At 46.1% G+C, this 57671-nt stretch carries 55 protein-coding genes, 1 pseudogene and 1 other annotated feature (2 of these 57 cut by a window edge); of the genes and pseudogenes, 37 read left to right on the top strand and 19 right to left on the bottom strand.

Translation table 11 applies throughout. The annotated features are described in order from the left end of the window. The 8 genes from ACXHJ1_RS01450 to ACXHJ1_RS01415 form a co-directional block, all read left to right on the top strand. On the top strand, positions 1–174 hold the final stretch of the coding sequence (locus ACXHJ1_RS01450) for a GntR family transcriptional regulator (protein WP_107734097.1). 216 nt of this gene lie to the left of the window's left edge; the window shows 174 of its 390 coding nt (coding positions 217–390); its start codon lies beyond the left edge, outside the window; its stop codon occupies positions 172–174. Beyond that, positions 167–1069 (top strand): ABC transporter ATP-binding protein, encoded by a 903-nt coding sequence (locus ACXHJ1_RS01445; RefSeq protein WP_250248962.1) that lies wholly within the window; start codon positions 167–169, stop codon positions 1067–1069. The genes ACXHJ1_RS01450 and ACXHJ1_RS01445 overlap by 8 nt, the downstream gene beginning before the upstream one ends. Further along, entirely contained in the window at positions 1044–3140 is a 2097-nt protein-coding gene (locus ACXHJ1_RS01440; RefSeq protein ID WP_025364177.1) for a DUF6449 domain-containing protein, read from the top strand. The genes ACXHJ1_RS01445 and ACXHJ1_RS01440 overlap by 26 nt, the downstream gene beginning before the upstream one ends. A gap of 214 nt (positions 3141–3354) precedes the next feature. After that, positions 3355–4119: a class I SAM-dependent methyltransferase gene (locus ACXHJ1_RS01435; RefSeq protein ID WP_107734096.1), complete on the top strand. Its 765-nt coding sequence runs from the start codon at positions 3355–3357 to the stop codon at positions 4117–4119. A 151-nt stretch (positions 4120–4270) separates the two neighbouring features. After that, entirely contained in the window at positions 4271–5725 is a 1455-nt protein-coding gene (locus ACXHJ1_RS01430; RefSeq protein WP_017426357.1) for a PstS family phosphate ABC transporter substrate-binding protein, read from the top strand. A 145-nt stretch (positions 5726–5870) separates the two neighbouring features. Then, positions 5871–7163: a WD40/YVTN/BNR-like repeat-containing protein gene (locus tag ACXHJ1_RS01425; protein ID WP_447249868.1), complete on the top strand. Its 1293-nt coding sequence runs from the start codon at positions 5871–5873 to the stop codon at positions 7161–7163. Between the two features lie 13 nt (positions 7164–7176). Then, the gene (locus ACXHJ1_RS01420; RefSeq protein ID WP_457905458.1) at positions 7177–8040 is read left to right on the top strand and encodes an aldo/keto reductase; all 864 of its coding nucleotides are present in this window, start codon (positions 7177–7179) and stop codon (positions 8038–8040) included. Between the two features lie 15 nt (positions 8041–8055). Then, on the top strand, positions 8056–8592 hold the full coding sequence (locus ACXHJ1_RS01415) for a mismatch-specific DNA-glycosylase (protein ID WP_016821389.1): 537 nt from the start codon (positions 8056–8058) through the stop codon (positions 8590–8592). Between the two features lie 93 nt (positions 8593–8685). On the opposite strand, the gene ald is transcribed toward ACXHJ1_RS01415, so the two are convergent. Further along, entirely contained in the window at positions 8686–9816 is a 1131-nt protein-coding gene (gene ald, locus ACXHJ1_RS01410; RefSeq protein WP_107734092.1) for an alanine dehydrogenase, read from the bottom strand. Positions 9817–10222: 406 nt separating this feature from the next. On the opposite strand from ald, the gene ACXHJ1_RS01405 reads away from it, so the two are divergent. The 7 genes from ACXHJ1_RS01405 (at position 10223) to ACXHJ1_RS01375 (ending at position 19961) form a co-directional block, all read left to right on the top strand. Next, a complete protein-coding gene (locus tag ACXHJ1_RS01405) occupies positions 10223–11887 on the top strand; it encodes a PucR family transcriptional regulator (RefSeq protein WP_107734091.1) in 1665 nt (554 codons plus the stop codon). A 101-nt stretch (positions 11888–11988) separates the two neighbouring features. Beyond that, on the top strand, positions 11989–13512 hold the full coding sequence (locus tag ACXHJ1_RS01400; protein ID WP_102998646.1) for a copper amine oxidase N-terminal domain-containing protein: 1524 nt from the start codon (positions 11989–11991) through the stop codon (positions 13510–13512). A 243-nt stretch (positions 13513–13755) separates the two neighbouring features. After that, the gene (locus tag ACXHJ1_RS01395; RefSeq protein ID WP_457905457.1) at positions 13756–15066 is read left to right on the top strand and encodes a galactokinase; all 1311 of its coding nucleotides are present in this window, start codon (positions 13756–13758) and stop codon (positions 15064–15066) included. Positions 15067–15178: 112 nt separating this feature from the next. Beyond that, positions 15179–16096, top strand: coding sequence for a PD-(D/E)XK nuclease family protein (locus tag ACXHJ1_RS01390; protein ID WP_457905456.1), 918 nt, complete (start codon positions 15179–15181; stop codon positions 16094–16096). Positions 16097–16235: 139 nt separating this feature from the next. After that, a complete protein-coding gene (locus ACXHJ1_RS01385) occupies positions 16236–16940 on the top strand; it encodes an SGNH/GDSL hydrolase family protein (RefSeq protein WP_016821383.1) in 705 nt (234 codons plus the stop codon). 141 nt (positions 16941–17081) lie between these two features. Beyond that, positions 17082–18425 carry a hemolysin family protein gene (locus ACXHJ1_RS01380; protein ID WP_016821382.1) on the top strand — a complete coding sequence of 448 codons (1344 nt, stop codon included), beginning with the start codon at positions 17082–17084 and terminating at the stop codon, positions 18423–18425. Between the two features lie 261 nt (positions 18426–18686). After that, the gene (locus tag ACXHJ1_RS01375) at positions 18687–19961 is read left to right on the top strand and encodes a methyl-accepting chemotaxis protein (RefSeq protein ID WP_016821381.1); all 1275 of its coding nucleotides are present in this window, start codon (positions 18687–18689) and stop codon (positions 19959–19961) included. Positions 19962–20051: 90 nt separating this feature from the next. Here the strand turns inward: ACXHJ1_RS01375 and ACXHJ1_RS01370 are convergent, their stop codons facing one another. Beyond that, entirely contained in the window at positions 20052–20264 is a 213-nt protein-coding gene (locus tag ACXHJ1_RS01370; protein WP_016821380.1) for a hypothetical protein, read from the bottom strand. Positions 20265–20404: 140 nt separating this feature from the next. Between ACXHJ1_RS01370 and ACXHJ1_RS01365 the strand changes: the two genes are divergently transcribed. After that, positions 20405–21187 (top strand): YwaF family protein, encoded by a 783-nt coding sequence (locus ACXHJ1_RS01365; RefSeq protein WP_457905455.1) that lies wholly within the window; start codon positions 20405–20407, stop codon positions 21185–21187. 112 nt (positions 21188–21299) lie between these two features. On the opposite strand, the gene ACXHJ1_RS01360 is transcribed toward ACXHJ1_RS01365, so the two are convergent. Continuing rightward, positions 21300–22091 carry an SDR family oxidoreductase gene (locus ACXHJ1_RS01360; RefSeq protein WP_016821378.1) on the bottom strand — a complete coding sequence of 264 codons (792 nt, stop codon included), beginning with the start codon at positions 22089–22091 and terminating at the stop codon, positions 21300–21302. Between the two features lie 204 nt (positions 22092–22295). Between ACXHJ1_RS01360 and ACXHJ1_RS01355 the strand changes: the two genes are divergently transcribed. After that, positions 22296–23729, top strand: coding sequence for an N-acyl-D-glucosamine 2-epimerase (locus tag ACXHJ1_RS01355; RefSeq protein ID WP_457905454.1), 1434 nt, complete (start codon positions 22296–22298; stop codon positions 23727–23729). A gap of 115 nt (positions 23730–23844) precedes the next feature. Next, positions 23845–24516, top strand: coding sequence for an MgtC/SapB family protein (locus ACXHJ1_RS01350; protein WP_016821376.1), 672 nt, complete (start codon positions 23845–23847; stop codon positions 24514–24516). A gap of 214 nt (positions 24517–24730) precedes the next feature. On the opposite strand, the gene ACXHJ1_RS01345 is transcribed toward ACXHJ1_RS01350, so the two are convergent. Further along, complete coding sequence (locus ACXHJ1_RS01345) at positions 24731–25408, bottom strand: peptidylprolyl isomerase (protein WP_017426371.1); 678 nt, start codon at positions 25406–25408, stop codon at positions 24731–24733. 330 nt (positions 25409–25738) lie between these two features. Next, complete coding sequence (locus ACXHJ1_RS01340; protein WP_044786420.1) at positions 25739–25996, bottom strand: YqkE family protein; 258 nt, start codon at positions 25994–25996, stop codon at positions 25739–25741. A 131-nt stretch (positions 25997–26127) separates the two neighbouring features. Between ACXHJ1_RS01340 and ACXHJ1_RS01335 the strand changes: the two genes are divergently transcribed. Both ACXHJ1_RS01335 and ACXHJ1_RS01330 read left to right on the top strand, forming a co-directional pair. Continuing rightward, the gene (locus tag ACXHJ1_RS01335; RefSeq protein WP_019686325.1) at positions 26128–27360 is read left to right on the top strand and encodes an MFS transporter; all 1233 of its coding nucleotides are present in this window, start codon (positions 26128–26130) and stop codon (positions 27358–27360) included. An 87-nt stretch (positions 27361–27447) separates the two neighbouring features. Continuing rightward, positions 27448–27627, top strand: a complete 180-nt coding sequence (locus ACXHJ1_RS01330) for an aspartyl-phosphate phosphatase Spo0E family protein (protein ID WP_013369715.1) — start codon at positions 27448–27450, stop codon at positions 27625–27627. 67 nt (positions 27628–27694) lie between these two features. Here the strand turns inward: ACXHJ1_RS01330 and ACXHJ1_RS01325 are convergent, their stop codons facing one another. Beyond that, positions 27695–28597: a DMT family transporter gene (locus ACXHJ1_RS01325; protein WP_016821372.1), complete on the bottom strand. Its 903-nt coding sequence runs from the start codon at positions 28595–28597 to the stop codon at positions 27695–27697. Positions 28598–28757: 160 nt separating this feature from the next. Between ACXHJ1_RS01325 and ACXHJ1_RS01320 the strand changes: the two genes are divergently transcribed. After that, complete coding sequence (locus ACXHJ1_RS01320) at positions 28758–29618, top strand: TrmB family transcriptional regulator (RefSeq protein WP_013369717.1); 861 nt, start codon at positions 28758–28760, stop codon at positions 29616–29618. 85 nt (positions 29619–29703) lie between these two features. On the opposite strand, the gene ACXHJ1_RS01315 is transcribed toward ACXHJ1_RS01320, so the two are convergent. The 4 genes from ACXHJ1_RS01315 to ACXHJ1_RS01300 form a co-directional block, all read right to left on the bottom strand. Next, positions 29704–31326, bottom strand: coding sequence for a nucleoside hydrolase-like domain-containing protein (locus ACXHJ1_RS01315; RefSeq protein ID WP_457905453.1), 1623 nt, complete (start codon positions 31324–31326; stop codon positions 29704–29706). Positions 31327–31562: 236 nt separating this feature from the next. Then, positions 31563–32645, bottom strand: a complete 1083-nt coding sequence (locus ACXHJ1_RS01310) for a bifunctional 3-deoxy-7-phosphoheptulonate synthase/chorismate mutase (RefSeq protein ID WP_013369718.1) — start codon at positions 32643–32645, stop codon at positions 31563–31565. Positions 32646–32729: 84 nt separating this feature from the next. Further along, positions 32730–33003 (bottom strand) — a binding site (T-box leader). A gap of 99 nt (positions 33004–33102) precedes the next feature. Further along, on the bottom strand, positions 33103–33282 hold the full coding sequence (locus ACXHJ1_RS01305; RefSeq protein ID WP_016821368.1) for a hypothetical protein: 180 nt from the start codon (positions 33280–33282) through the stop codon (positions 33103–33105). Between the two features lie 92 nt (positions 33283–33374). Next, entirely contained in the window at positions 33375–33635 is a 261-nt protein-coding gene (locus ACXHJ1_RS01300; RefSeq protein ID WP_457905452.1) for a hypothetical protein, read from the bottom strand. A gap of 183 nt (positions 33636–33818) precedes the next feature. Between ACXHJ1_RS01300 and ACXHJ1_RS01295 the strand changes: the two genes are divergently transcribed. Next, positions 33819–34106, top strand: a complete 288-nt coding sequence (locus tag ACXHJ1_RS01295; protein ID WP_016821367.1) for a hypothetical protein — start codon at positions 33819–33821, stop codon at positions 34104–34106. A 132-nt stretch (positions 34107–34238) separates the two neighbouring features. After that, positions 34239–36128 carry an ATP-binding protein gene (locus ACXHJ1_RS01290; RefSeq protein ID WP_457905451.1) on the top strand — a complete coding sequence of 630 codons (1890 nt, stop codon included), beginning with the start codon at positions 34239–34241 and terminating at the stop codon, positions 36126–36128. Positions 36129–36227: 99 nt separating this feature from the next. On the opposite strand, the gene ACXHJ1_RS01285 is transcribed toward ACXHJ1_RS01290, so the two are convergent. Together ACXHJ1_RS01285 and ACXHJ1_RS01280 are read right to left on the bottom strand one after the other, a co-directional pair. Beyond that, a complete protein-coding gene (locus tag ACXHJ1_RS01285) occupies positions 36228–36464 on the bottom strand; it encodes an NHLP leader peptide family RiPP precursor (RefSeq protein ID WP_016821365.1) in 237 nt (78 codons plus the stop codon). 75 nt (positions 36465–36539) lie between these two features. After that, positions 36540–37475 (bottom strand): hypothetical protein, encoded by a 936-nt coding sequence (locus tag ACXHJ1_RS01280; protein WP_457906150.1) that lies wholly within the window; start codon positions 37473–37475, stop codon positions 36540–36542. A gap of 191 nt (positions 37476–37666) precedes the next feature. On the opposite strand from ACXHJ1_RS01280, the gene ACXHJ1_RS01275 reads away from it, so the two are divergent. Beyond that, positions 37667–38140: a hypothetical protein gene (locus tag ACXHJ1_RS01275; protein WP_025364197.1), complete on the top strand. Its 474-nt coding sequence runs from the start codon at positions 37667–37669 to the stop codon at positions 38138–38140. Between the two features lie 97 nt (positions 38141–38237). Here the strand turns inward: ACXHJ1_RS01275 and ACXHJ1_RS01270 are convergent, their stop codons facing one another. Both ACXHJ1_RS01270 and ACXHJ1_RS01265 read right to left on the bottom strand, forming a co-directional pair. Further along, on the bottom strand, positions 38238–38744 hold the full coding sequence (locus ACXHJ1_RS01270) for a DJ-1/PfpI family protein (RefSeq protein WP_457905450.1): 507 nt from the start codon (positions 38742–38744) through the stop codon (positions 38238–38240). A gap of 183 nt (positions 38745–38927) precedes the next feature. Further along, a pseudogene (locus ACXHJ1_RS01265) lies at positions 38928–39379 on the bottom strand (AbrB/MazE/SpoVT family DNA-binding domain-containing protein). Between the two features lie 201 nt (positions 39380–39580). On the opposite strand from ACXHJ1_RS01265, the gene ACXHJ1_RS01260 reads away from it, so the two are divergent. Together ACXHJ1_RS01260 and ACXHJ1_RS01255 are read left to right on the top strand one after the other, a co-directional pair. Continuing rightward, positions 39581–40978, top strand: a complete 1398-nt coding sequence (locus tag ACXHJ1_RS01260; RefSeq protein ID WP_457905449.1) for a helix-turn-helix domain-containing protein — start codon at positions 39581–39583, stop codon at positions 40976–40978. Positions 40979–41201: 223 nt separating this feature from the next. Beyond that, entirely contained in the window at positions 41202–41456 is a 255-nt protein-coding gene (locus ACXHJ1_RS01255; RefSeq protein ID WP_016821360.1) for an aspartyl-phosphate phosphatase Spo0E family protein, read from the top strand. Positions 41457–41658: 202 nt separating this feature from the next. Here the strand turns inward: ACXHJ1_RS01255 and ACXHJ1_RS01250 are convergent, their stop codons facing one another. Next, on the bottom strand, positions 41659–42882 hold the full coding sequence (locus ACXHJ1_RS01250) for an acyltransferase (RefSeq protein ID WP_290402829.1): 1224 nt from the start codon (positions 42880–42882) through the stop codon (positions 41659–41661). A gap of 207 nt (positions 42883–43089) precedes the next feature. Here ACXHJ1_RS01250 and ACXHJ1_RS01245 point away from each other — a divergent pair, with 207 nt between their 5' ends. From ACXHJ1_RS01245 to hcp, 4 genes are all read left to right on the top strand, one after another. Further along, positions 43090–44097: a substrate-binding domain-containing protein gene (locus tag ACXHJ1_RS01245; RefSeq protein ID WP_117288533.1), complete on the top strand. Its 1008-nt coding sequence runs from the start codon at positions 43090–43092 to the stop codon at positions 44095–44097. Positions 44098–44131: 34 nt separating this feature from the next. Continuing rightward, a complete protein-coding gene (locus ACXHJ1_RS01240; RefSeq protein WP_457905448.1) occupies positions 44132–46132 on the top strand; it encodes a cache domain-containing sensor histidine kinase in 2001 nt (666 codons plus the stop codon). Next, the gene (locus ACXHJ1_RS01235; protein WP_457905447.1) at positions 46083–47384 is read left to right on the top strand and encodes a response regulator; all 1302 of its coding nucleotides are present in this window, start codon (positions 46083–46085) and stop codon (positions 47382–47384) included. The genes ACXHJ1_RS01240 and ACXHJ1_RS01235 overlap by 50 nt, the downstream gene beginning before the upstream one ends. A gap of 143 nt (positions 47385–47527) precedes the next feature. After that, positions 47528–48820, top strand: a complete 1293-nt coding sequence (gene hcp / locus ACXHJ1_RS01230; RefSeq protein WP_016821355.1) for a hydroxylamine reductase — start codon at positions 47528–47530, stop codon at positions 48818–48820. Positions 48821–48863: 43 nt separating this feature from the next. Here the strand turns inward: hcp and ACXHJ1_RS01225 are convergent, their stop codons facing one another. Then, a complete protein-coding gene (locus ACXHJ1_RS01225) occupies positions 48864–49211 on the bottom strand; it encodes a helix-turn-helix domain-containing protein (protein ID WP_016821354.1) in 348 nt (115 codons plus the stop codon). A gap of 233 nt (positions 49212–49444) precedes the next feature. Between ACXHJ1_RS01225 and ACXHJ1_RS01220 the strand changes: the two genes are divergently transcribed. The 5 genes from ACXHJ1_RS01220 to mmsB all read left to right on the top strand — a co-directional run bounded on the left by ACXHJ1_RS01220 (position 49445) and on the right by mmsB (position 54379). Then, positions 49445–49948: a hypothetical protein gene (locus tag ACXHJ1_RS01220; protein WP_090888229.1), complete on the top strand. Its 504-nt coding sequence runs from the start codon at positions 49445–49447 to the stop codon at positions 49946–49948. Positions 49949–49993: 45 nt separating this feature from the next. Further along, the gene (locus ACXHJ1_RS01215; protein ID WP_457905446.1) at positions 49994–50320 is read left to right on the top strand and encodes a nucleoside triphosphate pyrophosphohydrolase; all 327 of its coding nucleotides are present in this window, start codon (positions 49994–49996) and stop codon (positions 50318–50320) included. Positions 50321–50563: 243 nt separating this feature from the next. Continuing rightward, complete coding sequence (chvE, locus tag ACXHJ1_RS01210) at positions 50564–51649, top strand: multiple monosaccharide ABC transporter substrate-binding protein (protein ID WP_016821351.1); 1086 nt, start codon at positions 50564–50566, stop codon at positions 51647–51649. Between the two features lie 32 nt (positions 51650–51681). Next, the gene (mmsA, locus tag ACXHJ1_RS01205; RefSeq protein WP_457905445.1) at positions 51682–53232 is read left to right on the top strand and encodes a multiple monosaccharide ABC transporter ATP-binding protein; all 1551 of its coding nucleotides are present in this window, start codon (positions 51682–51684) and stop codon (positions 53230–53232) included. Next, positions 53216–54379 (top strand): multiple monosaccharide ABC transporter permease, encoded by a 1164-nt coding sequence (mmsB, locus tag ACXHJ1_RS01200; RefSeq protein ID WP_016821349.1) that lies wholly within the window; start codon positions 53216–53218, stop codon positions 54377–54379. The genes mmsA and mmsB overlap by 17 nt, the downstream gene beginning before the upstream one ends. A 104-nt stretch (positions 54380–54483) precedes the next feature. Here the strand turns inward: mmsB and ACXHJ1_RS01195 are convergent, their stop codons facing one another. Next, positions 54484–55389 (bottom strand): SDR family oxidoreductase, encoded by a 906-nt coding sequence (locus tag ACXHJ1_RS01195; RefSeq protein WP_457905444.1) that lies wholly within the window; start codon positions 55387–55389, stop codon positions 54484–54486. A gap of 79 nt (positions 55390–55468) precedes the next feature. Further along, complete coding sequence (locus ACXHJ1_RS01190; protein WP_457905443.1) at positions 55469–56218, bottom strand: MBL fold metallo-hydrolase; 750 nt, start codon at positions 56216–56218, stop codon at positions 55469–55471. A 159-nt stretch (positions 56219–56377) separates the two neighbouring features. Here ACXHJ1_RS01190 and ACXHJ1_RS01185 point away from each other — a divergent pair, with 159 nt between their 5' ends. Continuing rightward, the gene (locus ACXHJ1_RS01185; RefSeq protein ID WP_123796852.1) at positions 56378–56803 is read left to right on the top strand and encodes an Lrp/AsnC family transcriptional regulator; all 426 of its coding nucleotides are present in this window, start codon (positions 56378–56380) and stop codon (positions 56801–56803) included. A 64-nt stretch (positions 56804–56867) separates the two neighbouring features. Here the strand turns inward: ACXHJ1_RS01185 and ACXHJ1_RS01180 are convergent, their stop codons facing one another. Next, complete coding sequence (locus ACXHJ1_RS01180) at positions 56868–57344, bottom strand: GNAT family N-acetyltransferase (RefSeq protein WP_174820823.1); 477 nt, start codon at positions 57342–57344, stop codon at positions 56868–56870. 131 nt (positions 57345–57475) lie between these two features. Here ACXHJ1_RS01180 and ACXHJ1_RS01175 point away from each other — a divergent pair, with 131 nt between their 5' ends. Beyond that, positions 57476–57671, top strand: the 5' portion of a protein-coding gene (locus ACXHJ1_RS01175; RefSeq protein WP_457905442.1) for an EcsC family protein. It continues 728 nt past the right edge of the window; 196 of the gene's 924 nt are visible here — the first part of the coding sequence; the start codon lies at positions 57476–57478; the stop codon falls past the right edge of the window.

Raw genomic sequence — 57671 nt, 5'->3', positions numbered from 1 at the left:
AGCTTTGTCACGCCTACCCAGCAGCAGCCGCAACAAATAAAGCGGGATGAGATTCGGGCGGCATTGTTAAAACTGATGATCGAAGCTGTCCATTTCGGTTTTACACAGCAGGAAGTGGACGACATATACGTGGAAGCTATGCAAACAAAGGAAAGGGGGGTGTCCCTTGATTGAATTAAGGGAAGTCACAAAGACATTTACGGAAGAAAAGGCTGTCGATCAGCTCGCCCTGACGGTAAAGAAGGGCTCCATTTTTGGACTGCTGGGCTCGAACGGGGCAGGGAAAACGACCTTGCTCAAAATCATTGCCGGGATTTACCGGCCGGATACTGGTAAGGTGCTAATCGGTGGACAGCCGGTGTATGAGCAGCCTGCAGTCAAGCAGCACATTCTGTTTTTGCCGGATACCCCTTATTTTTTCCCGCAAGCGACAATTCGTCAGATGGCCCGGTTTTACCGCTCCATTTATCCAAGTTGGAGTGAAGAACGCTACACACAGCTTACGGAGATTTTCAAGCTGGACCCGAAGCGCAAACTTCACCGTTTTTCCAAGGGGATGAAGCGCCAAGCCGCTTTTTTGCTTGCCTTGAGCTGCATGCCAGAACTGCTGGTTTTGGATGAACCCATTGATGGTCTGGACCCCGTGATGCGTAGAATGATCAAAAATCTCTTGTTCCAGGAAACCGCAGCACGTGAGATGACCGTCGTGATCTCATCTCATAATTTGCGTGAGATTGAAGACATGTGTGATCATGTCGGCATTATGCACCAAGGTCGGATGCTGTTGGAAAAAGAGGTGGATGACCTTAAATCCGATACGCATAAGGTGCAGGTTGCCTTTCGGGACAGCATGCATGAGGAAGCTGTCTGTGGCCAACTTTCGGTTGTACATAAGGAGCGGAGGGGCAGTGTTCTGCTGCTTATCATCCGGGGTGAGCGAGAGCGGATTGCAGAAACGATTGAAGCGTATGAGCCGCATGTGTTCGATTTGCTGCCGTTGACGCTTGAAGAAATTTTCATTTATGAAATGGAGGACGCAGGTTATGACATCCAACCGATTCTTCTGTAGCGGCGGCGTAATTCGCCAATGCCTGAGACAGCATGGCTGGATCGGTCTATTGTACTTGGCAGGATTGCTGTTTACAGTACCGCTGCCATTGTTTATGAGCACTGGTGATGAACAACCGCGAGTGGTTTTAAAAAGCTTGTTCGATAGCACAAACTCGGGTAATGAATTGCAAAAATTAATTTTAATGACCGTACCCGTGCTGGCAGGTGTGATGCTGCTTCGTTTTGTTCAGCGACAGGGGCCATCCGATTTGTATCATAGCCTACCTTTGCGTAGAGAGCATCTATTAACGTCACATTTAATTAGCGGTCTTGTTCTTTTACTTGTACCTGTATGGCTGACTGCGGGAGTAACTGCTTGGGTTAACACGTCAGTCGAACTGCCTTATATTTTTCAAATTAATGACGTTGGATCGTGGGCTTTGGTTGTGTCCGTCCTTACGATTTTCTTGTTTACTTTTACTGTGTTTGTAGGGATTTGTGTGGGACAATCGTTGCTACAGACCGTAGTAGTGTATGTTTTGCTGCTATTGCCTCAGTTTCTATTCATGATGATAGGGCGTTTTCTGGAACGTAATTTATACGGATATGTGCGGGTGCGAGAAACCATTGTTCAATATATTAATGGCTCGGAGTTTCGCAGCAATAATAATGTTTGGGAAAACTTATCGCCGTTTGTACGCATTATGGACAACTTGCCACAGCGCGCCTTTTCTTACATGGAGCTACTCGCCTATCTAGGTATCTCTGTGCTGTTTGTCGCCTTGAGTTATGGTTTGTATCGTAAACGCTTGGTCGAAAAGGCGACTCAGGCTATAGCGTTTTCTTTCTTTCAACCTTTGTTCAAGGCAGGGGTTATACTATGCGCCATGCTTGTACTAGGCGATTATTTTTATAATGCAGGTACAAGAGGAGCTAATTGGTCGATTTTCGGGTATGCACTTGGAGCTATTTTAGGCTATATCGTTGTAGAAATGGTCGTCCGCAAGACGTGGCAAATTGTGCGTGTTCGTGCTTTGGTGGAAATGGTCGTTTACGGTGTGATCATGGGGCTGGTACTGTATATCCCGATTTCAGGTTGGTTGGGTTATGAGGGACGGATTCCAACAGCACACTCCGTAGAAAAAGTCTATGTCGGGCAAGAGGAGCCTCTAGGGGGAGATGCAGAAAAAGAAGCTTATTACTCCCAAGATAGGGCCTATATCGCCTCTGTACTGAATTTACATCGAGAACTCGTACGTGCACATGCAGCTGGCGAGAAAATGTTGTCCAAAAACCTGGCCGTCGAATCGGCATTCATAGTCTACCGTTTGGATGATGGTTCCACCATGACTCGCCGCTATACATTCCCGGAGAAGCCTTTCCGGACAGAACTGACTAAAGTGATGGAAGCAGAGCCTTATAAAACGGTGAGATACAAGCTGGATAAGCTGCAAGGAAAAGCAGAGACGATCAATATCGAATCCGTAGATGATAATGAAAGACGAGTGGTTTTAACCAATCCCAAAGAAACTCGTGAATTTGAAGCTGTACTCAGAGAAGAAGTATTAAATATGAGTTATAGCGAAATGCAATCACATCGATACCCTCTGGGGAATGTTTCTATTACAAATAAAGAGTCATCCTCTACCAATAACGAACCGAGCTGGCATCGTGAAATTTCATTTAATTGGCCGGCTTCATATCACAAGCTTACAGATTGGCTAGAGCAAAAAGGGTATGCGGATAAGGTCATCATTGATTCCAAGGATATTTTTTCGATACGGGCTGTTCCTATTATTTCTCAGGAAATGGAGCCTTATCAACCCAATCAATATATTGAAGACTATAAAATATTTAGAAGCATTCAACAAAAGCACAAAGCAATAACGATTGAAGATCCGAAGCTGTGGAGCACTGTACTGGAAAAGCGTAGATCTAATAGCTATACTCCAGATATGGCGAAAGGCACTTACTTGGTTCAAGTCAAGATCAAACCTTTATTTAGTTCAGATCCCCATACACGCTATTACTATTTTACTCCGAACGATATGACACCGGAGCTTGCCAAGGCATTACCGGCAGTTCCTTAAGCTCCTACGAGGGACAGTATCTGGTTTAGAGGGAATATGGACGGAGGTAGATGAACATGGGATGGTTCGGACACGACATATAACAACCTCATCGACGGGCAAGAGCTCCTCCACATTAGAACGGACATAAATAGAGACCAGAGTGATACAACGTAGAACATACAGAGAGAAGAGTTCAATATTGTACAGTCCAATAGTGGAGGAGCAAAAAAATATGAAATATACAGAAGATCGTGAATTTCTACAGTTGTTGGATCATCATAAACAGTCATTTTCCGGATGGGATTTTTCATTCATTTCGGACACGGGACGAGTGGCGAGCGAACCTTTGGACTGGTCTTATGCCAGCAAGGCTTTGGCGTTGATGCATGCCTCGAAGGCGATGCTGGATATGGGAACAGGCGGGGGAGAGTTCTTGTCGCAGTTGTGCCCTTTTCCAGAGATCATATGTGCGACAGAGGCATATGCACCGAACGTACCTATCGCCAAGCAAAGATTGGAGCCGCTGGGTGTACGCGTGATGGCTATTCATGATGACGATTCCCTTCCGTTTGACGATGCTGGGTTCGACCTTGTGCTGAACAAGCATGAGTCATTTTCGCCAGCGGAAGTGCACCGTATTTTGCGTTCAGGAGGTACGTTTTTGACTCAACAGGCAGGAGGCTTGGATTGTGCAGGCCTTAACGCCCGCTTGGGAGCACCTGATTACGTGTATGCGGACTGGACTCTTCCTCAAGCAATTGCAGGTTTGAAAAGTAATGGTTTTGAAATCGTAGAGCAGCGGGAACAGTTTCCGATCCAGCGCTTTTACGATATTGGAGCGATTGTCTATTACTTAAAAGTTATTGAATGGCAGATTGCAGACTTCCAGCCAGAGAAATATATAGAACAGCTGTATAGTCTGTATTTGGATATTAAACGTGATGGTTATTGGGACGTGAAGCAGCATCGTTTTTTAATCCATGCCAGAGCGATATAGAGAAGATTCGATACCAAAGAGGCCTATCCTGTAGGGGAGGCCTTTTTGTCATTTTTACTACCCTTTCGTATACTAATCTTTACCATAATTGTACAATGAAGAAGCAATAGCTTACAGACTCATTTCATTTATAAGATATAGGGGGATGTACATGTCTGAACCAAAGGAAGTTATAAGCAAGCCGAAAGAGGGCAATTCTGTGCGGATAGCATGGTTTTGGCCATGGCTGGTCGGTACGTTTATGTTTGGATTGTTTTCAGTCATGTTTAATATTATTTGGAGTATGGTTGTAGCACCTCAAGTGCAGTATTTGCTGAGGCATGAAGGTGTGACGGATATAACCGTGGTTGTAATATTGCTGCTATATGTATGGCTGGTCGGTCTCATTTTTGCAGCTTATGGTGCTTTGAGTGCGCATATGTCCAATATGCATAAGCTTCTGCTGATGCTGACTGGGCTAGCATCCTTATTATGCGGGCTGTGGTTGTGGATTATAGGACTACGAGGATCTGGCGGCCAACTTGCTGAAGTATCTGGAGGAGCGTGGGAGCTTTTTTCACTCTATCACGCTTGGGCGGAACCTATACTGGAAGTATTGGGGTCATATACACAGCTCGGTGGAATCTGGTTTCTGCTGACCGCACTGCTGCCCATAGCTGGCATGGTAGTCGGTGTTGGGGTAGATCGCTATCCAGCGGTGACCGACCAGCACGGAAAGGTGGACCATAGATGGCAATGGGTTGTAGCTGCAATATCTGCTGCGCTCATCATTGTGCTGACGATTACGCTCATGCTTCCTCAGCGTCCGTACATTGCGGAGAGGGATTTTCCGGTAGTAGATGGCGCTACAGCGGCCATTCCATTCGCACAGGATATGCTGCATGAATTGACCGGAATGAACAAGGTTCGTGCGGCTCACGAGCTGAGATTCAACACAACGCATCAGGCTTATGTCAATCTGATTGAAAAGAAGGCGGATCTGATACTGGTGGCGGGTCCATCCGATGAGGAATTGCGCCTGGCGAAAAGTCGGGGAATTCAAATGAAGCTTACACCTATCGGGTGGGATGCGTTTATTTTTCTCGTTCATAAAGGCAATCCGGTTAACGGACTTTCTTCGGAGCAGGTGCGCAGCATATATGAAGGATCTATTCGTAACTGGCGTGAAGTAGGGGGCAAGAATCAGCCGATCGTTGCTTATCAGCGGGAGGAAAACTCAGGAAGCCAAACATATATGCAGAAGAAAGTGATGAAAGGTCAGGACATGGCTGAACCGCCTCGGGAACTCCGAATTGGTATAATGGGTGAGATGATTAATGCAATTGCTGATTTTGACAAGGATCACAACGCGCTCGGTTATTCATTTTATTATTTCGCAAATGTGATGCATAATCGTCAAGAGGTCAAATTTTTATCTATTAATGGAGTGGAGCCCGACAAAGAACACATTCGTTCGAAACAATATCCATTCACAGCCCAACTGTTTGTAGTTACACGCGAAGGCGAAAAGCCACGTGCTTCGATGCAACGATTACTCGAATGGCTGCAAAGCGAAGCAGGAACTCAGGCCATTGAAAAAGGCGGCTTTGTTCCTGTAAACTCGTAATCCTATAACGATTCGAATACAGTCAGTATCGTATATTCACCGCAAGAGTGAAACCAATACAGCAGGGTAATACATAGAATATGCTTTGCTGTGAATACAATACCCGCGCAGCAAGTATATCAACAACTTAAGGGGATGAACAAAAATGAAGAAAAAAACATCGGTTTGGGTGCTTTTACTCGCCGTAGCCATAGTAGCAGCAGGTTGTGAAACAGGATCACAAACAGGACAAACGGCTCAGAATAAACCAAAAGATTCTGCATCGACACAAGTCAATGATTCGGGAGCCACTGTAGATACACCGGAACAGCAGACTGCTTCTGACGGCAAAAGCAGCACATCCCCGTCCAGCACTGACAAAGCAGTGGAGACAGGAGGGCAAACGAAGACAGATGCTAGTATAGCGAACGTCCGCATGGACAATATTACCGCGCTGCGATTAATCGACGGTCAATCCGGCTGGATCGGCGGTAATGGATGGATTGCCCGAACAGACGCGGCTCCATCCGGTTCAGTCGGTTCAGCTTGGAATGTGCAGTATCAAGGCAAAGGTACGGTTCAACAGATTTTTGCCTTGAATGGAGAGCAGGCCTGGGCTGTTATGGAAGATAGTGGTTCACTGCTGGCAACTCACGATGGCGGCAAGCTTTGGGAAGCTGTCGGGACTGTACCTGAGCAAGGACAAGCGGGCTTTTTACACTTTGTATCATCCAAGGAAGGATTTAGTGGCAACCAATATACCAAGGATGGTGGACAACGCTGGTCTTCGCTCCCTGTGCCTAGCCACATGGTAGGACAGCCATATTATCATGATCGGCAAAACGGCTGGGCAGTAACCCAGAAAACAGATCGCTCGATCCAGATTTTGCACACCGTTAACGGGGGCCAAAATTGGACTCCTGTCATGTCGCGGACAACCGAGGGGCCTCTGAACGGAGTAACTATTCGATCGGTAGAACGGGGCAACGCATGGATTGAGCTGGTTGGAGATACAGGGATGAATCAGACGTCGTATTCGCTTTGGCATACGGCTGATAGCGGACAAAGCTGGCGTACTGTACTGGCGAATTCTACTGCCGGCGGCGGTCCTGCACCAGGTGTTAGCCAGCAAGACAATCAGGTTACCAAAAATGAAGGGACGGCACCAGGCATGCTCTATGCGGTTAACAGCAGTACCGCTTTGATGGGTGGGTACTGTGCACCGTGTGACAAGCCTAATACGATTGGTTGGACCAATGACGGAGGCAAGACGTGGAACAATGGCAAACAAGGCTTTGATGGTTATGGCGGTCAGCAAATCGGGATGGCCAATGCCAAGGAAGGCTGGGCTATTTTCTCGGATTCAGAGCAGGCCCCGATCCTATATACCACCTCGGATGGTGGTCAGCACTGGACGCAGAGTCATGTATTTGACAAGCCTGTGACACCAGGCTCCTAAGGAGGGAATGTAGTTGAGTCAACATAAGAGAAGTGCGATTACATGGACGGACGGTCGTGAAGTACCACTCATTGGGCAGGGCACGTGGTATATGGGCGAAAAAGCCTCCCTTCGCCAGGAGGAGGTGCGTGCGCTTCAACTTGGCTTCGAGCTGGGGATGACGCTAGTAGACACGGCTGAAATGTATGCGGAGGGCGGCGCAGAAGAGATCGTCGGGGAGGCCATTCGAGGCCGCCGGGACGATGTGTATCTTGTCAGCAAAGCCTACCCTCATCATGCGGGCCGTCAAGGATTGGCTCAAGCCTGCGAAGCGAGCCTAACCCGAATGGGAACCGAATACGTGGACATGTATCTGCTGCATTGGCGCGGGAATATTCCACTAGAAGAGACAATACAAGGTATGGAAAAACTGCGTGAGCAAGGCAAAATCCGCAACTGGGGCGTGTCCAATCTCGACAAATCCGATATGGAGGAGCTTTGGAGCCTGAGTAATGGCAAAGCCTGTGCTGTCAACCAAGTGCTGTATCACGCGGCTTCGCGAGGTATCGAATATGATCTGCTTCCTTGGAGCCGTACGCATGGGGTGCCTGTAATGGCCTATTGCCCGATTGCCCAAGGTGGACGCCTGCGACGAGGACTACTGGAGCATCCCATTATGGTAGACATTGCTGCCAGCCACGGAGTAACTCCATCGCAAATCGCACTCGCATGGGTTATACGGGACGGTGATGTGTGGGCAATTCCCAAGGCGGTACAAGAATCGCATGTACGAGAAAATGCAGCGGCAGCAAGCATTCGGCTCACCCCTGAACAACTTCAACAAATAGACGAGGCTTTTCCTCCGCCAACGAGGAAGCAGCCGCTGGAAATGGTTTGAGGAAGGAGGGGCCCGATGACAGAACCAGAGACAGAACTACACGAGGTAGATGATCATCTCGACTATGGATTATCCGTTGTATTTATCGGCTTTAATCCCAGTCTGAAATCCGGCGAGGTAGGACATCATTACGCTAATCCGCGCAACCGCTTTTGGCGCATACTGGAGGGGGCTGGCTTGACCCCTCGCTTATACGATCCATCGGAAGATCGGGAGCTGCTAAAGCTGGGTTTCGGTTTTACCAACATTGTCTCCCGTCCTACCAGAGGAGTGGAGGACATTACCCGTGAGGAATACGCCGAAGGACGTCTGAAGCTGCATGCGAAGCTAATGGAATACCGCCCCAAGGTCGCTTGCTTTGTCGGCAAAGGCGTGTACACCGAATATAGTAAAAAATCCAAAGCGGATTGGGGATTTCAGCCTGAACCGCTAATCCCCGAAATGCATGAATTTGTGGCACCTTCGTCTAGTGGACTGGTGCGCATGTCGCTGGAAGAAATCACGGATATTTATCGCCGTCTCCAAACGTTCCTTTCGTCAGAAGCCGTCTAAAATGCGGCTATGTTTGGTAGATGCAGCATACAAAGAACCATACACTTTAATCCTTACTGGGAAAAGTGTATGGTTCTTTGTGCTGCTTCTTTTCTATTGTAGGGTTTTGGTCTGCCATGCCTGTTCCACAGGAACATAAGGATACCCCAGATCACGGGCGACTGCTTCGTAGGTGATATGTCCGTTCAGGACATTGGTACCGCTAAGCAGCGGCTTGCTTCTGCGAAGTGCCTCTTGCACACCGAGATCCGCAAGTTGGAGAGCAAAGGGGAGCGTCGCGTTCGTCAGAGCGAGCGTGGAGGTTTGTGGTACTGCGCCAGGCATGTTCGCTACTGCATAGTGAATGACGCCATGCTTTACATAGGTTGGCTGATCATGTGTCGTGATGTGGTCAATCGTCTCAACAATGCCACCTTGGTCAATGGCGACATCGACGATCACTGAACCGGGTTGCATTGTCTGCACCATGGCCTCTGTTACGAGCCGCGGGGCTTTGGCACCAGTGATCAGGACAGCACCGATCAGCAAATCACTTTGCGCCACGGCTTCCGCAATGTTGGACGGGGTGGACACCAGCGTATGGAGCTGATTGCCAAAAATATCGTCCAGTTGGCGCAATCTTTGCAGGCTTAGATCGATCAATGTAACATCTGCGCCGAGACCGATAGCGACCTTGGCAGCATTGGTGCCGACCACCCCACCACCAATAATAGTTACTTTACCGCGTTTGACCCCTGGCACACCTGCCAGTAGGATGCCTTTACCGCCTTTTGGTTTTTCCAACAGCTGTGCTCCGATTTGTACAGCCATTCGGCCTGCAACCTCGCTCATGGGGGTAAGCAACGGTAGGCTTCCTTCCACATTTAGCGTTTCATAGGAAATGGCGGCCACGCCGTTGTCTGTTAAAGCCCGGGCCAGTGCGGGCTCGGCAGCCAGATGCAGATAGGTGAACAAAATCAAACCTGGTCGAAAATACCCGTATTCAGAGGGGAGAGGCTCTTTTACTTTGATAATCATATCCGCCTGGGACCACACATCTGCCGCTTGCTGAACAAGGATCGCACCCGCAGTGGCATAATCTCCGTCTGTATAGCCACTTTCAACCCCTGCATGGCTTTCTACAAACACTTGATGTCCGTGTTGAATCATTTGAGCAGCACCCGCAGGTGTCAGAGCGACACGATTTTCATTGTTTTTAATCTCTTTTGGAATCCCAATTCTCATTCGTTTCACCTCTCCTAAAAATAATTGTTATCCAACGGCAAATAATTGTTTTTAGGGCAGCTACGCTGCAGAATCAATGTTTGTTGATCATGTTCTCTAGGGCAGCTACGCTGCAGAATCAATGTTTGTTGAACGTGTTTTAGGGCAGCTACCCCTGCTATGGTTTACTGTTGGATGCGACCAAACGAGCTTAGAAAATTGTACTAACATTTGTAAGCAGTCTGCTGATTAGTTACATGGACTCAAGCCCATAAATGCAATTCATGTTAGATTAGGTACAGTTTACAAGGGGTGCGACTCCTTCGCATCATACATTTTGTCGGATTATCTGACTTAAAGGCTCGACTTTTTGATGAATATATGTCATATAAAATGACATAAAGACATACACATAGGGAGAATGCCCATGAAAGGTAAAAAAACATTTACCATTGCGGATGTGCTGGAACGTCCTGTTTTCCGGCGGGCGAAGCTGGCAGCGGGGGAACATGGCGTAGATCGCCGTGTGGGTTGGGTTCATGTGCTAGAAATCACCAATGTATCCCCCTTTGTGAGCCGTCATGACCTGATTTTGACGACCGGCCTGTGGTTAATCCGGAAGGGGGAAGAGCGCGCCGAGTATATGGAGCAGCTGATCCGCTCGGAAGCCGCGGGATTATGTGTGGAGCTGGGCACAAGCATCCATGAGATCCCCTCTGAAATACTGGAGCTGGCGGAACGGCATCACTTCCCGGTCATCGTATTTGAACAGCCGGTGCGTTTTGTTGAAATTACACAAGATATTCACTCCCTACTTATTAACCGACATCATGAACTATTAAAAGATCTGGAGCGATTTTCACGTCAGCTTCAGCAGGAAACCCTACGCAGCACCGATATGAACGCCCTCTTGCGTGTGCTTCATGACTACGCTGCCCGGCAGGTCATCTACATGTCCTCCATTGATACCAATCGATTCGTGCCTTCCGTCCAGCCGGATGTGGCAGACCATATTGCGGATTTTTATGCCAATGAAGTGGAATCCAGTATGACTGCCGATCGTGAAGGGCACCTGCTGTTTCACCTGAATGAATCCACTGCCGTCTTGTTTCAGCCTGTTGTATGCTTCGGTCAGGTGTTTTCCGCTGTAGGTGTGGTACTGCATAATGAAATGCCGACGGAAGAAATGTCGCTGCTCATTGATTACACAGCCAAGGCGGCCGCTACATTAGTACTGAGAACACAGTTTCTTGAAGACCGATTGCTACGTAATCAAAATGAACTGATTCAGGATGTATTGAACGGCCAGCTTCCCAATGAAGAACAGGCCCAGACCCGGATGGGACTGCGATTGTTAACGAAGGGTCGGTATTTATTTTGGGCAGGAGTCATCGAGGTAGAGCATCAGGACAAGGACGCGAGTCAGGTGCGCAAGGAATCCATCAATCAGGATGTATTAGTGCTGCTTCGTTCTCTGTTGAAAAAAGAAGCGTTGCACAATCTGTTGATGATGAAAGGAAGTCAATGCTACATCCTTTGTGCCAAGGAGGAATTAACGCTGCGTTCCGAAGCGCAGATGAAAAAAGTGCTGGCCCATACGGTCCAATATATTCAGAACTATGCCGCAGGACAGCTTGATAAAGTGCGCATTCATGCAGGCTTTGGTAAGGTAAGGCACCGCATGACCGGGACGGACCGCAGTTTTGAAGAGGCATATCAGGTCATTGAAGTCGCGCGAAGCGTCCCGGTCATGAAGGATCGGCTATTTTACGACAGCATCGGAATCTATCAATTGTTGAAAGCAGTGCCTCGCATTCCTTTTTTACAAGAATTTGTACAGGACCATTTGGGCGAGCTGATTGCGCATGATCGTGAGCATCATATGCAGCTTCTGGATACGCTGGATGCCTACTTTCAATGTCATGGCTCCAAGCGTGATACCGCCGGAGTTTTGTATATTCATAGGCAGACTCTTTATAATCGACTGGATAAAATTAATGAAATCGTAGAGGGGAATTTGGCAGACCCTGACAAACGTCGTTGTCTGGAGATGGCACTCCTGGCTTACCGGATGCTTCAGGCTGAAAATTGATCCTAAATAACTAGTTCTATTTTCTATTCTACTCATTTACAATGCGTGTTAACACTGAGATAATAGAAGAGATAACGGAAATATCTTGAAAGGGGATTAATATGAACATAAAAAAATGGATTGCCGTCCCTCTTATTCTGTTAATGGTAGCTTTGACAGGTTGCCAGGCAGTAGGCGGATTTGATGTAAGTAAAAATTTATTGGGAACACTTGATGTGAAATCCCAGCAGACAACGGAGAAAATTTCTCTTAAATTAACTCCAAAAGAAGGAATTACGCAAGGAGATCAACAAATCGTAGATTTGATTAATTCGATTTCGGTGACTGTAGATGAAGCTAAGGTACAATCGGAGGAAGTTGCTTCCGCCAAGGGTACTTTACACATTGATAAGTATAATTTGCCATTTGAGCTTGCTTTGGATCGCCAAGGTATGGCTATTCACCTGGAAGGTGCCAAAAAACCTTATTACATATCTCTGAACTCGCAAGAGCGTTTGAGCGGTCTGCCTGCTGGGTTTGATCCTTATGCATATTCCAAAGACGTGAGAGATCTGACCAAAACAGCCGCTGCACTTATGCTTAAGCATGCTCCTAACCCTTCGACCATTTCTGCAACATCTGTAACCGAAGAAGTATACGGTGAAAAAGACAAGGTGAAACTGACCCGTCTCCATACAGAACTGCGCGGTGATGAACTGGTTGCATTGGTAAAACCGTTCCTGACAAATCTGGCCAAGGATGAAGCTGGCTTAAAAGAATTGATCGGCCAAGCTATTGATGTGACTAAAACCATCGCTTCCGGCGTAGCTATTGAGGGTAGTGATAAAGTAACAACAGAACTAAATGAAAACAAAGAAAAGCTGGTCAACGAGGCTTACACTGAGGTTAAAAAGTATTTGGACCTGGCTGTGGCACAGTATGATGTAGGAGTCAGCACTATGTATGCACAGGCACCTGAAATCAAAACAGTCCTGAGTGCCAACACGGTGCTGAAAAACGACATGTATTTTGATGAAAAAGGAAATGTTCGCAAAGCGCTGACAGACTTGACAGTCGCGTTGCCAGATGTGGACGATCTTCCGGTGAAGTCCTTTACCATTCTGACCGAGACTCAAGCCTGGAACGTCAATGGTAGTGTAACAGCCGATAAAGTAGATCTTTCTAACGGCGTTATTGACTTGAATACACAAGCTGAATTAACTCCGGGAGCGACGCTGCGCAATTTTGAAGCAAATTCTCCGATCTACAATATTTTAAAAAATGATTTGGAAATTACAAAAGTAGAAACCACTTTCGATCCTAAAGACGATTACTACGTTTTGGAGAATCGTGGAGGTACGGCCTTCATCCCACTGCGTGAACTGACAGGTGAATTGAGCTCAGAACTAAAATGGGATGCAGCTGCCAAACAAACAACTGTAATTGATGATATTACTGGTAAAACGATTAAGCTGAAAAGCGGCTCCAAGCAGGCTGTACTGGAAGGAAGCACATTGACGTTGCCACAAGCTCCATACACGGATGAATATGGCACATTGTATGTTCCTTTCAAATCTGTTGCAGAGGCACTTGGCGCTACTGTAACTCGTAACAATGCTGGAGAATATGTACTGAAACGCGATTAAAAAGAAATCAAAGTACACCTTCTTCTTCTTAACGGTTATTACATGGAATGAATCAAGTATAAATACAGGAACCAGTCCGGATTAGGGGCTGGTTCTTTTTTAGTTATATTGGTAAAATGCTCATAAAAGCGATTAAAATAAGCGCTTACAGATTAAAATTGTGCCATACTTTTACACAGGAAAAATTGAGATAATTAAAGCATCATTCTGAGTGGAAAACACATACAAGTAGGGGGATATACGATGAAAGATATGGAGCTATTGAATTCCAGCGAGGGACAGATGGTGCTTGCTCGAATGTACGGTCAACAACAAGTTTCCGAGCAAACCTCTAGATATCAATCACTTATACAGGCGTATCAGGAGCATTTTGGTGTAGGGGATATTGAATTATTTAGTGCTCCAGGGCGATGCGAAATTGGAGGGAATCATACAGACCACAACCACGGGAAGGTGCTGGCAGGCAGTATTACACTTGATACGATCGCTGTAGCTGCTAAAGTAGATGAATCCGTTATAACCTTCTTTTCTGAAGGCTACAAAACGAAATACGTCATTGATTTAAACGACTTGGCTCCAAAACCGGAGGATGATGGTACGATGCTGCTGATCCGTGGCATTGCAGCTGGTTTACTTGAATTCGGGTATCGCATCGGAGGATTTCAGGCTTATATATCGAGTAATGTATTCTCTGCTTCAGGATTAAGCTCTTCCGCTTCGTTTGAAATGTTGATATGCACAATATTAAATCATTTTTATAACGAGGGAGCATTAGATACTGTTGCTAAATCCAAAATTGGTCAGTATGCGGAGAATGTCTACTGGAACAAGCCTTCGGGGCTGCTCGATCAGATGGCTTGCGCCTATGGCGGCTTGATTTCCATTGATTTTGAAAATCCCAAGGAACCGATCATTAATCCAGTCCATTGGAATTTTGAACAAAACGGGTACTCCCTGGTTATTGTAAATACAGGTGGAAATCATGCTGATTTAACGGATGACTACGCAGCGGTGCCGAACGAAATGCGTGCTGTGGCTCAGTCTTTGGGCGCTTCTGTTTGCCGTGACTTATCGCCTGAGAATCTGTATGCCAATCTCAAGATGGTCAGGGAAAAAGCTGGGGATCGGGCAGTACTTCGTGCTTTGCATTTTTTTGAAGAAAATAAGCGTGTGGATGAGCAGGTGAAATCGCTGGAGGAAGGGCGCTTTTCTGATTTCTTAAGGCTGGTCACCGAATCTGGAAACTCTTCCTGGAAATGGCTGCAGAACGTTTATAGAAGTGGGATTGATCGGGAACAAGATGTATCGGTTGCACTGGCTTTAACAGAAATGTATTTAAAATCAATTGGTGATAGCGCATGCAGGGTACATGGTGGCGGCTTTGCTGGTGTGATCTTGACGATTCTTCCCAATGATCATGTGGATGATTACAAGGAGTGGATCAGCGGAATGCTGGGAACTCCAGTACTCGTTGTCAACGTCCGTGAGGATGGTGCTGTTAATGTAAGCGAATTGATCAATGCTGAACGGACTCGTAGCAAGTGTACTAACTAGTCAGTCAAAGACTTTAACCTATAGGTTAAAGTCTTTGTTCTTTTTATGGCCGATACAGCTTAGGCATGCGTTATAATAGAGAGATGGAAGTTCTAATGAAGGAGGGCCTGTCATGGCAATATATCCGTCCTGGTCCTATTCACAATCAAGGGCCCAAACGTTCGACGAATGCTTACGCAAATACTATTATCATTATTACGGCTCGCATAATGGCTGGAATTCGGCACAGGGCACTGAAGAACAAGTTACGTTGTATCGGCTTAAGCAACTGAGCAACTTATATATTTTATTCGGGAATATTACGCACCAAATGTGTGAATCGGTCATACGTGGGTGGATGGAAAAAGGGGCTGTCCCGCGCACAGCATTTCTGGAGACCGCTATGAAGAGCATGTTGAATGACAGCTACAAGGAATCCTTACACCGTGAGTTATGGCTCCAAGATCCCAAAAATCGGGTCATGCTGGCCGAAATTTACTACGATGATGAAGTGCTTTCGGAACGGATTGCCCGGATTAAGGAGCGACAGCACGCGGTGGTACACAATTTGTACCGTACCGCAGTTTGGCGTGAGCTGCAACAGGGCCAGGCCCGAATCGTTGAGGTGGAAAAATGGGATACGATGCTCCTACATGAGACAAAAGTATATGTCAAAATGGATTTGCTCTATCGTAGAGACAACGGAGACATGGTTATTGTAGATTGGAAAACAGGTAAGGAAGGCGACTTCTCCGACCAGTTATTTTTGTATGCTTCCTATGTGCAGGAGCATTATCAGCTTCCTTTGGAGAAAATTGAGGTACGGGTAGAGTATTTGATGACAGGAGAGCATGAAGTATATCGCCCCACACCAGAGGATATCGAGAAGGTAGTTGGCAATGTAGGACGTTACATCGAGGAAATGAAGTCCTGCCTCGATGATGATTACTATAATCGACCCAAGCCCGAGTCTTTCTTTACACCGATGCCTTCACGCAGGGTCTGCGGCGGCTGTAATTTTCGCGAGGTGTGTAAGTACCGCGCGGTCTGAAATCGAGAAATTAACATAAAAACGGAGTAGGTGGAATGGTGCTGCACAAGCAATAGCGGTGGGAAGCACCATCCACCTGCATAATGGCTATAACTCTCTCAAATTCTGAAACCGCTTTCCAATTCGGAGAATACGGGGTATGATAAGGGTATTATTGGAAATTGTGAAAGGGGACAGTGGAAAAATGCCGAGTACAGGACACACACGTATTCTTTTTCAAGGAGATTCCATTACAGACGGAGGAAGGGGACGGAATGAGGACGCGAACCATTGGCTGGGTCAGAGCTATGTGTATCTGATCGCTGGGACACTCGGGAGTCGACTGACTGCTACACAACCGGAATTTGTAAACCGGGGTGTTTCGGGGGATCGGGTTTCGGATTTGTATGCTCGTTGGAATGAAGACACGTTTAGCCTACAGCCGAACCTGCTCAGTATTCTAATCGGAGTGAACGATGCCTGGCGGATCGTGGAGCAGGAGCCGTCCGGGGTGACGGACCGATTTGAACGAGCCTATTGTCACTTGCTGGAGGAGACGCGTGAAGTGATGCCAGATACCGGGCTGATACTGTGTGAGCCGTTTATTTTGAAAACGGGAGCTACCGAGGCGCGCTGGGACACTTGGCAAGAAAAAATAACGGGCTACCAGCGTATTGTACGTCAACTTGCCGACAAATATGGGGCCGTATTTGTGCCGCTCCAGAGCATGTTGAACGAGGCCGCTACCAAGGCGGACGCTTCCTATTGGCTGCATGACGGGGTTCATCCGACAGCGGTCGGGCACCAGTTAATAGCCGATCAATGGATAGATATCGTGCAAAAGAGTCCGCTGGCGATTCGTTAACAAAGACATACATAGTCTATTCCTTGTCATTTTTGGGTAATACACGATTATGGACATCATTACTTATGTTATGGTTCCAACCAAAAATGAATGTCAAAGGGGGTGCTTCTTGCTTCGGCATCAACGGAGCAAGAGAGGGCTATGGAAACGATAAATATCATTCTAGTTATTTTACTTATCACTTTAACAGCTTTTTTTGTGGCCTCAGAGTATTCCATTATCCGTGTTCGGGTATCTCGTATCAACCAATTGGCCTCAGAGGGCAACAAAAATGCGAAAGCTGTTAAAAATATTCTGTCTCGGCTCGACGAGTATTTATCCGCTTGTCAGCTTGGAACCACATTAACTTCAATGGCGCTAGGCTGGTTAGGGGAATCTACAGTTGAGAAGCTGCTACATCCCCTGTTTGTGTTGGCGCATATTCCAGCTGGACTAACGGGAGTGCTCTCCTTTTTGCTGGCTTTTCTGATTTTGACCTATTTCGAGGTGGTCGTTGGGGAACTGGTACCCAAAACCTTCGCCATACAAATTGCCGAACCGATGGCATTGTTTTTTGCCCGTCCGATTACGGTATTCTATAAAATAACGTATCCTCTGAATTGGGTGCTCAGTCGTTCTTCACGTGTCATTACAGGGCTTTTTGGGCTAAAAAAAGTATCCGAAGAAGATGCAGCACTCAGTGAAGCCGAGCTTCGACTGGCGTTATCTGAAGGGTTTCGTAGTGGTGAAATTACACCGACAGAATATCGATACCTGAACAATGTATTTGATTTTGACGACCGTGCGGCGCAGGAAATTATGGTACCGCGCATCCACATCCGTTCTATATCTCACCAGGCAACGGTAGCCGAGTTTATGGAGCTGATCGAGGACAAAGTTTATAATTTTCTACCTGTAGCTGAACATGGGGACCGGGATCGTATTATCGGGATGATTCGTGTGAAGGAAGCTCTGCATGATTTGGCCCGTGGGCATAGCACAGGAAATACAACGATGGCTTCTTACATTCATCCGGTGCTTCAGGTGATTGAAACGGTTCAGGCTCGGGATCTGCTGATTCAGATGCAAAAACGACGTATTCCAGTAGCGGTGCTGGTGGATGAATATGGTGGAACGTCTGGGCTTGTCACCCTAGAGGACATTATGGAGGAAATTGTTGGAGACATTCCTTCCTATACGGATACCGAAACCCCCGCAGCGCTAACACCACTCATTACAAAAACAGATGATCATCGTTACATACTCAAATCACAGGCGCTTATCCATGAGGTCAATCGGCGCTTGGAGACAGATATTGAGGCCGGGGACGTATATACGATTGGCGGTTGGATGCTTTCCGAACGTTTTGATATCCAGCAAGGAGACAAGCTGACCAGCGGATTATGGGAGTTTACTGTACTGGAAAAAAACAGTCACCAAATAGACACAATTGAAGCGGTTAAAAAGGCGATTGTTGAACAGAAGGATGACAGTTATTCTCAATGATGGAAGATGGCGTGGCGAAGCAATAGATCGCTTCAGATGTGGCGAATGGCCTGCAACATAAGCGGCAGCGCGATTCGTCCGCTTTTTTGACGTAATTTGCTGCCTGAATAGAAGGTTGTTTTTGTAGTTAGGTCAGGAGACTTAAGGCTCTGCATCTTTATGCTTATAAATATAGGTGTCTGTGAAAAATACTACTAGAAATGTAGCAATTTTATGGTAAAATGGAATCAAATTTGAGTTTTTTGGGGTGGGCTACAGTACATGAAGATGTCACTAGGTACGAAAATGGTTACTGCATTTGTCTTGATTTCAGCAATAACCTATGGAACAAGCGCTTTTTTTATTTTTGTACTCAAGGACTGGCTTGCTCATGGTACACAGGAATGGGTATACACCTCGATTATTTTGTTATTGGGTGTCCTGTGGAGTGGCATTTTGGGCTGGTTGATCTCAAAATTACTTACACGGCCGATTGTTAGATTGGCCAAGGCGGCAGAGGAAGCTTCGGCGGGCAACCTGTCTGTCGTAATTCCAGAGCGCCGTTCAGATGATGAAATCAAAGTGTTGTACGATGCATTTCGGCATCTGATGTTGAACATTAAAGATATGTTCAATGAGATCTCGTATAGCACCAGAACAACTTCGCAAAGTGCAGAAAATCTGAGCTTGGCTATTGTACAGGCTACGGCGCAAATCGAGTCCATGTCTACGGTAGTAGAAGATATTTTGGATGGCGTAGAGCAGCAAAAGCAAGCTTCTGCCCAATCTATTAAAACAGCGGATCGAATGCTGGGCGATTTTAAAATGATGCGTAGCAAATCGGGGCATATGCTTGAACTGTCAGGCCATATGGAGCATTCGGTGGATTCAACGCAGACTGTATTTTCATCCCTGATGGATGGCATGGGTGAGCTGACAGCTTCACATAGTCGTTCACAGCAGGTGATTGCACGACTGGAAAAAGAAGCTTCACAAATTGAAGCGATTACAAGCACGGTGAAGGATATTGCCGAACAGACCCATCTGTTGGCGCTGAATGCTTCTATAGAAGCGGCACGTGCGGGAGAAGAAGGGAACGGCTTTGCTGTAGTGGCGCACCAAATTCGCGCACTGGCCGCCCAAAGTACGGAGTCTGTACAGCAAATTAATGCTATCGTTAGCCGTGTACAGTCACAAATCGTTGAGACTGTGGAGTTGATGCATCAGCAAACGTCTTTAGTCAGTGCTGAGGCGGAACGGACAAGCTCTGTCGACCAGACGCTGAACCGTTTGAACGCTATTGTACGTGAATTTGTCGAAAGCATTCGCACCATGGAAGAAGCCGTAACAGAGCAGACGAATCGGGTGGATCAAACCTTTGAGCAGATTCATCGTATCCAGCAAATGTCAGGGGCGTTCTCTGAAGGTGCTCACAAAATTTATACGGCTGCTCATGAGGAGACGGCTATTATGCAGGAAATTTCATCCTCTTCCGAGGACTTGAAAGTGCTTACGAATAAACTCATGATGAAAACACGTGGAATCAACTATAACTAAAAACGTCATGTGAGGCATGATGCATACCCATAAAAACGTAGCTGCTACACACCGGAAAACGAAGCAAAATGGTTCTCCGGTGTGTGGTGGCTATTTTTTAATTTCAAAAAATTCACATTGTTTTCTGGGATGGTAAGCCAGGTCACTGACGCTAGACTGCACAACGATGGTCTGATCGTCAAAACGGATTATCGTCCCGCCTGAGCCAATCAATTGGTCATCTTGAAATACCCGGACACGAAGATGACGTTCCAGTGCCTCGCTGAAATCCTGATCTGTAATTAATCGGCGATTAATCGGCATGAGTGTTCTCCTTTGAATATAATATCTTTTATCATAAAGGTTAAGGTATTGAACAAGCAAGAAAGACGGCTAGAACATATTCGACTATTTGGTATAAAATAGAAGATACAAAGAGAGAAAGAAATCGAAGGGGGCTTTCTATGGACTGGCTGTGGTCAGGGTCTTGGTTCGATGCGTATGCGCCGGAAGGGTTCGAAGCCTTTACTCCGTCACATGGGTTGGCTATACTGGGGCTCATTGTATGTGCTTTACTGCTGTGGCTAACGCGGGGATGGGTTCGGTCAAATAAGCCTGTAAGTGAGGGAATTCGCTGGTTATTAATTATGGTCCTCATTCTTTCAGAGGTGACTTTGAATATATGGTATGTGGCACAGCATATTTGGGATGTCCAGACATCGTTGCCCTTAGAATTGTGCAGTGTGACACTGCTGTTGTCCATCCTGATGCTTATGTTCCGCAGCCGTTGGTTATATCCGGTCGTCCTGTTTGCCGGAATTGGAGGAGCGCTCCAAGCAGTACTCACGCCTAATTTGGCTTATGCCTTTCCGCACTATCGTTTTATCCATTTTTTCGTAGCTCATAGTGCTATTATTTTGGCTGCCCTATATATGACCTGGATCGCAGGACTCCGACCGACATGGAAGAGTGTAGGGGGAGTTATGCTATTCCTCAATGGCTTGGCGTTGATGGTGTGGATTGTAGACCGTACTTTCGGTGCCAACTACATGTTTCTGACTGGAAAGCCGTCGACACCATCGATATTGGATGTTTTGGGGCCCTACCCTGTTTATATTTTGGCAGAAGAGGTCATTGCACTGCTATTCTTTTCTCTTCTGATGCTGTTGTTTGAGGTGCTGCCAGGAGGCAGATTGTATGTCCGCTTTCGCAAAGGAGCTGTGCATGGTGCTGACAGGGCGCTATAAAATAGTTGTAAAGCCATGCAAAAGCAGCCTTTTCCACTAGTAATGACTTGGGATAAGGCTGCTAAGAATGTCTGAGCAGTAGCTTATACGGGGACAACGATCCCCTTTATGCTTAACGCAGTAGCGATTCTGCTCCGTCTACATAGATCTCTGTACCCGATACATGAGATGATTCATCTGAGGCGAGAAACAGGACCAGATTGGCGACCTGCTCTGGCTCACCGGGAGCATCCTCCAGCGGATGTTCTCCGCCCTTCGGAAATTCGACTGGAATTTGTACCTTCTTCAAGTCTTCGGTAGGGTACGTGTTATCATCAATTTTCGTGTCGATAGCTCCTGGGCATATCGCGTTGACCCGTATTTTGTAACGTGCCAGCTCCAGCGCTGCCATTTTCATAAAAGCAACCTGAGCCGCCTTGGTAGAGGCGTAAGCTGAAAACCCAATACCCGAAAAGGTTCGGTTACCGTTGATGGAACTGGTGATGATAATGCTGCCGCCGTGTTCTTTCAGGTATGGAACAGCATATTTAACGGTGGCGAAGGTGCCGCGTAGATTAATATTTATTGTGCGGTCCCATTCCTCCAGCTCCATGGTCTCGATAGGGGCCATGGTGCCATTAATGCCTGCGTTGGCGAACACGATATCCAGCTTTCCGTATGTTTCCACGACTTTAGCGAACCCCTGCTGAATCATGTCTGGCTTGGCAATATCACATTCCAGCACAAGTGCTTCACCGCCTGCCTGCTCAATGATTGCTTTGGTTTCCTCTGCATGCTCAGGTGTCCGATCCAGCATGACTACCTTGGCGCCTTGTTCTGCAAAACGAATGGCGGTTGCTTTACCGATTCCTGAACCGCCGCCGCTGACCACTGCTATCTTTCCTTGCAATCTCTGCTCTGCCATTGACTATTCCTCCCATTCCGTTCATAAGCTAAACCTGACTCGTTATACCAATACCTCTGAACGTTGATGGTGAAACAGTAGCCGCTGTATTTCACCCCATTTGCGAAATATGGTAACATAGGCGAACCAGTAGAAACTTATAGCCCAAATATATAGATTCTGAGCAAGTATCGGAGAAGACGCGAGTGACGGAGGTGAATCGAATTGGACAATAAGAGACAGGGCCAATCCGAAATAACAGACTCTATAGCACGAATCGGAAAAATGAAACCATGGGTCATGAACGGTCCCAGTATTCAAATTGATCCGTTGTTTCCCTATTACGCCAATCGGTCGCGGGATAGCATAGCGGATGAGATCGCCCTTGCAGGCTACCAGATCGTGCATTATTTTGTCGTGCGTGAGAATGAAGTGGACGGAGCGCTTGTTGCTGCTTTCCAGCGTAGAGGCATCGCAGTGTGGGCGATGGTGCTGGGTAACGGTTCTTTTGGTGTGTCCCAGCTGCCGCCAGCGTGGAAGGAATGGCGCATGGAGCTGCTGCGCGAGCCCAATGATGGTTTTCAGCGGCTTTCGCATTTTGCCCAGGAATATGTGGAATGGAAAAAGAAAGCCGCTGCCCGGCTCGTCACCGATATTCCGTTTGACGGCTTTGAGGTGGCGGAGCCTTATTTCCCCGAATGGAACGGGCTGCGCAGTGGAGTGTACGGGGATATTGGGCCGCATGCGCAGCGTGCCTTCCGCGCGCGCTACGGTGAGGACATTCCGAATTTTCGTGATAAACATGCGCGGAACTACTACCGGAAGGTCCCGAAGCTGTACGCGCAGTGGGTCGATCTGCGCGTGGACGCCGTGAATGGGCTCATCCGTGAGCTGGTGAACGGCGCAGGCGGTGTGCGTGATGTCCGGCCGGACATCTGCGTGGCGACATGGTCGCTCGCTGTGAGCGGGCGTGGCGATATTCCCGGTCAGCTGCGGGAATGGCAGGGTCTGGACGCGGTAGCCATGATCGGGAGCGTAGCCCCGGATATGCACGTACTCCAGACCCATTGGCCAGACTGGATGCGCCGCCGCCTGCCGCCACAGTATATTCGCGGCTATGCTCGCATCGCGCAGTCCATACGCGCCGCATATCCGGGCTTGCCCCTCGGAGTGCAAGCGGATATCGGTTCGCTCGCGCGGATGGTTCGGGACCGCGAGTGGACGCAGCAGTTCGGGGCTGCCACCCTGGAGAGCGACTACGCCGCCTGGACTGCGTATGAGTACCATCTGGGAGGCTACATGTACGATGAGCCTCCAGTACCTCTTAGGGCGGAACGTTCCGCCGAAGATGAGGTGGTTATTTCTTTCAGTAAGCGAATTGCAGCCCCGGTTGTGGGCGAACTTCGTATTTGGAGTAGGGAGGACAACGCAGATTCAACTCGCGCTTTGAACCGCAAGCTAGTGAATGATTCACTAACACTGCTAGAGCTTGTGGAGGCAGCAGCAGACGGAAACCGTCTATTGCTCCGTGTACGCAATTTACCATCGAGAACATTTAGTATGCGTATAGACGGTGTGCAGGATACACCAGAGCTGTGGCTACTCAAGGGAAGAAAGGCGCATCGCAATCTTCCCGAACAGGAAGTAAAGGTTCCTTAAAATTTGGGTAATAACAAAATAACAGCTGTATAACGGCTCATTTGCCGGAGCATCATGAATTATATATTAAGGCAACATCTTTTCATAACATAAACAATAGTGGAGTGAAAAAGGTATGTGGGATTGGGATTACCTGATTCGAGTCATGTTTGCCGGATTGTGCGGCGCATTAATCGGCTATGAACGCAAAAGTCGGATGAAGGAGGCAGGCATTCGCACGCATTTCATTGTCGGGATCGGGGCGTCGCTTATGATGGTGGTATCCAAATATGGTTTTCAAGACCAGACTGTATGGTCTAACCTGTCGCTGGACCCTTCCAGAATAGCAGCACAGGTTATAAGTGGAGTTGGCTTTATCGGCGCAGGAATGATTTTTACACAAAAAAATAGAATCAAAGGGCTAACTACCGCTGCGGGCATCTGGACTACCGCCGGGATTGGTATTGCTGTCGGTGCAGGAATGTATGGGCTTGGCGCGGGTGTAACGCTGTTTATTTTGGCGGCTCAGTCCTTGCTCCATAGTCGTTTTTATCAGATGGCTACCCCGTCCACACGGCAAGTGGTAGTTCAGGTTGATAATGAGCCGGGTGTACTGAATCAAATTAAAGAACTGCTGGAGAACAAAAAGCTGACCATTCACAGCTTTCACGCCGAGCGCATCAATAACGGTGAGCAGTTGATGGTTCATATGCTTCTAAAACTGTCTCGGTCAGAGGGAGTGGAGGAATTGTTGTCACTGCTGCAAGAGATGGAAGGCATCCGTTCAGTCGAGACCAAATCCAATTAGACGACTTTACTGCTTATTAAGTAACTTTTGTCGAACGCTGTAGACACATTTAACAGTAAAAAAATCTAAAAATAATGATTGAAAACGCTTCCTTTTGTGTATATACTCTTACTACATCACAGAATCAGCAGCTTAGAAAGTATCAGGGGATAAGCAAAAACGACCTCATGCGTATGCACAAGGTCGTTGCGGTTATCCCGTTATGAAAGACGGATTATTTTACTTTGACGGGTTCTGGATATTTTTTACCCAGCGTATCTACAGTAACTTTTTTCATTGTAGCTGGTTTGGTAGGTTTGTCATTGCTATCCCGTTTGGAGTTGACGATAGCGTCGACCACGTCCATTCCGGACGTTACTTTACCGAAAGCGGCATACTGACCGTCGAGGTAGTCCGCATCGTCAACCATGATAAAAAATTGCGATCCGGCTGAATCCAGATCGGCTGAGCGGGCCATGGATAATACGCCACGTGTATGTTTGAGTGTATTGTTAACGCCGTTGCTCTTGAATTCCCCTTTGATACTGTAGCCGGGGCCGCCTGTACCGTTACCTTGCGGATCACCACCCTGAATCATAAAGCCGGGGATGACGCGGTGGAAAATGGTACCGTTATAAGCTCCCTTTTGCACCAAGGAGATGAAATTGTTAACCGTGTTCGGTGCTACTTCCGGATACAGCTCAAGCTTGATTTTCTTGCCATCGTTCATGACAATCGTGACAACTGGATGTGAAACAGCCTTGCTTTTGTCTTTAGTTGCAGCGGGAGTTGTGGTGCTTGTCCGGCTTGCAGCTTCCACATCGGTGGCTTTTGTGCCACATCCGGCAACCAGCACGAGCATGATGGCCAGCAGGCACAATGTGTACCATGGGCGTATCGATTTTCGGTTCATTAATATTCCTCCTGAAAGGTTGGATGGTGTAACATCCTATTTTATAGTTTGGGGACAGCGCAGAACACTTTTCCATTTACTATCATACCTTTTTTGTTGGGGATAAGGAAATACGGGTTTGAAAGCCGTATTCTTGACCCATACTGCTGCTATTCCCAAGGAAAGGGGCAGGATCATGATGGAGGTAGACAAAAAACTGGCTAAAGGTCTCATATGGGGTATGGCGTTCAGTCTGCCAGTTTGGGTAGGGGTGCTGTACTCAGTACAACATATTCGTGACTGGCTATAACATAAAGTGTAAAGATAGGCCAAAACCGCAATGGTTTTGGCTTATTTATATTTGTGCCAGTCCAAATTGCTGTTATTCAACAGATGTTCAAAGTTGTTGTCCAGCTTCTTTTGTTCAGCTTTTTTTGCTTCAAGGGCACGTTGCCGTTCGTCTTCTTTACGCTTGTCTTGCTCTGCTTGCGCTTCATTGGCTTGAGCCTTAAGCTTGTTCAGCACGTCCTGACTCAACAGATCCTTTAAGGTAGCAGGTTTGTCCTGAGCCGCAGGAGCAGCGAAAGACAAATTTCTCTTTTTAGCCATGTCATCATCTCCATTCCATTCGATTATATCAGCTTCTTCGTGGTTGTTCCACGATGAAAGGCTAAGGTTTACGGTAGACTTTTCTAATTTAGAGGGTAATAATGGAATGAACAGAAGGGACGTGTGGCAGCATGCATCTATATTGGAAGCGAAACCTGATTGTTTTGTGGATCGGAGTATTGTTTTGCAGCATGGCCTATTCCGTGTCGATTCCGTTTTTACCTATTTTTCTGAATACGGAATTGGGGGTTAACGATCAACTGGAATTATGGTCAGGAATTGCCTTTGGAGTTACTTTTTTAGCGAGCGCGCTGATTGCCCCGTTTTGGGGCTCGCTGGCAGATAAGTATGGACGTAAGCCGATGCTGATTCGTTCAGGGTTTAGCCTGGCTGTATTATATCTGGTATGTGCTTTAGTGACAGACCCCTATGTATTTGTAGGAGTTCGCTTGTTTCAAGGACTTCTCTCCGGATTTATTCCTGCGGCGATTGCGCTGGTCGGAACGGGCTCGCCTGAAGAAAAAACGGGCTATGCCCTTGGCATTATGGCGACTGCTGGAGCGACTGGCAGCATTATAGGTCCGCTGATCGGTGGTGTGGTGAGCCATTATTATGGCAATCGAAATGCCTTTTTTTTCTCAGCGGCTCTTGTACTGGTATCTGCGTTCATCGCGACATTTGGCGCTAGAGAGGATAGCTTCAAGGGCACCAGCACCCGCTCGCATGTTCGGGATGATATCAAAGAGGCTATTGCTAATCGGCCATTGTACTTTTTGCTTATTCTAGCTGGATTAAGTACCTTTTCTGTTATGATCTTGGAACCGTTAATTACGGTGTATGTGCTTGAAATGGGTGTGGACCGTAGCCATGCGTCTTTAAGTTCCGGGATTGTATTCTCAGCTGTAGGCATCGCGGCAGTGCTGATGGCTCCCCGATGGGGCCGGATTGGAGGGAAAATCGGCTTTGCCCAAGTGTTGCTGATTGGGCTGATCGGTTCGGGGATTGGGAACATCTTGCAGTTTTTTGTAACCAACTTTGTTGGTTTTGGTGCGCTTCGGTTTGGATATGGATTGTTTTATGCGTCTGTCATGCCGGCGATTAATGCCATGACTGTGGAAGTCACCAAGCCGGAGTTTCGTGGACGAGCCTTTAGCCTGAATCAATCAGCTACCCAGCTCGCGACGATGGCGGGGCCGCTGATTGGCGGCATGCTTGGTAGCTGGATGCCCATTCGCTGGATCTTCGTATTAAACGGTGGCATCTTGCTGGTTGCAGCGTTGTTGCTATGGGCGAAGGGAAAAAACGTTTTCCCGATTTCAGCCCAAAATAACGCAACGGATCAGAATATTCATTCTGCCGGATAGGCCAATTAGATAATTATCCCAAACCCTTATTTTTAGTATATTATTCATAACCCTTTACACTGATCATATGACAGGGAGGGATATATTATGATAAGAGACGACATTTTGCGTCAACAGCTTGAGAATGCCCGTCAAAAGCTGTATATTTTACAAGCAAAACATGGCTTTAATCATGCCAGTGTGCTCAAACAGTCTGTAATTATGGATAACCTCATCAATCAATATAACCACCTTTTTTATATAAAAGAAAAAAAGCCGACTGCATAGATATAACCAACTGGGCGAGATCTTTTAAAAAGGCCACTCGCCCTTGTATTGTAGGGCTGCAATATCTTTAGGTACGGTTAGTTTGATGCGCACTCATCAAGACCCCTATAATAACGACCAAGCCGCCAATGATTTGGCGCCATGTAATCGTTTCGTGCAATAGTAAGACAGAGAACAACACCCCAAATATCGGAACCAAATTCATTAAAGAAACGGAACTGCTCGGTGACAGCTTGATTAATCCGTAATTATAAAGCAAAAATGCGATAACGGAGCAGAACACACCCAGATACATGAGCAACATAAACGATCCCGTTGTCGGAGCCTGCCAGCTATCCTTTTCTAATAGGGCTAACGGTATGAAAAAGATACTACCTGCAACGGTTTGATAAAAAGATAACGTCACCGGCGGATATTTGTCCACAACCTTACGCGTCATGAAAGTGTAGAACGCCCACGCAAATCCGGTACCAATCAATATTAAATTGCCGATGAGTTGATTCTTACCATCCGAGCTTTCGCCAACGGAGGTTAAGAAATATACCCCGATCATGGCCAGTGCTATGCCGCAGACTTTATATTTGGATAATTTGACTTTATACAAAATAAATTCAAGCAGCGATGTAATTGCAGGATACGATGCGACAATTAATGCTGCGTTGGAAGCGGTCGTCAGGCTAACCCCTATATTCTCCATTGAAAAATAAAGAGTGATTCCCAAAACCCCACTAAACGAAATCGTAGCCAAATCCTTTGGCTTTACTTTGACATGTTCTTTTTTGATCAGCAGAACGATACCTAGTACGATGGAAGCTATGATAAATCTGGATAGACCCAAGGTAAGAGGAGGGAACGTCGTATAGGCTGCTTTGGTGGCAATAAACGATGTGCTCCAGATCAATAGGGCTAGAATCGTAGAAGTATAGTAAATCCGGTTGCTTTCGCTGTGATGAGCTATGACTTTGTTCAAGTTATATCCTCCCTGAGTTCATCCCCTATGAAATATGATAGTGATAGTAGCTACTATAGTTACTACTATGAAAATGCTACTAAAAAGATAATTTGTATATCAGTTTTTGTCAAGGGGAAGTGATATAGTAAGGAAGAACATGAATTGAGGAGAAGACGTCATGAAATCAAAACCAAACATATTAGAAATTCTACGTGATTTGAATTTTAGTGAATATGAAGCCAAAGCTTATGTGACCTTATTGGAAAGCTCTCCACTTTCGGGATATGCCGTTTCATTGAACTCTGGAGTACCGAGATCCAAGATTTACGAGGTTTTGTCGGGAATGGTCAACCGTGGGGACATCATGGTAAGTCAAGAAAATACACCTCTATATGTGCCACTTCCTCCACATGAATTGATTGCCCAGAGAAAGCGCAAAGCAGAGCAGATTTTCAACGTGGCGCAAGAGAGTTTGGAGCAGTACACAGCATCGTTTCAAAACAGAGAGAACATTTGGAATATTTCGGGGTATGAAGCCATTATCAATCGCATCAATGAAGGCGTGAAGGGAGCAAAACACCGAATTTTACTGGAAATTTGGAAAGAGGATGCCGAGGTGTTCCGGGATGCCTTAGAGCAAGCTGCTCAGCAAGGAATTGAGGTGATCCTTGTAGCATATGGTGATCTTAACTTTGATTTTGCTACTGTTTACCGCCATGATATGAGTGAGGAGATTACGTCCGAAATCGGTGGTCGGTGGATTGTGCTTAGCGTGGATGATCGGGAGGTTGTAGCTGGCATACTTTCACTTGGTGATGACAGCCGTGCTGCATGGACGCTACACCCGGGTCTTGTAATGCCGATTACGGAAGTGATTATTCATGATATTTATATCATGGAAATCCTATATGAGTTCCGTGAAGAATTAGAGGCAAAATTCGGCCCTAATCTAATCCATCTTCGCAATAAATTCGCCATGGGTCCGAATGGAAAGGGATATTATGTTCCTTTGACTGAAAAAAGTATTAAACGTGTATAGAGATTGTCCGAGGTCCGATACGCAAAAATAAACAGGCCCATGGAGTATGATTCCATGAGCCTAATTTATTGAGTGCTGTCTTCTGTTATTTTACGGTTACAATCACACGCTGATAATGTTTCAAAGAATGTTTACCATTGTCCTGTACTTCTGCAATGATATGAATTGTATCCCCAGACTTCGCATCTGCCGGAACTGTAAAACTTGCAGTATTTGTGTCGCTACCTTGCAGGTCAATTGTGTTTATTTTCTCACCTTTGGCTACTTCACGATGAAGCCCAAGCTGCATATCACCCAGCATTTCAGGTTTAACTTGCGCGGGTTTGACCTTAGAATCTTCATAGGTGTCAGCTTCGAAATATCTCCACCATTTATAGGTCAATGCATCACCGTCAGGATCTGTTCCTTCTGCATGTAGAGTTATGTTCTCCCCTGGACTAGCCGTTAGATCTAATCCTTCTTTAATGGTCAATGTTGGATTATGGTTGGCATCTTTATAGTCGGAAGCAATAGCCCAATCTGCACGGGCAGCAAAGTCATTTTGAATATCATCAAACCAACGCATCAGAGAGTACTCTGCTTCGAATTTTTTCGTATGCACATCATAATCTAACACCGTATTTCTAAATAATTTATCGTTAACGACACCAAAACGACCACCCCAGCCACCATAGGTTGGGTTTTCCATGCTCCGTAATCCGTTATCAATTAAATAGAAGAAGGATGGAGAATCTCCTTCGGAAATAAAGTCATACTTGTCGTATTGTGGATTTTTCTTCAAGTAGGCTTCACTGCCTCTTTGTTCTTCATCCAATTCACCTTTGATGATATTGCCGTCGCCCATCAAAGCATACATATTTAGCAGCTTGCCATGACCGTCTTTAATGTTTTTGAAGTTCCATTCCCCGTGTAACTTGCTGTTTACTTCTTCCGTGTGCATTTTCCAAGCATAAGCGAAATGCCAGAAGTTAGATTGGTCATTGATAATTCTGATGTCAGGCCAATTTTTGGCGATGTAATTATTGTAGCTATCGTCCTGGTCCAAAATGATGTACAGAACGAGTTTATCACTTACTTTTTTCCGAATCGTTTCCCATTGATCTGTATTTTTATATTCATCTTCAATGGATTTCAGAGCTCTGGCTGTGGTATTGGTTCCACCCCAAGTTTGTACATACAGATCTCTTTGGTCATCGTCTAGGAAAAGTGTTTTCAGGAAATTCGAGCCTTCCGTTTCCTTGTCCATTTCACCTTTGTTTGAAATATTTCCGATCTTGGTAACGCTTTTAATATATTCAGGTTTTGGATACCCTTCAGCATGTTTGATTAGGTTGGGGTAAATCTCTCCGTAGGCATCAATCATATCTGTTACCCATTGGGTTCCGGTCCATCTGAATGGCTTGATGCCGGCCTTTTCATCACCTGCATAATGATATACGGAGCTAGTCAGTACAATCCCGGACAAATCCATTTCGTTAGAGTAGAGAAGAAAGCGTATGACTGAGTTCATATCATCTACTTCTCCGTCAGTAGTAATAACCGTTCTAGCCTTGGTCGCTTTATTTTCCACTTTATTTCCCGCTGGTTGTTCTGTTGGAGCAGCGCTTTCATCCTTTACGACGGCTGGCGACTTACCACTGCAACCACTGATGATTAAAATACATATCATAGCTAACAAAAAAATGCTTAACCCTTTTCTTTTTCTCATTTCTGTTCCCCTCTCTGAACGTTTCTATGATGATTTTTTAGGATTATAACCATGTAGGTATTGTTATTATTCAAGATTTAGGCATAAAAAAAACCTAAACATATATATGTCTCAACAAAAGTCGAGCATATATACATTTAGGTTTTGCCTGCATGATCAGTCACAATCCTGATTAGATTCTACATCATAATCTGACAAAATGAAAGCGGTTTATGATTCTTAGCACAAAATTAGTTTTACGCTTTGAATAAACCGGATTCTTTAACTTCAGACAGGAAGTTGTGGAATTCAGGGATGTTCAGCTGTTGCTGAGCATCGGACAAAGCGACTGCCGGGTTCGGGTGAACTTCTACCATGATGCCGTCGGCACCAGCAGCCAGGGCAGCCTTGGCACAAGGGGCCAGGATGTCTTTACGTCCTGTAGAGTGAGTTACGTCCACCAATACAGGCAGATGGCTTTCCTTTTTCAAAATCGGAACAGCGGAAATATCCAGCGTGTTACGTGTCCATTTTTCATACGTACGAATACCGCGTTCAATCAGCATGACTTGTGTATTACCACGGGATACGATGTACTCAGCAGCATGAAGGAACTCTTCCATGGTGGCAGCCAATCCGCGTTTGAGCAGAACCGGAGTTCTCGTTTCACCCGCAGCTTTCAGCAATTCAAAGTTGTGCATGTTGCGCGCGCCAATTTGAATGATATCGATGTAAGGGATCGCTTCCTCCAAATGTCTTGGATCGACGATCTCACTGATTGTAGCCAGCCCGAACTCGTCGCCAACGCGTTTGAGAATTTGCAGGCCTTCAATACCCAGTCCTTGGAAATCATACGGAGATGTACGTGGTTTGAACGCACCACCACGCAGAATCGGCACACCGGCTTCCTTGAGAGCTGCTCCTACCTCGCGCGTTTGTTGATAGCTTTCCACCGAGCAAGGTCCTGCAACCATGATGGAGGCTTTGCCACCTACCAGTGTGTCTTTAACCTTGATAACCGTGCTATCCGGCTGATTTTTGCGGCTGACAATCAAATGTTTTTTGTGTTCTTCTTTTTGATAGTTCAGAGAAGCCTTGAAAATATTTTTGAACAACTGGCGAATTGTAGCATCGTCGAAAGGTCCACGATTAGCTGCAATCAGCTTGTCCAGCATTTGTTGCTCGCGCACTGGATCAAAGTCAGGCACTCCTTGAGCTTCTTTCAATTTTCCAAGCTGTCCCGCCAGTTCAGCGCGTTGGGACAGCAGCTCCAGCAATTGCAAGTTTGTAGCATCGAGCTGTTCCCGCAACAGCTCCAAAGAATTTTCATTGGTTGACATACAGTACACCCTTCCCGAATTTAAATTGTTTTTTCTTTCAGCCCTTGGACTTTTTGCAGAAAATAACACAAAAAGGCACTCGTCGCAAGGGACGAATGCCGTGGTACCACCCTAATTACAGAAGTATACATGCAAGTCGTCAACGTCATTCAATCGACGGCAGTAACCTCTGAGCTTGATGCCCGTAACGGGGGCTTCCGGAAACCTCTACTGCGACCAAAGGAATGAATCCTTCTGTCGTCGGTTCAAGGCTCGACTCGGGAGTGAATTTCAACGCGGGATAGCGGTACGCTCTCAGCAATACGTACCTTTCTGTGGGAATCCGATGACGCTTACTTGTCTCCGTCTATGTCTTTGTTCATGGTATTCAAAAGATTTGACCTTATTTTAAACAAAGTGGATGCAGAAGGCAAGCCCTGATTTCCGATTCTAGTTTTTGCATTCCCTATCTGTTCTTTCATCTTGCTTGATCTCTGGGTTCGGGCTTCGCTGATGCGACTCCTCGTGGGTTATCTTCGGCTAAGGTATCATCCGTATGAGTCTTGTCCGCAGTCCTGCGGTCATCCTCTTCTACAGGATTCAAGGCTTTATAGCGTTTGTACTCCATATCAGCCTGAGACATCGGATCTTTATACATAGGAGATTGGTCAACTCCTTTCGGTGTATATACTTCATTACCCGCATAGCAGGATGAGAAATCGCTTTCTTATATCCTATCATATGCAGTAATTAATCCAGAATATCGTCACTCTCCAGTTGCTCTTCTTCATCCCCGTCTGTACCGTTCAGCAAATCTGTACCATGCAGGAATTCAGCAGGCGCAGAGGGATCAACAGGACTATTCGGTGTTAGTTCATCGGCATCAGGCACGTCCTCCAGAGGAGTATCCGGCCCCTCAATCAGATTCTCCCAGTTTGTTTCTGCATTTTGCAGGGAAGGCTCAAAATCATGATCCTGTAGCTCAGTCTTTTGATTGTCGCGATTTGCCATCTAACTCAGCTCCTTTACTTTTTGTTGCTTATTTCGACCTTACCCAAACCGCAGAATGGCTAAACTTAGAGTTAGTGTGTCTGTAAGAAGTTAAAATCATGCGAATAGAGATATGCTCTTTCCCAATTAGCGTTTTTTTGGTAACTGCTGTGATATGATAAAGAGGAGTTGGAGGGATATGAATTGGAATGGTACATGTTTGGTCCGATGATTAGCCGAATCCGAGTAGGTCAAAAGGCGTCTACTCCAGGTTATTCGCGTACCGTTATTCGGCGTCCGGATGGTTTATATTGGACAGACGGCGGACAGGCCGGAAAAATAGTAGAAATACGCGATTATTTATTCTCCGATATTTGGACGATCTATGAGGATGAAGAATGTGAACCTTGGATAGGGCTTAGAGAGCAGATGGAGCGACGCGAACAGGAAATGATCATTAATCAATATGAAGATTTTACAAATAATGATTAAAAAGAACATGATACCCTTATTATGAAGAAGGTATGAACATCATCGTATAGAATAATATAATTTCAGGAAGATAAAAATGTTAAAACATATACAAATTTGTAAATCCTACTACGTAACTTTGAGGTGCTTAATATGAGGCATGTGCCCAAAGCTGTCGCCGCTCTGCTAGCGGTCATTGTGATACTATTGTCGCTGGACCACATTGGCTATGCGGCCAAAATCACCCCGGAAAGGGAGTATAAGATACCCTCCTGGGATATGAGATGGGGAGCAGAAGACGAGGATGGCTCTTTAGATGAGGTAAATGATCACAGTAAGGTCTGGATGCATATTGAAGATGATACACAGCTACTCAAGCAGCCAGGCAATAGAGGCACCGCCTGGATTCGTATTAAGCTACCTTCGTTAAATGATGAAACACCAGCGGTGCTTTTTGAAAATATTTATGGCAGGCACATTACGCTGTATAAGGATGGTACCAATTTTTATGAATCGTACCGTGGCTATAATTATGAGAATAATCGTATTCTGATTCCGCTGAAGCCAGAAGACAGTGGTAAAACATTATACATATGGACGGAAAGCAGCAAAAATAGACTGGGCATTATCGGAAATGTGATGACTGGTGATTATCGTGACTTGTTGGGAAACTTGGTCAGAATGGATGTCTTGGATATTGTACTAGGCAGTACATTTATCTTTATCGCCCTGGTGCTATTGATTTGCTCGTTCTTCCTGTTCCGTCCAAGTATGGCGATGTGGTTGTCCCTAAGTGCGATTGTATTGTCTATCGGTCTGATGATTGTAACGTATTCACCGTTTTTATATACGTTCTATCGCGGCTATGGCAAGCTGTATTTACAACTTTTTGATGTGGCGCTATTTATTCTGCTGCCTTCATTAGCCTTCTTTTTTGAGCAAAATATCAATTCGATTTTACTGATTCGGAAATTCAGAAAATTGTTAACCGCCTACTCTTTGTTCTGCTTCATCATCATGATTGTGAATTTAGGAGCACAGGAGCGACTCAACGATGTATATTATTTCTTTAGTGTAATCGTCCTCGGTATATTGCTCGTAGCTTTAATGGTACTTTTGGTATTTGCTTCGGTTCGCATGGCGCTTAAGGGAGACCACGAAGCGATCATTTTATCGACAGGCTTTGCATTTTTTGCAGTCATCACTATCGCAGAACTCAGCTGGTTCTTTATCCGGGACGGACACTACAATATGTTTTTATGGAAATGGGGCGTGTTCGGTTTTGTCCTGGCATTGATTGCGATCTTGGGCAGAAGGCTGGCGGAAAAGCACAAGCAGGTGGTTCGGTATTCCAGAGAACTGGAGATGTTCAATAATGAGCTTCAACGTTCAGAGAAAATGGAGATTATTAGCGATTTGGCTGCATCTGTAGCTCATGAAGTGCGCAATCCGCTTCAGGTTACACGTGGATTTCTTCAGTTGATGAGCAAGCAGGAGGATGGTAAAAACAAAGACTATCTGCATATCGCTCTGGAGGAGCTGGATCGAGCGTCCGCGATTATTACCGATTTTCTGACTTTTGCTAAGCCAGAGTTTGACCATACCAAAACGTTGACCATATTGGATGAGTTCAAGCATATTGAAGGAATTATCAGTCCAATGGCAAATTTGCAAGGTGGCAAAATTTCGCTGGATATTCCCCAGGAAATTAAAGTGCGCGGGAATTCCTCTAAATTCAAGCAGGCATTTATCAATATTATCAAAAATAGTATTGAAGCGCTGCGAGAACAGGGACATATTCATATATGGGCTTATGTGGACAATGGAGAAGCAGTCATTCATATTCGGGATAATGGTGAAGGGATGGATGCTCAGACCTTATCCAGACTAGGTGAGCCTTATTTTTCGAATAAGACTAAAGGCACGGGTTTGGGGATGATGGTGACATTTCGGATTATTGAAACGATGAATGGTAAAATATCTTTTACAAGTGCAAAAGGGGTGGGAACAGAAGCGACCATCCGCTTCCCCGTAGCCGGATAACATCCGGCTTTTTTGCTTTCGGAGAAAACGGAGGGAAGCTTGCTGAGCCCACCCGCCTGAGATTAAGAAGTATAGATTAAATAAGCTACAAGTGCCAATCTACCACATCGAGCGAGGCTTCTGGGATGTAGCAAGCACACCTGAAGGGTTTGGGGGGATTACTAGATAGAACTGGTCAGACGTTTCCTCTACCGTTTTGATTTGGATATGATCGGGGATCACGACTCCTAACACATCACGAATTGCAGATTTGGGATCTGCCATCAGTTTTTCTCTGAAACTGGCATCCTCCCAAGCTTTTTGAATGACTTGTGTTTGAAGAACTTCAGTAGCCATCAAAAATCACCCTCTCATTCGATTGGTTATATTTACCTAGTCAGTATACCACGTAAGACTCAGAAAAATCTAGCATTACTTCATATTTTTGGAGAGCCAATAATCAAGCCCGCCTCTTCGCAAATGTGAGCGTCCGCCTTCAATTTCTGCTGCCTCTTCGCTGAGTTCTGCTGCAATGGAATGTGCGAACCTATGCAGGCCGTGGATAGTAGGCTCCATCGTCTCTAGCTCCTGAACGGCTTGATTCGCAATATTCACATAGCTAGCGAGTGCGCCTCGCACATAAATCGCTTCCTGAATTTCTTGTGGTCCTAGTCCTTCACAGTACGGCTTCTTCCGTTCGGCGCTAATATGGGACAATAGGCAGTTATAGCTTTGCTCCATCAAATCCTCTGTCCAATCTGCCCAATCATCCGACATTTGGAGCACGAGCAGGGCCAAATCCGTCATCGCTGTAACGATCTCGATCAGGTCAGCATGGTCTGCGAGCAGTAGAGCACCCGTTCCGGCCATTTTTAATGGACTGGCTTTCAGTGCGACCTTATTTCTGTCACCTTGAAAATAGTCTGCTGCTCCTTCGGATACCACACTAACGGCCCATTCGTCCACATACGTCCGGGCATATGTCCAAAAAGGGGAGGTTGCCGGAAAAAGCTCCTGATAAATGTTTTGGCACTCGGTATAGAAAAGCTGGCTTAAGGCAAGTTGCGTTTTACGGTTGTCTGCTGCTGTGTCCATCACGTCGTCTTGGATTAAATAATGAGCCATGACGAACACGTTGCCGAGTGACAGCTTGCGACATGTTTCGGGAGGCAGTCCGGTGAGTTCCTGCAGCCAAAATGGAAGCAAATAGCATATGTAATTACGCGTACTGTCTTCACGCAACGGATTAAACCGTGCCAGGTAGTCTAACCCCTCTTGCTGAAAGGGAGCCTGAAATGTGGCCGTCCGTTCCTCCGCTTGACGAAATACCTTTTCCAATTCTTCTTTGTATGCAAAATACCACTCCATGGCCATCACCCGCATCTCTTATAAATGTTTTTGTAGCGACTTCTAGTTGTTACCCGCCATTGTACAACAGATTGCAATTTTCAAGAATTTGTTATTTTTAAATAAGGAATGTTGTGAAAAACATATAAAATGAATAAAAAAAGCTGAAAGAGAAAATATAGATGAAAAAGGATGAAAGGAGGGGCCACAACATGAAAAAACAATGGAAATTGACCGCTGCTATCCTATATGGAGGAGTGATGATGTATGGTACTGCGAGTGCAGGAGCATCTGGTATTGAATCGGGTAATCCGTTGCAAGCTCTCACTCCCAACGATTCTGTCCAAGGAGAAGCCCACCAGTGGAATGTTGATCCACAGGATGACCACGGGCACGGACATGTGCATAGACATAGACACGGCAAAAGGCCGGGCGGCTTGAATCACCATCTCAACGAGAAAGTAGCTAGGCTGCTGGGTATCACTCCTGTCCAGTTAGAGAAAGAACTGGGACAAGGGAAATCGTTGGCTGAGGTAGCTAAAAGCAAAGGGATTCAAGAGGATCAACTTATTGATAAATTGAAGAATGAAATGACTGTGGATTTGAAACGGATTGTGAACCGTAAAGGTCCGATTACCTTCGATCGTAAGTCCGGGACTTCGAATGAGGCTCAATTGAAGCGTTAGTCTGAAGTAGAATCGTTTTACGACAAAAAAGGATGGGGAGAACCCATCCTATCCTTATATTTCAACTTCCTTCATAAAGTGACTGTTGTGAGGAGAATCAGCTATCTTTAAAAAGCTTAAAAAAATCAATGGTTTCATTAAAATCTTCATCATCCGTATAAATGTTCATGACCTTACCTATTTCGATTGCAAAATCTACATACTTATTCGGTTTAGCAGATATGATATTCTTGTGGATCTCCAGACCCGATGGATGACTCACATGATTTTTAGGGGAAACACCTGCTAGCTCCAATAGTTCAGTGGCAGAACAAATGGTTGCAATCACTTTATGATCATTATTCAGTGCTTTAATGAGAGCTAGAAGTTGTTTGTTTGTCTTTAATTGAGTGTTATCTCCACCAGGTATAATGAGGAGTTGAATGTCCTCCGCAGACACTTCATCAAGGGCTACCGCAGGTGTAACTTTAAAATCCTCATAGGAAATGACAGGATCTTTGGATACTCCAATTGTAACAATATCCCCTTTTGTTTTCATAAAATAGGTTGCTAGCATAATTTCAAAACTAACATAACCATCATAAATTAGAACATGTGACTTCATTTATACACCCACTAACAATTTTTTAGTTTAAGTCCGTTAAAAGCGTCTTTAGGAAGATTACATATAGTCAGAATATATCATCTTGAAGAGTTTAAATCCATATTTTACAGCAATATCAATAAGTTTTGGTAATCTAACTTGTTGAATTTTGGTCAGTATGGATTCAAATTAAAAAATAACCAGTCACCTTGAAATTAACAGCGACTGGTTATTGAGTTTTGCTCGGATGCGAGTGAAGTGAAACCTACAGTAGCTTTTAAGCTGGGAAATACGGCTATGTGACACGCCAATCCATTCAGCATATTCGCCTTGCTTGGCTGTGGGATGCTCACGGATGAGGCTTCTTAGATGTTCAACCAAAGTTGTGATGACGATCAATTGACGCTGTTTCCTTTCAAATCGTGTATGCATTTTTTACATAAAAATGAATCTCTGAAATAGCTTAAATCCTGAACCGAATAGCATAAATGGCAGCAAACGCCGATATATTTCCGCATACTTAACAATCCTGTTTCAACATCCAGGTAAAATTCCAAAGACTCGCCAGCTTGAATTCCCATAGAGTTTCGCAATTCCTTAGGAATAACAATCCGGCCTAACGTGTCCAAGGGACGTGTCATACCTGTATTTTTCAAGTGACCTTCTCCTTATCATAATAATCTATCAACCAATAATCTCCTAATAAAAAAATAAAAATCTATAAAGTAAAAGTATTTATCGATGTTCCAAAAGATGGTATTATCATGAATGAAAAACAATAAGTATACTATTAGTTTCAAAACTATATGAATTATTGAAATGGGAATCTATGAAGATGCTGAAAGGGTGGTTTATCCATGGAAATCACACCTACGATACAGGCAGAAGTTCAAACCTATCTAAAACGCAAAAGCTTAACCATGACCGAGTTTGGTCACACGATCGATTTGAATGTAGGTACAGTTAGTGGTATTGTGACGGGCAATCGATCTATGTCGGTTCACCAACTGGATAGTATTACTGCGGGAATGAATTTACCACCGGATTATTTTTACGAACGCTATATTGAAGAATGCATTGAAGAATGTCCGCTCAACTGGAAAAAAATCAGCCCGTTCCTGTACCGATGCATTGAGCTAGGGCGATTGGACTGCTTGCAGCGAGTTGTCATTCTATTATTGGATAACCCTAATTATCTGCCATCGCTCTTTGAAGTCGCCGAAAATGTATACCAAGACGGTTACAACGAAGCAGCCGCTTACCTATACAAAAAGGTAGCTGAAAGCGAAAAGCAGCAACATTCAGAGCGATTGGCAATCTGCCAGTATCGCTTGTTCCAAATCAAAGTCGGACAGGATCAGGCAGTAAACCTTCAGGCTGCTATTGAATTCGCCCCTTTTGTGGATCGCTTAGATGAGATAGAGCAACTGGATGCTTTAAAAGATTTGGCGAATGTCTATAGATCATTAAGCATGTGGGATAAGGTGTATGAATTCGCACATCAAATGGGTCAGTTAGGACAACTCCAATATAATCTGGTTCACAATTCCAAGCGAAAAGGAACAGAGCCACGAAAAAAGCTAAGCAGACCATTGTTTGTATACATAGTTTATGCCGAATTGTTGTGTGCTAACGCTTGTGATGCCAAAGGCAACCATGACCAAGCATTAGAGCATATTCGTGGTTATGCTGATTTAAATTGGGTAAAAGAGCAGGACTCTGATACGCTTTATTGGAAACGCAAGTATCAACAGTGGGCGAAAATTAATACTTATGTTAACAGGCTTATGTCTGGTGATATTAGTGTTCTGCCAGATTACGTAGAACATATAGCTGCGGAAAAAGAGATTTTAGCCGAGCTATTGAATGTCCTTGAAGTGGCTAATCGCTATAATGTAGATGTAGATCATATTCTCCGACGGTTTGAATCGCAAATTGCAGCGTATCAGGAGTCACCTTCTTCTGACATGTACACACAACAAGTGTTAACAGAAGAATACGTAAGGTTTTGGTACAAGATAGCCAAGTACAGCCTAAATAAAGGCAGATATACATATGGTTTCAAATGTTTATTAATCGCCTTTGAAAAAGCTGTTACAATTAACCATGTATTACTCATTGCCAATTGTTTTGGATTATTTCTTCATTTCAAAACAAATGCGGCACCTAAAACACAAGCTCAGTTTCATTCTATTTATGAGGAGGTGTGGGAGAAAAATGATCAAAAAGATGGCTTTTTGCTTGGCGGTAACTAGTTTCTTACTGGTATTCACAGTACCAGCTCAAACTGCAAATTTAAGCCATGGCACGATCCAAGTTCAAGGACACATTGGTGGATCTTGACGAGTACTAATTCATTTTATTGGCCAGCTTATTGCTGGTCTCTTTTTGTATTATTTTGTAATTTTTTGCTTCAAAATTGATCTTGGCCTATTTGTACATCCCTTCTTAAAATGAAATTCAGAGGAGGTATGTAGGATGAACAAGGATGAAAAGGTAACGTTAATTCAACAAATGGAACATGCCAGACAACACATGCATGATCTTTACGCAGAGTATGGCCTAGGACATGCCTGTGTACTGGAGCAGTCTATGCTTTTGGATGAACTGATTAATCAGTTCAACCGTATGTTTCAGACCAGGAAGCAGCCTCACCAAGTTTTGGACCAGATCCTTAACAACGACGATGGTATGCTGAGTTCATCCCCCCATTCCTATTATGCAAAACTGTGATTTCTCCCACGTAATGCTTATAATTATTCAATATAATGACTTATTTTAAAATAAAATACATATCCATGTCATAAAATGTTAATCAGTTTGGAACATGACTCATCACACTTAGACAGCAAAAAAGCAGGGCTCAATACGTGAGCCCTGCGAAAGTCCTTGATGTTGCTTGAAATCCCTATGCTGATACGCTGAGGCAAAATGACTAGCCAAGCTCCTGTGTGCTTTTGGAAGCACGTTTGGAGGAAAGGAACTGAAAATGAAGCCGCCAGTTCAATCGCTGTCTGCCTTTGGAGCCAACAATCCAGTTGCCGCCAGGCAGATGGGCAAAAAGCCAACTGATGCCGAGAGAAGCACTTGCCACGACGACAAATGTAATGAGCGTAGCTGTAAAATGATGATCCCCCAGGGCAAGCGGACGGGTGTAATAGGATATGAAGGACAGCACGAGTGCATGGACCAGATACCCTCCGAAGGAATAGCGTCCAATCCAGTTTAGCATACGGCGAAACGGCTCGGACCGTTGGTCTTTTTGCAAATGAAGCAGCAGCCCGTACAACAAAAGCAACTGCGAGACAATCAGTACGAAGGTGCTTGGCTTCAGATAGGTAGAAATATTGAGATTGATCGTATCGCCCGACTGGATCAGCATCGTATGACCCATGAGCATGAACAGACCAATAAAAACAAATACATTCCATGGCAACGTCTGCTGGGCCAATCCCCGCCAGGTGTCTGTCATATAGGCGCACACTGCGCCCAGCATAAAATAGAAAAAATACATAACAAAGTTATAAGTGCGGTAATCTAACAAAGTCTGCCCAAAGGACGGCAACCAAGCGGTCCATGCAGACATGTCGTAGTAGGACCATTGTAACAGCAACGCATAAGCCGCAGCAGCAATCAGCATAACAGCCAAAACAAGCTGCTTGCGTTTTTTGGTGCTATAACGACGTAGAAACGTTCGAATCTGCTCGGTTGCTTTTGCAAATAAAGGAAACCAAATATAAAACTGAAAGATCATGACCACAAACCATAGATGATATCCGCTGACAGGGATGATCATTTCCTCGAACATACCTTTGTAAAAGGATATATTTCCCCACTGCGCGGTTGACCAGTTCTGAGTACATACCCAATAGACAACCGTCCAGCAGAGAAAAGGAACATAAATATCACGAAACCGTCTGCCAATATAACGGGAATAGCCAATCGGTTTGTTACCATTATAAAATAGCAGCGCCGCAGACAGGAAAACGAACGTCGGTGTGCCAAAACGTGTCAAATGGTACAGCATCGCGAGCATAACGGAATCCGGCTGTTGGATGTCGCTGCGATAAATATATTCGCCAATGCAATGCTGAAGCACGACAGCGAGGTAGGCAAGACCCCGTAGTTCTGTCCACTCCGCGATACGCGGCTTGCTCATCCATATCACTCCTTTTCCTCAAGATTCGCACATGTTTTTCCTAGCACAATTGTAGGTATTGTACCGTAGGAACATTAGTGCAGGATTAACGCTACCTGAAAGTATGGAGAGTGAAGTGGTTCCAATTTGATATGATTGCGTTTACAATCTAAATAAAAACAAAGTAAATTCAAATTTAAGGATACGCATAGGAAGAGGAGAGGAAGGATGAAGAAAACGCTGCTGGTGTACATTTTGTTAATTGCGGCCTTTGCTCTCTATGTGTTCAGATATGAACAATCCGAGCGGTTGAATGGAGCTTGGGAGGAAAAAGGGCTGCGAGGCAGCATCGGAGAAACGTATATGATGATTACGTTCCAGTCCGGTTTGGAGTATTGGAAAAGCGGGCTCAAAGGCTTCGAGGATGCTGGGGATGCCTTGGGGGTAACGGTGGAGTACCGGGGGGCTACCCGGTATGATGCACAGGAGCAGATGACCATCATTGAGCAGGCGATTGCCCGTAAACCCGCAGGCATTGCCATATCAGCGATTGATCCACACTCCCTGATCCCGGTCATTAATAAGGCGCTGGATGCGGACATTCCTGTCGTGCTGTTTGACGCTGGAGCGCCGGGGAGCCGGGCGTATACATTTTTGGGCACGGATAATTATAAGGCGGGCGTGACCGCTGCGGAAAAAATGGCTGAGCTGTTGGGACGTGAAGGCCAAGTCGCTGTTCTGACACTGCCGGGGCAGCAAAATCATGAGGAACGCTCGCGCGGCTTTCGCGATACCATTCAGCAGCAGTATCCTGCCATGAAGGTGGTGGAAGTGGTAGATGGTCGTGCTGACGTGATGGTGTCCAGGGATGAATCGCTAAGGTTGATGAAGGCTTATCCGAAACTGGCGGGTATTTTTGTGACCGAAGCCACCGGAGGAACAGGTGTGGGTGAGGCGGCACTGAGCCAAAAAAGCAGTCATCCGCTAAAAATTATTTCTTTTGATACGAATAAAGCGACACTGGATATGATTCGTGATGGGACCATCTCGGCAACGATTGCCCAAGGGACATGGAATATGGGCTATTGGTCACTTCAATATCTGTTCCATCTGCATCATCATTTGACGATTCCTGCACCTTCTTCGTCTGGAGATAACACCCCGCTGCCCGTGCGGGTGGATACTGGGATTTCCGTCGTCACCCGAGCGAATGTAGATGATTATTATGCAAAATAAATATTGGAAGCGCATCCACTTAGGGATGCATCAAATGATGCCGAGGTTACGCTTGCGCAATATGCCTTTACGCTATCAGCTCATGGTGCTGTTCTTGCTGTTTGGCATCGTGCCTTCACTGGGACTAGGCCTGCTTGTGAATTGGACGGTGGAACGGATTATTGAGCGGCAGGTGGAAAACCATACGATGCAGTTAATTGGCAAGGTGAACGAAGCACTGGATACCAAAATGGAAAATTTACAGAACATGACGTATCTGATTGCGTTTAATCCTGAAATTGGGGAGTTTTGGAAAGGGCGGACGCTGGCTGATGGTCACGCGGATCATACGAGTAGTGTAATGCCGGGAAATCAGGGGGAGCGAGCCAAGAAACCTCTCCTTAACCAGGCTCCCGGCTCTAAGCAGGTTGTAAGTTCCGTACAGGAGCAGGATACCTTGTATGAAATGAAGCAATTTTTGCAGGGCTTTACCACTTTATATCCTGAAATTGCCGGGATTCTGATCGTGAACGAAAAAGGAGATTATATCAGCAATGAAATGTATGCTCGAAGCACACGCAGTCTGACGGAAGAAGACTGGTACACACAGGCGGCGCAGCATGCAGGGATATTCACTGTGCTGGGACAGCCAAGTCACCGTAATGTGACCACTCATGTCCGGTACAAGGACAGTGAAATTGTCTCTGTCGTCCGTTCGGTCACGGATTCGGAGACAGGACATGTACTGGGTGTAATTATGATTGATCTCAAGCTGCGGGCTGTGTCGCAAGCTGCCAGAGATGTAACCTTGGGCAAAAGCGGGTATGTCATGGTGACAGATGCCAAGGGACGCAGTGTATATATGCCAGATATGCCTTTGATTGAGCGCATTCCGTCGCAATGGTTCGGTCCAGAGGATAGCGGGATGTTTACCCGTGAAGTCGGAGGCAGGGAATTGCTGTTCATGTTCCAGGCTTCCGAGTTCACGGGCTGGAGAACCGTGGGAGTATTCCCGGCACGCGAATCTACACTGGAAGTGCGGCAAATTCAGTTCTACGTTGTCTGTTTTGTTTTCATTGTATGTCTGTTTGGTTTAACGGCATCCTTGCGATTATCCAGTTCCATCGCGCAGCCGATTTTCCGGCTTATGTCTTATATGCGTAAGGCAGAGACAGGGGATCTTACGGTTCGCCAGTGGAGTGAGCGCGGGGATGAAATCGGAATGCTGGGCCGGAGCTTTAACCGGATGCTGGAGCAGATCCGCCGTCTCATGTTGCTTAGTGAACTGAGGGAACGGCAAAAACGGGATGCCGAACTGCGCAGTCTCCAAGAGCATATTAAGCCGCATTTTCTATACAATACGCTAGATACAATTCATTGGATGGCTCGGAAAAATGGAGCAGACGACGTATCCGACATGGTGGGGGCGTTATCGAAATTGTTCCGCCTTGGACTGAGCAAAGGGGATGACTTTATTCCGCTGCGCTCTGAGGTTGAGCATATCACGAGCTATATGCAAATCCAGCAAACCCGTTATCGTGATCGACTTCGCTGGGAATTGAATGTTCCCGACGAGCTGAAGGATCTGTTTGTATTGAAGCTGATGCTTCAGCCTGTAGTGGAAAATGCGATTTACCATGGTATTAAAGCCAGACGCGGTCCAGGCACAATTTGCGTAGAAGCTAAAGCCGAGAACGGCAAGCTGCTGCTGACGGTACGTGACAACGGTGCAGGGATGACGGCGGAACGTCTGTGTGAGCTGCGTGAATGGCTGGAAAGACCACTGGAGGCGATGGAAGGAAGACAGAAACAAAAGGGCGTTCGTACAAATGGCAGAAGCTACGGCATGCTGAATGTACAAGCGCGTATCCGATTGTCTTTTGGCGAGGAATATGGAATTACATTGGACAGTAAGGAAGGGACAGGTACCTGCGTTACAATCACTCATCCGTTGCTGCTGGATATGGCGCAACTGAAGAAGCCTTATGACAAAGGAGAGGGTCAGGATGACGAAATCCAAGGGAACAGACAACGCGACAACGGCGAGTCTGATTGACCAAGCCATACCAGAAGTGACGATAGGGACGGCTAAACATTATCAAGTATTGATCGCAGATGATGAGCCGATCATCCGTGAGGGGATTCGGGACTGCCTGGACTGGACGGCTCTGGGCATGGAGGTTGTAGCAGAGGCAGAGGACGGTGAAGAAGCGCTGGAACTGATTGGTCAGCTTAGCATCGACATCGTGCTGGTCGATATGAATATGCCATTCATGGATGGAATTGAACTGATTCGGCGGCTGCGGGAAGGACGCTCGGAGTGCCGTTGCCTGATCATTTCCGGGCATGATGAATTTGCTTATGCACAGGAAGCTGTCCGGCTTGGCGTAGAAGATTATATTCTGAAGCCGGTAAATGCGGATCAGCTTCACGCTGCATTGTCACGGCTTCGTCAGCGACTGGACGAGGAGCGCAAACGTGCCGCCTATGTGGAACAAGCCGCCGGGCAGATTGAACGGAACATTCCGCTGCTGCGTCAGCGATTTTGCCTGGAATGGCTGGAAGGACAGCGCACGGGAAAAGACGTCATGGAGCAGTTGGCGTTTTTACGTCTTCCATCCGGGCCGCCTGTTCAAATCGGTGCGGTACGGTGGCCAGCGGCAGAGGCGAGGCAGACGATTATGCGTGAGAATGACCGCCAGTTGTTTCTTTTCGCCGCTGAAAATATTATTGGCGAACTGCTGGAGGACCGATCGCATGTGTTGTTCCGCGATGCGAACGGGCTGATCGGCATATGCCTGTGGCAGGAGGCACCTGAGACGATCGGCGCTTCCATAGAGCAGGCCATTGGCCGCTACCTGAATATAGCGGTTCACACACATGTGGAGTCCAACACGGGTGGGCTGGAAGGCGCAATCGATGCGTACCGGGTGAGCCGGGATCGGGTATATGGTGAAGCGCAGCTATCTCCCATCGTACGCCGGGCACGGCAGCTTATCCAGGAAGGTTATGCCGATCGTGACTTGACGCTGGAAGCTCTTGCCTCGCGATTACAGGTATCGGCTGTATATCTCAGCCGTGTGCTCAAAAAGGAGCTCAACGACAGCTTCGTGACCCTCGTCACGCGTGCCCGTATCCGCAAAGCAGTGCAGCTACTGGACTCTACGACATTGTCTGTGCTTGATATAGCAGAACGTACGGGATACGATAGTCAGCACTATTTTAGCACTGCTTTTAAAAAAGCCATGGGCGTGTCTCCTGTGCAGTACCGTAAGGGCGGGGGAATTCAGGAAAATTCGTCGGAATAGGAATGTTGGATTGCGGAATTGCCTTGCGCCCTATCATGATAATCTGTGCTAAAAAGTGTGTGTGTAATCACACCCGCACGTTCAGGGGTTTGTTACGCTGTAGATAACGAACAAATATCTATCAATATTTGGAGGAAAACGATATGTTTTGTTATCAGTGTGAACAGACGCCGAGTGGCGGGTGTAAAGTCATTGGGGTGTGCGGAAAAAATGAGACAGTAGCGAGCTTGCAGGATACAATGATTTTTGCATTAAAAGGGATTGCTGCCTATGCAACACATGCTCGTCAGTTGGGATATACCGATCCTGAGGTGGATCGGATCACGCATGAAGCGTTATATATGACCTTAACCAATTCTAACTTTAATGTACAAGAGCATTTGGAGATGGCAATGAAGGTCGGAAATGCAGCTGTACGGATCATGGATGTGCTGGATCGTGCCCATACGGATCGTTTTGGCATCCCACAGCCGATTACCGTCAGCCAAAATAAAATCGAAGGTCAATGTATCGTCGTGACCGGGCATAATTTGTACGCGCTGGAGGAATTACTGCGGCAGACCGAAGGAAAGGGCATCAATATCTACACCCACTCGGAAATGCTGCCGGCGCACGGTTACCCGGCGTTGAAGAAATATCCACATCTCAAAGGGAATATCGGTAAAGCCTGGTATGATCAACGCAGATTGTTCGAGGAGTTCCCGGGCGCGATTCTTGCCACGACCAACTGTGTTATGCCGATTAAAGGCACATATGCAGACCGCTTCTTCTCTTATGAAGTAGCAGGGTTGGAAGGTGTAGCCAAAATTGTGAACGACGATTTCTCTCCACTGATTGAACGCGCGTTGGCCCTGCCAGCCGCTGATGTAGACTCGGAACAGGTGCTTACGACAGGATACCATCATGAGACGGTCATCGGGCTGGCACCTGAGATCATTCAGGCCGTCAAAGACGGACATATCCGCCGTTTCTTCGTCATTGCAGGCTGTGACGCACCAGGCAAAGGCGGCAACTATTACCGCGAGCTGGCTACATCCTTGCCGAACGACACGGTTATTCTGACCACGTCCTGTGGTAAATTCCGCTTTAATGATGTGGACTACGGCACTGTTGGAGATACTGGCATTCCACGTTATATTGATTTGGGGCAATGCAACAATTCCGGTTCTACTGTGAAAATCGCTCTGGCTTTAGCGGATGCTTTTGGTTGTACGGTGAATGAGCTGCCTGTCAGCATTGTGCTGTCCTGGTTTGAGCAAAAAGCAGTTGCCATCCTGCTAGGCTTGTTCAGCCTTGGCATCCAGGATATTCGCATTGGGCCAAAGCCGCCTGAGTTTATTTCTTCTGGTGTACTGGATGTACTGGTGGAGATGTTTGGCTTGAAGCTAATTACGACCGCAGAGGAAGATATGAAAGCGATGCTGGCGTTGTCGTAAGAGGTAGGTGGGGAACTGCAGAGTGCAGTTCCCTTTTTTTGTTTCATCGTTCATCCATTCTAATAAATATATCCGTAAGAATCTTTAAGGCCAGCTCAGTATCTTTGGTTTCACGAGTTCTTAGGAGAGACAAAATGGCTTTTATACTCGAATCTTCTTCGGTAAGCTCATCATTTTCCTTCACATATGTAAGCAATTGATAGACGCCCACGTTCAATGCCTTCGCTATTTTCTCCAGATTTTTCAAAGATATATTTCTCTCCGCACGCTCGATGAAACCAATATAACTCGAATTGAAACCTGCTTTTTCGGCTAAAGCTTCTTGGGAAAGCCCTTTAGACTTTCGAATATCTCGAATACGTGTACCGACTAATTCTAATAGTTCTGACATGAATACACCTCTCTATAGTTAGAAGTGTAGAGAAAGAGTTACATCTAATTAATATGCGTTAGTAAGTAAATTGAATTAAAAACTACTATATAGTAATATTCATTATGAAGCTTGTCCGATAGCTAGAAAATTATACATTTTAGTGGTCTAATGATATGCTACGTTGCTCACATTTGTTTCAGGATTTTGCAAAACCCTTATTTATGAAATTTAAATTCAGGAGTTGATTCCTCATGAAACACTACTCCTTAAGTCCCCAACTACATAGTGATTCCGATTTCAAATTGCCGAAGTACAGCGACACCCACATATTGAATTGCATGATGGATTTTCAAAAGCTTGCCCAATACCAAATGCAGCTTGCCCAGATGATGCGTGATCATAATCAATGGCTAAACTGCCTCATTCTTTGTGATCGCGCCATGTTTTCTATGGCAAAGGCCATTTATGTGCATCGAAATCAAATCATGCCTTTATCCATTAGTCTTTCCATGAACGATCTGCTCAGACTAATTCGCTCGGATGCTGAGCCGTGTTTAGATATGGTGCTGTTTATGGGTACCATGCATTATCTGGTTTCCGGAGAGGAAGAAGCATCCAGGGAGACGATGAAGCTGGAGGAAGTAGATATGTTGCTGTATAAAACAGACTCTATTCTAGAGTCTCTGTCACAACGGATCGTAGCTGATCCGTCTAAGCGATATCCGTCTATTTTTAAAGAAAACCCGTTCAATTAAATTGTTGAATTTTTAAACTTCATATCAGAAAGGGTGTTATTTGAAATGCCTACATACAACAAGCTGGTGCGGGATCGGATCCCGCATATCATTATGTCTCAGGGGAAGGAATGTCGGACACGCATTTTGGACGCAGAGGAGTATAAGCAGGAACTGCGAACGAAGCTTCGTGAAGAGACTGAGGAATATTTTGCAGCGGACAAAGATCAGGATGCGCTGGAAGAACTAGCGGATATGCTCGAAGTCATCCGAGCGCTGGCAGAAGTACATGGAGCGAATGTAGCCGAACTGGACAAGCTACGGGCGGACAAAGCCGAGGCCCGGGGAGGATTCCAGGAGCGGGTGTTCTTAATTGATGTCGACGAAGCTTAACGTCATTAAGTAATACCTCCCCCACCACAAAGGTTAAAATTTTATAAAAAAAGTTCAAAACCTGCAAAGACCTTCCCCGGCCTGGAATGATACCATGTGTTTGCACATAAAAAAAGAGAGGTGCTCATCGCCTCGCTTATGTAAGCGCTATCTAATTTCTAGTCTAATCAGCAATGACCTGAGGATTTTGCAAAATCCTTACCTTCAAATGACCTGCATCACATGAGGAAAGGGGAACTTCATATGAAAAAGGGAGCTGTTGTTGTTTGGCTTCTGGTTTTGGCCCTGATGCTTTCGGCTTGCAATCTGGCGGAGAGTGGAACGGGCAGCAAGGAAAAAGGCTATGTGGGTATTTCCATGCCGACCAAATCGTCCGAGCGTTGGGTAGGGGACGGGGAGAATATGGTTCGGTTGTTTCAGGAGCAAGGCTATAAAACGGATTTACAGTATGCCGAGGACGTGGTGGAAAATCAAATTTCCCAAATCGAAAACATGATCACCAAGGGCGTCAATGTTATGGTCATTGCTTCGGTCGATGGAAACACGCTGACGGATGTAATTCAGAAGGCACACGACCGAGGGATTCAGGTCATTTCTTACGACCGTTTGATTCGCAATACACCGTATCTGACGTATTATGCGACCTTTGATAACTTCAAGGTGGGCGTGCTACAGGCGGCATATATTGAGAAAAAGTTGGGTCTCAAGGAAGGCAAGGGACCTTTCAATATCGAACTGTTCGGCGGATCGCCGGATGACAATAATGCATACTTCTTCTTTAATGGTGCGATGTCCGTACTTAAGCCATACATTGATTCCGGTAAGCTGGTCGTGCGCAGCAAGCAGATGACGATGGCGCAGATCGCTACACTGCGATGGGATGGAGCTTTGGCACAGTCGCGGATGGATAATCTGCTGAGTGCCTACTATTCAGGGGCCAATCTGGATGCGGTGCTCTCTCCGTATGACGGCATTAGCATCGGTATCATTTCATCCCTGAAAGGGGTCGGATATGGATCAGCGAATAAGCCACTGCCGATCATTACCGGACAGGATGCGGAGCTGGCTTCGATCAAATCCATTGTGGCTGGAGAGCAGACCCAAACCATATTTAAGGATACTCGCAAACTGGCTGAGCAAACGGTCGTGATGGCCAACAGCATTTTACAAGGCAAGCAAGCGGAAGTGAATGACGTCAAATCGTATAACAACGGGAAAAAGGTGATTCCTGCGTACCTGCTTGATCCAATCTCGGTGGACCGGACGAATGTAGAGAAGGATATTGTCGGCAGTCACTATTACACCAAAGAACAAATCGGACTCAAATAATAGTAAGAATCCAACCGAAAGGAGCGTATCCCATGACTGGAATCATTTTGGAAATGAAGGGAATTACCAAAACCTTTCCTGGCGTAAAGGCATTGGAAAATGTGAATCTCAAGGTCAAGGAAGGCGAGATTCATTCGCTGTGTGGCGAGAACGGGGCGGGCAAATCGACGCTGATGAAGGTACTGAGTGGTGTATATCCACATGGAACCTACGAAGGGGATATTGTTTTCCAGGGCAAAACGTGTGAGTTCAAGGATATCAAGCAGAGCGAGGAATTGGGCATCGTCATTATCCATCAGGAACTGGCATTGATCCCGTATCTCTCGATTGCAGAAAATATTTATCTGGGCAACGAACGCGCCAGCGGTGGCGTGATTGATTGGAAAGAGACTTTTGTCGGGACACGCGAGCTACTGTCCAAGGTCGGGTTGAGTGAAAACCCCAATACCTTGGTTACGAACATCGGGGTCGGCAAGCAACAACTGGTCGAAATTGCGAAAGCGCTCTCTAAAAAGGTAAAGCTGCTTATTCTGGATGAACCAACAGCGGCATTGAATGAGGATGATAGTGAAAATCTGCTTAATTTGATGCTGGAATTTAAAAAACAGGGCATTTCCTGCATTCTGATCTCCCACAAGCTGAATGAGGTCGCAAAGGTATCGGATTCGATTACGATTTTGCGGGACGGGAAGACGATTGAGACGCTGGATATGAGAAAGGATGAGGTCACAGAGGATCGGATCATTAGCGGGATGGTTGGACGCGATTTGACCAGCCGTTATCCAGAGCGTCATGCCGAGATTGGCAATGTCGTGTTGGAAGTGAAGGACTGGACGGTGTATCACGAGCATCATGCGGACCGCAAGGTGCTGGATCAAGTGAATCTGAACATTCGCCGCGGTGAAATTGTCGGCATTGCCGGGCTGATGGGGGCGGGACGGACCGAGCTGGCGATGAGCATCTTTGGCAAGTCATACGGGCGCAACATCTCGGGTCAACTGATTAAGGACGGCAAGCCGATCCAGAACAACACGGTTACGGACGCGATTAACAATGGCTTTGCCTATGTGACGGAGGACCGCAAGGAGTACGGTCTCATTTTAATGGATGATATCAAGCGCAATATTTCGTTGACCGGTCTGAGCAAGCTGACGAAAGGTGCTGTGGTCAATGAGCAGGAGGAAGTCGTCGTTGCAGAGGAAATGAAAAAAAGCATGAACATCAAAGCGCCAAGTATTTTGCAGAAAACGGGCAATCTGAGTGGCGGCAATCAGCAGAAGGTAGTACTGAGCAAATGGATTTTTGCCGGACCGGATATTCTGATTCTGGATGAGCCAACGCGCGGCATAGATGTGGGTGCCAAATACGAAATTTATACGATTATTCATCGTCTTGCCGCTGAAGGCAAGGGGGTACTGGTTATTTCGTCCGAGCTGCCAGAGGTACTGGGCTTGTGTGACCGGATTTATGTTATGAATGCCGGGCGGATCACCGGAGAGGTTAGCCGTGAGGACGCTTCGCAGGAAACGTTGATGAGATATATGACCAAGTCAGGAGGCGTGAAGCATGGAAACCATAACTAAACTATTTAAAAATAACATCCGCCAATATGGCATGATGATTGCGCTGGTCGTTATTATGATTTTGTTTGAGGTGCTGACAGGCGGCTTGCTATTGAAGCCGATTAATATTACCAATCTGATTCTGCAAAATAGCTACATTCTCGTGCTGGCGATCGGGATGGTGCTGGTTATCATCACTGGACATATTGACTTGTCCGTCGGCTCCATAGCCGCTTTTGTCGGTGCGGTTGCCGCCATTATGATGGTCGATTGGCAGCTTCCAGCGTGGGTCGCTGTAATTGCAGCTTTGCTGGTCGGAGCGTTAATTGGGGCATGGCAAGGGTTCTGGGTCGCTTATGTACGGATTCCGGCATTTATCGTTACCTTGGCGGGAATGCTGCTCTTCCGCGGACTAACAATGATCGTGCTGGAAGGCCAATCAATCTCTCCTTTTCCGGGGGGGTTCCAGAAAATCAGTTCAGGCTTTCTGCCGGATTTTTCATCTACCGGTTATAACCTGGTATCCATCATTGTCGGCATTGCACTTACGGTATGGTTTATCGTGAACGAAATTCGCGAACGCCGCTCTCAGCTTAAATATGGATTTGAGGTTCCGTCACAGGTGTTATTTGTACTCAAATTGATCGTGGTGGCTGCTGTGATTAATCTGTTTACCTTCATGCTTGCGAGCTATGCGGGAATACCGAACATTCTCGTCCTGCTGTTCATCCTGATCGTGGTATACTCCTTCGTCATGAACCGCACGGTTATGGGGCGCCATGTGTATGCGCTGGGTGGAAATGAAAAAGCAGCGGGCCTGTCTGGTGTCAAAACGAAAAAAGTAACATTCTGGGTATTTGTCAACATGGGTGTACTGGCTGCCATTTCTGGTCTCATCTTTGCTGCACGTCTGAATGCGGCTACGCCGAGAGCAGGTACGAACTTTGAACTGGATGCCATCGCTGCTTGCTTTATCGGTGGAGCTTCGGCGTCGGGCGGGATCGGAACGGTTTTTGGAGCCATTATCGGTGGCTTGGTTATGGGCGTACTGAATAACGGTATGTCTCTGATCGGTCTCGGTATTGACTGGCAGCAAGGGATCAAGGGCTTGGTACTGCTGCTGGCGGTTGCCTTCGATATTTACAACAAAAACAAAAGATCAGTTTAAGCTTATATTCCATTTGTAAAATAAGCAAACCTCCAGTCCCACTTGAAATTGTGGATGCTGGAGGTTTTTGCTTTGTTAGGTTTTATGGCTATTAGCTAACCCAACTAAGTCGTCACCATTTGTCCGCCGTTCACATGCAGCGTCTGGCCCGTAATGTAAGAGCCGTCATCTGAAGCCAACAGCACATAGGCTGGAGCCAATTCATAAGGCTGACCGGCACGCTTCATCGGCGTATTGCTGCCAAAGGTGCGAATGACTTCAGTCGACTGTGTGGCCGGATTCAGCGGAGTCCAGATCGGACCGGGAGCAATGGCATTCACGCGAATACCCTGATCGACCAGATTATTAGCCAAAGCGCGCGTGAAGCTGACAATGGCTCCTTTGGTAGCTGAATAATCAATCATATTCTTTTGCCCAACATAGGCTGTAACCGATGCCGTATTGACGATGCTGGCCCCAGCCCGCATATACGGCAAGGCTTCTGTAGTCATATGGAAAAAGGAAATAATATTCGTATCAAACGTATCACGAAGCTGCTGCTCACTGATATCCAGATACGATTCGCGCACAAACTGAACACCCATATTATTAATGAGGATATCAATACGACCGAAGGTTTCCATCGTTTTTTGAACAACCAGACAACAGTTGCTTCTTAGCCTTAGATCACCCGGAATTAGCAAACAACGTCGGCCAAGCCGGTGAATGACATCACGGGTCTCCATAGCATCTCGATGCTCATCGAGATAGGCAATGACCACATCGGCCCCTTCCTTGGCAAATGCCACTGCAACCGCGCGACCAATGCCACTGTCCCCGCCGCTAATAATCGCCACCCGATCCTGAAGCTTTCCCGTACCGATATACTTCGGATTATCAAAAATAGGGCGTGGAACCACCAGGTATTCCAACCCCGGCTGTCTATATTGATGCTGGGGAGGAAAAGCAATCGGAACTTCTTTACATTGGGTTTCTGTACCATAATAAGGATTTTGATTTTGCCAATTCATTGAATAATCCCTTCTTTTAGGCGTTTTGAAATCCAATATATTCGAAATAGGCGCAAACGGTGAATCGGTAGTTATCGCCTTATGCCGAAATCGTCGCTCCATCTGCCGGAATATGGACACGCTTCTCCAGACCTTCACGATGGATATGTTCCGTAAGCTCGGAGCGAGTCAGTACACAATGGTTGATGGCTTCCATATGGACAGCAACGACTTGGGTGTAAGGGGCATGTTGTGCAACAGTCGTTACATCTTGGGCAGTCATAATAATGGGATCGCCCACTGTAAACCGCGCTCCTCCAGCGTTCACAATCGTCCAGTCAGGACGGTATTTATCCAGTGCTTCCGCGACTTCACTGCACCAAATATCCCCGGCCACATAGACGACAGGCTCACCTGGAGCCTGAAATACAAAGCCGGATACGGGTCCCATCTGTTCCCCGATTTCTCCAGTACCGTGATGTCCAGCAGTACGGTTGATCTCAATGTCTCCCACAGAAACAGCCACCGAAATCGGAGTAACCTGTGTAAAACCGTCAGCTGCGATTTGTTCTTCATTTCCGGGCTGGCAGAAGACGGGAAGCTGTTTGTCCAGCCAGCGTACTGCCGCTGGGTCCCAATGGTCTGGATGCAAATGCGTGACGATGACCACGTCAGGCTGTCCAAGCGACTGCCATTGTGGTGGCAAGGGAACCAGCGGATTGCGGAGAGTGTTTTCCGTATTGGGAACTGGTGGATTTAGGCCAGCATCACTCAGCATCGGATCAATCAGAAATTTTACTCCTGAATATTCGATCCACAAGGTTGCGTTGCGGATTAGTGTGATTTTCATATATGGAAGCTCCTTTAATCGTAAATGTTTTTTTGACCGAGTGTATTTTCGGACGTTCTTTGTTTCTGCTACAATCATATCTGACGCAAGCAGATACAGGCTACGGCCTGCTGAAAGGAAAACCAGCATTCTCGTTTCATCATGAAAGGAAAAATAACTATGGAACTATTCGTACCTGATGAGACCGACCTGCGTATTCTTCATCATTTAATTGAAGACAGCTCTTTAACGCATAAGGAGATCGGTCAGCTAGTTCATTTGACAGGCCAAGCAGTAGGGGCGCGTGTTCGAAAAATGCAGGATGCAGGCATTATTGAGGGCTATACACTACGCTGGAACCCGGAGAAAATTGGGCAAACGATTCATGCCTTTATTACGGTTTTTCTGAATTCAGGAACGACTCACAGTGCTTTTCAGACTTTTGCACGGGAGCATTCCTCTATTGTCGAAATCCATCGGGTAAGTGGGGAGGGCTGTTATTGGATGCGGGTGCGCATGTCATCACAGTCAGAGTTAAATGCTATGCTGGATGAACTTACGAAGTTTGGTAACTACAAATTGAGCTTTTCCATTGGCGAAATTTAATGATAAAAGCTTTCGGCATTTTGTGCCGAAAGCTTTTGTTTTACGAGGGCTATTGAAGTCAGCGTTATAAACTCATTTTAAAAATATGCTGCAAGCCGTGTTGTCCCATTTTAGTGTTACCTTCATCTTTAAAGCCGCATTTGAGATATAGACTTTGGGCAGCAAGATTACGGGCATTGACGCCTAGTACAATCTCGCGAATATGTGGAAAGTGTCTAGAGATGAACTGTGGTAGCAGAAGCAGTCCTTGTTTAGCAAACCCATGTCCTTGATCTGCGTAGTTAATTGAAAATGCACGCAGTAGCAGTGCCACAGAAGTATTCGTATAGTCTGCTAATTCATCTCCATCGTATAAAATGAAAAATCCAACCGGCCTTCCAGTAGCCGTAATCACAACAGGATGGCGGTGTGGATCTTCCTTGGCCAGTGCCAGCATTTCAGCTGGCATTCCAGTAAATTGCTTCTGCTCCTCGGGCAAATAAAAGGTATGTAAAATCGCATCATGCTCAAAATGGTAAGGGACAAGCCCTACATTATTCATCATTATACTCCGATCTGTACGAATTTTAACTTACTATACATCTCGTTTGCTAAAAAAAGAAACCTGAACTCGCCTTACTTACGTATTATCCATACATAAACTAGCATAGTCAAAAGGAGACGTCTACGCTTATGAAGCCGCTTATAGAATATCGGGAAAGTCAGGATGTATTGCACCAAGAGCTGAAGCAGATTGAAAAGTGGGAGAAGGAGCAGAAGGATATTTTTTTCTGGGAAAAAATCGGCAGATGGCCCTTTATGCTGTTGGATCGGCTGACGCCCAAAATCATTAAGGACAAGCTGGAGCAGTTGCTTAACGAGATGGGTA

Source organism: Paenibacillus sp. ALE2 (assembly GCF_054113385.1).
Note: the sequence above shows the minus strand (reverse complement) of the source record. Positions and strands in the feature narration are given on the sequence as shown.

What these genes read in the sequence shown, in the direction of transcription:
- ACXHJ1_RS01315 (WP_457905453.1), bottom strand. Translation starts at nt 31,326, where the DNA reads ATGAGAAAAAGAAAAGGGTTAAGCATTTTTTTGTTAGCTATGATATGT.
- ACXHJ1_RS01245 (WP_117288533.1), top strand. Translation starts at nt 43,090, where the DNA reads ATGAAGAAAACGCTGCTGGTGTACATTTTGTTAATTGCGGCCTTTGCT.
- ACXHJ1_RS01345 (WP_017426371.1), bottom strand. Translation starts at nt 25,408, where the DNA reads ATGAACCGAAAATCGATACGCCCATGGTACACATTGTGCCTGCTGGCC.
- ACXHJ1_RS01285 (WP_016821365.1), bottom strand. Translation starts at nt 36,464, where the DNA reads ATGGCTACTGAAGTTCTTCAAACACAAGTCATTCAAAAAGCTTGGGAG.
- ACXHJ1_RS01395 (WP_457905457.1), top strand. Translation starts at nt 13,756, where the DNA reads ATGAAAGATATGGAGCTATTGAATTCCAGCGAGGGACAGATGGTGCTT.
- mmsA (WP_457905445.1), top strand. Translation starts at nt 51,682, where the DNA reads ATGACTGGAATCATTTTGGAAATGAAGGGAATTACCAAAACCTTTCCT.
- chvE (WP_016821351.1), top strand. Translation starts at nt 50,564, where the DNA reads ATGAAAAAGGGAGCTGTTGTTGTTTGGCTTCTGGTTTTGGCCCTGATG.
- ACXHJ1_RS01240 (WP_457905448.1), top strand. Translation starts at nt 44,132, where the DNA reads ATGATGCCGAGGTTACGCTTGCGCAATATGCCTTTACGCTATCAGCTC.
- ACXHJ1_RS01440 (WP_025364177.1), top strand. Translation starts at nt 1,044, where the DNA reads ATGACATCCAACCGATTCTTCTGTAGCGGCGGCGTAATTCGCCAATGC.
- ACXHJ1_RS01250 (WP_290402829.1), bottom strand. Translation starts at nt 42,882, where the DNA reads ATGAGCAAGCCGCGTATCGCGGAGTGGACAGAACTACGGGGTCTTGCC.
- ACXHJ1_RS01255 (WP_016821360.1), top strand. Translation starts at nt 41,202, where the DNA reads ATGAACAAGGATGAAAAGGTAACGTTAATTCAACAAATGGAACATGCC.
- ACXHJ1_RS01380 (WP_016821382.1), top strand. Translation starts at nt 17,082, where the DNA reads ATGGAAACGATAAATATCATTCTAGTTATTTTACTTATCACTTTAACA.
- ACXHJ1_RS01400 (WP_102998646.1), top strand. Translation starts at nt 11,989, where the DNA reads ATGAACATAAAAAAATGGATTGCCGTCCCTCTTATTCTGTTAATGGTA.
- mmsB (WP_016821349.1), top strand. Translation starts at nt 53,216, where the DNA reads ATGGAAACCATAACTAAACTATTTAAAAATAACATCCGCCAATATGGC.
- ACXHJ1_RS01310 (WP_013369718.1), bottom strand. Translation starts at nt 32,645, where the DNA reads ATGTCAACCAATGAAAATTCTTTGGAGCTGTTGCGGGAACAGCTCGAT.
- ACXHJ1_RS01405 (WP_107734091.1), top strand. Translation starts at nt 10,223, where the DNA reads ATGAAAGGTAAAAAAACATTTACCATTGCGGATGTGCTGGAACGTCCT.
- ACXHJ1_RS01350 (WP_016821376.1), top strand. Translation starts at nt 23,845, where the DNA reads ATGTGGGATTGGGATTACCTGATTCGAGTCATGTTTGCCGGATTGTGC.
- ACXHJ1_RS01365 (WP_457905455.1), top strand. Translation starts at nt 20,405, where the DNA reads ATGGACTGGCTGTGGTCAGGGTCTTGGTTCGATGCGTATGCGCCGGAA.
- ACXHJ1_RS01220 (WP_090888229.1), top strand. Translation starts at nt 49,445, where the DNA reads ATGAAACACTACTCCTTAAGTCCCCAACTACATAGTGATTCCGATTTC.
- ACXHJ1_RS01435 (WP_107734096.1), top strand. Translation starts at nt 3,355, where the DNA reads ATGAAATATACAGAAGATCGTGAATTTCTACAGTTGTTGGATCATCAT.
- ACXHJ1_RS01260 (WP_457905449.1), top strand. Translation starts at nt 39,581, where the DNA reads ATGGAAATCACACCTACGATACAGGCAGAAGTTCAAACCTATCTAAAA.
- ACXHJ1_RS01225 (WP_016821354.1), bottom strand. Translation starts at nt 49,211, where the DNA reads ATGTCAGAACTATTAGAATTAGTCGGTACACGTATTCGAGATATTCGA.
- ACXHJ1_RS01320 (WP_013369717.1), top strand. Translation starts at nt 28,758, where the DNA reads ATGAAATCAAAACCAAACATATTAGAAATTCTACGTGATTTGAATTTT.
- ACXHJ1_RS01360 (WP_016821378.1), bottom strand. Translation starts at nt 22,091, where the DNA reads ATGGCAGAGCAGAGATTGCAAGGAAAGATAGCAGTGGTCAGCGGCGGC.
- ACXHJ1_RS01340 (WP_044786420.1), bottom strand. Translation starts at nt 25,996, where the DNA reads ATGGCTAAAAAGAGAAATTTGTCTTTCGCTGCTCCTGCGGCTCAGGAC.
- ACXHJ1_RS01215 (WP_457905446.1), top strand. Translation starts at nt 49,994, where the DNA reads ATGCCTACATACAACAAGCTGGTGCGGGATCGGATCCCGCATATCATT.
- ACXHJ1_RS01290 (WP_457905451.1), top strand. Translation starts at nt 34,239, where the DNA reads ATGAGGCATGTGCCCAAAGCTGTCGCCGCTCTGCTAGCGGTCATTGTG.
- ACXHJ1_RS01180 (WP_174820823.1), bottom strand. Translation starts at nt 57,344, where the DNA reads ATGAATAATGTAGGGCTTGTCCCTTACCATTTTGAGCATGATGCGATT.
- ACXHJ1_RS01375 (WP_016821381.1), top strand. Translation starts at nt 18,687, where the DNA reads ATGAAGATGTCACTAGGTACGAAAATGGTTACTGCATTTGTCTTGATT.
- ACXHJ1_RS01305 (WP_016821368.1), bottom strand. Translation starts at nt 33,282, where the DNA reads ATGTATAAAGATCCGATGTCTCAGGCTGATATGGAGTACAAACGCTAT.
- hcp (WP_016821355.1), top strand. Translation starts at nt 47,528, where the DNA reads ATGTTTTGTTATCAGTGTGAACAGACGCCGAGTGGCGGGTGTAAAGTC.
- ACXHJ1_RS01415 (WP_016821389.1), top strand. Translation starts at nt 8,056, where the DNA reads ATGACAGAACCAGAGACAGAACTACACGAGGTAGATGATCATCTCGAC.
- ACXHJ1_RS01195 (WP_457905444.1), bottom strand. Translation starts at nt 55,389, where the DNA reads ATGAATTGGCAAAATCAAAATCCTTATTATGGTACAGAAACCCAATGT.
- ACXHJ1_RS01390 (WP_457905456.1), top strand. Translation starts at nt 15,179, where the DNA reads ATGGCAATATATCCGTCCTGGTCCTATTCACAATCAAGGGCCCAAACG.
- ACXHJ1_RS01370 (WP_016821380.1), bottom strand. Translation starts at nt 20,264, where the DNA reads ATGCCGATTAATCGCCGATTAATTACAGATCAGGATTTCAGCGAGGCA.
- ACXHJ1_RS01385 (WP_016821383.1), top strand. Translation starts at nt 16,236, where the DNA reads ATGATAAGGGTATTATTGGAAATTGTGAAAGGGGACAGTGGAAAAATG.
- ACXHJ1_RS01235 (WP_457905447.1), top strand. Translation starts at nt 46,083, where the DNA reads ATGACGAAATCCAAGGGAACAGACAACGCGACAACGGCGAGTCTGATT.
- ACXHJ1_RS01270 (WP_457905450.1), bottom strand. Translation starts at nt 38,744, where the DNA reads ATGAAGTCACATGTTCTAATTTATGATGGTTATGTTAGTTTTGAAATT.
- ACXHJ1_RS01430 (WP_017426357.1), top strand. Translation starts at nt 4,271, where the DNA reads ATGTCTGAACCAAAGGAAGTTATAAGCAAGCCGAAAGAGGGCAATTCT.
- ACXHJ1_RS01330 (WP_013369715.1), top strand. Translation starts at nt 27,448, where the DNA reads ATGATAAGAGACGACATTTTGCGTCAACAGCTTGAGAATGCCCGTCAA.
- ACXHJ1_RS01185 (WP_123796852.1), top strand. Translation starts at nt 56,378, where the DNA reads ATGGAACTATTCGTACCTGATGAGACCGACCTGCGTATTCTTCATCAT.
- ACXHJ1_RS01280 (WP_457906150.1), bottom strand. Translation starts at nt 37,475, where the DNA reads ATGGAGTGGTATTTTGCATACAAAGAAGAATTGGAAAAGGTATTTCGT.
- ACXHJ1_RS01300 (WP_457905452.1), bottom strand. Translation starts at nt 33,635, where the DNA reads ATGGCAAATCGCGACAATCAAAAGACTGAGCTACAGGATCATGATTTT.
- ACXHJ1_RS01425 (WP_447249868.1), top strand. Translation starts at nt 5,871, where the DNA reads ATGAAGAAAAAAACATCGGTTTGGGTGCTTTTACTCGCCGTAGCCATA.
- ald (WP_107734092.1), bottom strand. Translation starts at nt 9,816, where the DNA reads ATGAGAATTGGGATTCCAAAAGAGATTAAAAACAATGAAAATCGTGTC.
- ACXHJ1_RS01335 (WP_019686325.1), top strand. Translation starts at nt 26,128, where the DNA reads ATGCATCTATATTGGAAGCGAAACCTGATTGTTTTGTGGATCGGAGTA.
- ACXHJ1_RS01190 (WP_457905443.1), bottom strand. Translation starts at nt 56,218, where the DNA reads ATGAAAATCACACTAATCCGCAACGCAACCTTGTGGATCGAATATTCA.
- ACXHJ1_RS01275 (WP_025364197.1), top strand. Translation starts at nt 37,667, where the DNA reads ATGAAAAAACAATGGAAATTGACCGCTGCTATCCTATATGGAGGAGTG.